This is a genomic window from Actinotignum schaalii (assembly GCF_028864145.1).
GTDB lineage: Bacteria > Actinomycetota > Actinomycetes > Actinomycetales > Actinomycetaceae > Actinotignum > Actinotignum schaalii_B.
Genome location: NZ_JARBHJ010000015.1, coordinates 1 through 46,985, shown reverse-complemented (window position 1 = coordinate 46,985; position 46,985 = coordinate 1). Strand labels below are relative to the sequence as shown.

The 46,985-nt window shown below is 63.4% G+C and carries 34 protein-coding genes and 1 tRNA gene; 17 read left to right on the top strand and 18 right to left on the bottom strand.

Translation table 11 applies throughout. The features are described from left to right. Nucleotides 1-151: 151 nt before the first annotated feature. Nucleotides 152-1,099: a hypothetical protein gene (locus PWJ82_RS04620; RefSeq protein WP_274735535.1), complete on the bottom strand. Its 948-nt coding sequence runs from the start codon at nt 1,097-1,099 to the stop codon at nt 152-154. Between the two features lie 144 nt (nt 1,100-1,243). Here PWJ82_RS04620 and PWJ82_RS04615 point away from each other — a divergent pair, with 144 nt between their 5' ends. The 4 genes from PWJ82_RS04615 (at nt 1,244) to PWJ82_RS04600 (ending at nt 6,800) form a co-directional block, all read left to right on the top strand. Next, nucleotides 1,244-1,765 (top strand): peptidylprolyl isomerase, encoded by a 522-nt coding sequence (locus PWJ82_RS04615; protein ID WP_016442080.1) that lies wholly within the window; start codon nt 1,244-1,246, stop codon nt 1,763-1,765. 194 nt (nt 1,766-1,959) lie between these two features. After that, the gene (locus tag PWJ82_RS04610; RefSeq protein WP_274735533.1) at nt 1,960-3,471 is read left to right on the top strand and encodes an ATP-binding protein; all 1,512 of its coding nucleotides are present in this window, start codon (nt 1,960-1,962) and stop codon (nt 3,469-3,471) included. A gap of 240 nt (nt 3,472-3,711) precedes the next feature. Continuing rightward, a complete protein-coding gene (locus tag PWJ82_RS04605) occupies nt 3,712-4,380 on the top strand; it encodes a rhomboid family intramembrane serine protease (protein ID WP_274735532.1) in 669 nt (222 codons plus the stop codon). 263 nt (nt 4,381-4,643) lie between these two features. After that, the gene (locus PWJ82_RS04600; RefSeq protein ID WP_274735531.1) at nt 4,644-6,800 is read left to right on the top strand and encodes a CAP domain-containing protein; all 2,157 of its coding nucleotides are present in this window, start codon (nt 4,644-4,646) and stop codon (nt 6,798-6,800) included. Nucleotides 6,801-6,934: 134 nt separating this feature from the next. On the opposite strand, the gene PWJ82_RS04595 is transcribed toward PWJ82_RS04600, so the two are convergent. Beyond that, nucleotides 6,935-8,074 (bottom strand): 6-phosphofructokinase, encoded by a 1,140-nt coding sequence (locus PWJ82_RS04595; RefSeq protein WP_016442084.1) that lies wholly within the window; start codon nt 8,072-8,074, stop codon nt 6,935-6,937. A 3-nt stretch (nt 8,075-8,077) separates the two neighbouring features. After that, a complete protein-coding gene (locus tag PWJ82_RS04590) occupies nt 8,078-8,455 on the bottom strand; it encodes a cell division protein CrgA (RefSeq protein ID WP_126135064.1) in 378 nt (125 codons plus the stop codon). A 257-nt stretch (nt 8,456-8,712) separates the two neighbouring features. On the opposite strand from PWJ82_RS04590, the gene PWJ82_RS04585 reads away from it, so the two are divergent. Further along, the gene (locus PWJ82_RS04585; RefSeq protein WP_274732499.1) at nt 8,713-9,618 is read left to right on the top strand and encodes a class E sortase; all 906 of its coding nucleotides are present in this window, start codon (nt 8,713-8,715) and stop codon (nt 9,616-9,618) included. A gap of 69 nt (nt 9,619-9,687) precedes the next feature. Beyond that, nucleotides 9,688-9,846: a hypothetical protein gene (locus tag PWJ82_RS04580; protein WP_164545900.1), complete on the top strand. Its 159-nt coding sequence runs from the start codon at nt 9,688-9,690 to the stop codon at nt 9,844-9,846. Between the two features lie 432 nt (nt 9,847-10,278). Here PWJ82_RS04580 and pknB read toward each other — a convergent pair whose 3' ends face one another. From pknB to PWJ82_RS04550, 6 genes are read right to left on the bottom strand one after another with little or no spacing between them, the layout of a single operon-like run. After that, nucleotides 10,279-12,432 carry a Stk1 family PASTA domain-containing Ser/Thr kinase gene (gene pknB / locus PWJ82_RS04575; protein ID WP_274732496.1) on the bottom strand — a complete coding sequence of 718 codons (2,154 nt, stop codon included), beginning with the start codon at nt 12,430-12,432 and terminating at the stop codon, nt 10,279-10,281. Between the two features lie 29 nt (nt 12,433-12,461). Beyond that, the gene (locus PWJ82_RS04570; protein ID WP_274732494.1) at nt 12,462-13,919 is read right to left on the bottom strand and encodes a penicillin-binding transpeptidase domain-containing protein; all 1,458 of its coding nucleotides are present in this window, start codon (nt 13,917-13,919) and stop codon (nt 12,462-12,464) included. Beyond that, nucleotides 13,916-15,427: an FtsW/RodA/SpoVE family cell cycle protein gene (locus PWJ82_RS04565; protein WP_274735530.1), complete on the bottom strand. Its 1,512-nt coding sequence runs from the start codon at nt 15,425-15,427 to the stop codon at nt 13,916-13,918. The genes PWJ82_RS04570 and PWJ82_RS04565 overlap by 4 nt, the downstream gene beginning before the upstream one ends. Next, on the bottom strand, nt 15,424-16,995 hold the full coding sequence (locus tag PWJ82_RS04560; protein ID WP_274735529.1) for a PP2C family protein-serine/threonine phosphatase: 1,572 nt from the start codon (nt 16,993-16,995) through the stop codon (nt 15,424-15,426). Before PWJ82_RS04560 ends, PWJ82_RS04565 begins: the two co-directional genes overlap by 4 nt. Next, a complete protein-coding gene (locus PWJ82_RS04555; protein ID WP_126135058.1) occupies nt 16,992-17,489 on the bottom strand; it encodes an FHA domain-containing protein FhaB/FipA in 498 nt (165 codons plus the stop codon). The genes PWJ82_RS04560 and PWJ82_RS04555 overlap by 4 nt, the downstream gene beginning before the upstream one ends. Continuing rightward, the gene (locus PWJ82_RS04550; RefSeq protein ID WP_126135057.1) at nt 17,486-18,184 is read right to left on the bottom strand and encodes an FhaA domain-containing protein; all 699 of its coding nucleotides are present in this window, start codon (nt 18,182-18,184) and stop codon (nt 17,486-17,488) included. The genes PWJ82_RS04555 and PWJ82_RS04550 overlap by 4 nt, the downstream gene beginning before the upstream one ends. A 342-nt stretch (nt 18,185-18,526) precedes the next feature. Here PWJ82_RS04550 and PWJ82_RS04545 point away from each other — a divergent pair. The 3 genes from PWJ82_RS04545 (at nt 18,527) to PWJ82_RS04535 (ending at nt 23,338) form a co-directional block, all read left to right on the top strand. Continuing rightward, nucleotides 18,527-18,613: transfer RNA gene (locus PWJ82_RS04545), tRNA-Leu, on the top strand. A gap of 1,069 nt (nt 18,614-19,682) precedes the next feature. After that, on the top strand, nt 19,683-21,590 hold the full coding sequence (locus tag PWJ82_RS04540; RefSeq protein WP_274732487.1) for an ABC transporter transmembrane domain-containing protein: 1,908 nt from the start codon (nt 19,683-19,685) through the stop codon (nt 21,588-21,590). After that, a complete protein-coding gene (locus tag PWJ82_RS04535) occupies nt 21,587-23,338 on the top strand; it encodes an ABC transporter ATP-binding protein (RefSeq protein WP_274732486.1) in 1,752 nt (583 codons plus the stop codon). The genes PWJ82_RS04540 and PWJ82_RS04535 overlap by 4 nt, the downstream gene beginning before the upstream one ends. 70 nt (nt 23,339-23,408) lie before the next feature. Here PWJ82_RS04535 and PWJ82_RS04530 read toward each other — a convergent pair whose 3' ends face one another. The 4 genes from PWJ82_RS04530 to PWJ82_RS04515 all read right to left on the bottom strand — a co-directional run bounded on the left by PWJ82_RS04530 (nt 23,409) and on the right by PWJ82_RS04515 (nt 27,232). Then, a complete protein-coding gene (locus tag PWJ82_RS04530) occupies nt 23,409-23,924 on the bottom strand; it encodes an ABC transporter permease (RefSeq protein WP_274735527.1) in 516 nt (171 codons plus the stop codon). Between the two features lie 228 nt (nt 23,925-24,152). Then, nucleotides 24,153-24,923, bottom strand: a complete 771-nt coding sequence (locus PWJ82_RS04525) for an ABC transporter ATP-binding protein (protein ID WP_274732484.1) — start codon at nt 24,921-24,923, stop codon at nt 24,153-24,155. Nucleotides 24,924-25,217: 294 nt separating this feature from the next. Continuing rightward, on the bottom strand, nt 25,218-26,351 hold the full coding sequence (locus PWJ82_RS04520; RefSeq protein ID WP_274732483.1) for a DsbA family protein: 1,134 nt from the start codon (nt 26,349-26,351) through the stop codon (nt 25,218-25,220). After that, nucleotides 26,351-27,232 carry a macro domain-containing protein gene (locus PWJ82_RS04515; protein ID WP_274732482.1) on the bottom strand — a complete coding sequence of 294 codons (882 nt, stop codon included), beginning with the start codon at nt 27,230-27,232 and terminating at the stop codon, nt 26,351-26,353. The genes PWJ82_RS04520 and PWJ82_RS04515 overlap by 1 nt, the downstream gene beginning before the upstream one ends. 180 nt (nt 27,233-27,412) lie before the next feature. On the opposite strand from PWJ82_RS04515, the gene PWJ82_RS04510 reads away from it, so the two are divergent. Both PWJ82_RS04510 and PWJ82_RS04505 read left to right on the top strand, forming a co-directional pair. Then, complete coding sequence (locus PWJ82_RS04510; protein ID WP_274732481.1) at nt 27,413-28,240, top strand: ribonuclease H family protein; 828 nt, start codon at nt 27,413-27,415, stop codon at nt 28,238-28,240. A gap of 657 nt (nt 28,241-28,897) precedes the next feature. After that, nucleotides 28,898-31,102, top strand: coding sequence for a S9 family peptidase (locus PWJ82_RS04505; protein WP_274735526.1), 2,205 nt, complete (start codon nt 28,898-28,900; stop codon nt 31,100-31,102). A gap of 100 nt (nt 31,103-31,202) precedes the next feature. Here the strand turns inward: PWJ82_RS04505 and mtnN are convergent, their stop codons facing one another. The 4 genes from mtnN to PWJ82_RS04485 all read right to left on the bottom strand — a co-directional run bounded on the left by mtnN (nt 31,203) and on the right by PWJ82_RS04485 (nt 34,931). After that, nucleotides 31,203-32,624, bottom strand: a complete 1,422-nt coding sequence (gene mtnN, locus PWJ82_RS04500) for a 5'-methylthioadenosine/S-adenosylhomocysteine nucleosidase (RefSeq protein WP_274735525.1) — start codon at nt 32,622-32,624, stop codon at nt 31,203-31,205. Further along, a complete protein-coding gene (locus tag PWJ82_RS04495) occupies nt 32,621-33,076 on the bottom strand; it encodes an S-ribosylhomocysteine lyase (protein WP_416341872.1) in 456 nt (151 codons plus the stop codon). The genes mtnN and PWJ82_RS04495 overlap by 4 nt, the downstream gene beginning before the upstream one ends. A gap of 443 nt (nt 33,077-33,519) precedes the next feature. Next, entirely contained in the window at nt 33,520-33,714 is a 195-nt protein-coding gene (locus tag PWJ82_RS04490) for a type II toxin-antitoxin system HicB family antitoxin (protein ID WP_016442107.1), read from the bottom strand. After that, complete coding sequence (locus PWJ82_RS04485) at nt 33,711-34,931, bottom strand: hypothetical protein (RefSeq protein WP_274735521.1); 1,221 nt, start codon at nt 34,929-34,931, stop codon at nt 33,711-33,713. The genes PWJ82_RS04490 and PWJ82_RS04485 overlap by 4 nt, the downstream gene beginning before the upstream one ends. A 112-nt stretch (nt 34,932-35,043) precedes the next feature. On the opposite strand from PWJ82_RS04485, the gene PWJ82_RS04480 reads away from it, so the two are divergent. Then, nucleotides 35,044-35,295, top strand: a complete 252-nt coding sequence (locus PWJ82_RS04480; protein WP_311373507.1) for a type II toxin-antitoxin system Phd/YefM family antitoxin — start codon at nt 35,044-35,046, stop codon at nt 35,293-35,295. An 8-nt stretch (nt 35,296-35,303) separates the two neighbouring features. Here PWJ82_RS04480 and PWJ82_RS04475 read toward each other — a convergent pair whose 3' ends face one another. Further along, nucleotides 35,304-35,849: a DUF4232 domain-containing protein gene (locus PWJ82_RS04475; protein WP_274732475.1), complete on the bottom strand. Its 546-nt coding sequence runs from the start codon at nt 35,847-35,849 to the stop codon at nt 35,304-35,306. 415 nt (nt 35,850-36,264) lie between these two features. Between PWJ82_RS04475 and PWJ82_RS04470 the strand changes: the two genes are divergently transcribed. The 5 genes from PWJ82_RS04470 (at nt 36,265) to PWJ82_RS04450 (ending at nt 46,661) form a co-directional block, all read left to right on the top strand. After that, the gene (locus PWJ82_RS04470) at nt 36,265-38,703 is read left to right on the top strand and encodes a hypothetical protein (RefSeq protein ID WP_274732474.1); all 2,439 of its coding nucleotides are present in this window, start codon (nt 36,265-36,267) and stop codon (nt 38,701-38,703) included. A 202-nt stretch (nt 38,704-38,905) separates the two neighbouring features. Next, nucleotides 38,906-41,203 (top strand): LPXTG cell wall anchor domain-containing protein, encoded by a 2,298-nt coding sequence (locus tag PWJ82_RS04465; RefSeq protein WP_274732473.1) that lies wholly within the window; start codon nt 38,906-38,908, stop codon nt 41,201-41,203. A gap of 118 nt (nt 41,204-41,321) precedes the next feature. Further along, nucleotides 41,322-43,658, top strand: coding sequence for an LPXTG cell wall anchor domain-containing protein (locus tag PWJ82_RS04460; RefSeq protein WP_274735519.1), 2,337 nt, complete (start codon nt 41,322-41,324; stop codon nt 43,656-43,658). A gap of 431 nt (nt 43,659-44,089) precedes the next feature. Beyond that, nucleotides 44,090-44,953: a GmrSD restriction endonuclease domain-containing protein gene (locus tag PWJ82_RS04455; RefSeq protein ID WP_274735517.1), complete on the top strand. Its 864-nt coding sequence runs from the start codon at nt 44,090-44,092 to the stop codon at nt 44,951-44,953. A 133-nt stretch (nt 44,954-45,086) separates the two neighbouring features. Beyond that, a complete protein-coding gene (locus PWJ82_RS04450) occupies nt 45,087-46,661 on the top strand; it encodes an L-serine ammonia-lyase (protein ID WP_274735516.1) in 1,575 nt (524 codons plus the stop codon). The last annotated feature ends 324 nt before the right edge of the window (nt 46,662-46,985 follow it).

The following is a 46,985-nucleotide window of genomic DNA, read 5'->3' as shown; positions in this document are numbered from 1 at the left end:
AGCCCGCGGGGGGGACAAGCTGGGGCGGCTGAAAATCGGGGCCGCGGCCTTTTTGACTGAGACACAAAATCAAAAAAAAAAAAAAAAAAAACCCCCCGCCCCGCCGCAAAACCCCCCCCCCGCCCCCGCGCTCGCTACTGCTGTGTTAGTTTTACTTCTCCGCGATATCTTCGACGATATCCTTGGCCTGGTCAGCCGCGTGCTGCGCGGCTTCCTTGGCCTTATCGGCTACATCTTCAGCCGCATCCTTGGCTTCGTGTGCGCCTTCCTTGACGGCATCTTCAGCCCGGGAGCCAGCACGCTTGGCTTTGTCCGCTACGTCGCCAGCTGCGCTTGCGGCGTCGTTCGCAACATCTTCCGCAGCTTCCGCAACCTCCTCAGCACCGGCCTTCACGGAATCTTCCACATCTTCCGCGGGAGCCTTCACGCCGTCCACATCTTCCCAGTAGGCTTCCGCCCAGGGATCCTCCGTGGGCTGGGAGCGCTTCCACAGGTAGTAGACCGCAACCCCAAGGCCGCCAACCAGTGCGATCGTGCCGAAAACTCGGCCCTTCCCGCGGGACTTCTTCACCGGTTCGGGAGTCTGAATCTCACGCGAGGCCACCCGCGCGATCTTCTGGCCGCGTTCGGCTACGGTGCCCTCGCCCTTGGCGGCCTCGGCGGCGGCGTGCAGGGCGCGCTGGGCGCGCGGGAGGTAATCATTGCGCACGTTCTCCACGAACTCCGAAGCGTTATCGCGGGCCTGCTCCACGTAGGGCTTGGCCTTCTCCGCAAGATCGTTGCCCACGGCCTTCGCCTGTTCCACGTACGGCTTCGCCTTTTCGGCCAGCTCCTGGGCGCGTGGTGCCGCCCATTCGTAACCTTGATTGGCGTAATCGCTCAGGCGTTCACCGGCCTGCTTCGCGTAATCCTGGAAATCGGACGCGGCGCTCTTTGCCTTGTGCTCCCACTTCTTCTGATTCCGCTTCCCCTTGAGCTGGGCTTTCTTTGCGGTGCGTTCGGCCTGGCTGCGCAGGTCATCGATTTTCGCCATAATGGCGTCAACCTCCCGCTGCGCTTTCTTGGCACGCTTGTCCGCGCGGCTTCGTCCACAAGCCATCGTTGACCTCCTACCGTTGAACCACAGAATTCTCCTGCGATTGAGTACCCCTCTATTGTTTCACTTTTCGCCCCCCATTTGTCACGTGAATCACGTTTGCTTTTCGCGTGGCATAAAACCATGAGGTGTGCGAGACTTGAGCGCATGGAAGCAATTTTTCACACAAGCGAAGGCGATATTCGCGTCGAACTCTTCCCGAACGAAGCGCCCGAAACGGTCGCTAATTTCACCGGACTAGCTCGCGGTGAACGCGAATGGACCAATCCCGCCACCGGTCAGGCTTCGACCGATCCGCTGTACAACGGAACGATCTTCCACCGCGTGATCTCCGGTTTCATGATTCAGGGCGGGGATCCGCTCGGTAACGGCACCGGTGGTCCCGGTTATACGTTCGACGACGAAATCGCTCCCGGCCTCAACTTTGATGCCCCCTACGTGCTGGCCATGGCCAATGCCGGAACCCGCTTCGGCAAGGGCACCAACGGTTCGCAGTTCTTCATCACCGTGGCACCCACCCCGTGGCTGCTCGGCAAGCACACCATCTTCGGGAAGGTTGCCGATGAGGAATCCACCAAGGTTGTGGATAAGATCGCCGCGGTTCCCACCGGCGGAAATGATCGCCCGCTCAATGACGTGGTGATTTCCTCCGTCGAGATTATTGACTAAGCAATACGCAAAATTCCGCATACGTGATGAGCGGGGTGGTACCCAGGTACCGCCCCGCTTTTGTGTGCTCTGCCGGCGGCGATGCTCGCCGCGCGCCAGAACACTCACTCAACACTCATCCCAACACTCAACTCAACACTCACATACATGAGTGTTGAGTTGAGTGTTAAGTTGAGAGCTCGTAGGATGGCGCTATGCGCATCCCCACAACAAGCGAGGAAACGGGCCGTCTTATTGAGGGTTTTCGCCAGCAAGGGCGCGATTCTCAGCACATCGAAGTGAAAGCGGCCGCCCACGGCTTGCCCAAAAGTATCGTGGAGACTCTCTCGGCATTCAGCAACGGTTCGGGTGGCTTGATTGTTCTTGGCCTCGATGAGGCCCGCGGCTTCACGCCGGTTCCTAAGTTCCCGGCAGCGCGGATTTACGATGCGCTCGCGGGGGTGTGCAGCGATAGCCTCACGCCACCGGTCCGCGCGGATATCGCCATGGTTCCCTATGGAGACACCACTGATGGAGAAACCACGCTGGTCATGGCCGCGATCCCGCCGCTCCAGCCGCGCGATAAACCCTGCTATGTCACCACTCGCAATGTGTACGGCGGATCCTATATCCGCACCGGCGATGGGGACCGCAAACTTTCCGCCTACGAAATTGATCGCCTCCTGGAAAACAAAACACAACCGCATTGGGATACCGACCTGGTGGAGGAAGCCAGCCTCGATTCCCTAGACCCAGACCTCCTCCACGCGGTCCTAGAACGCGAACGCCTCAACCACCCGCGCATTTTCGGGAAACTTCCGGATGAAACCGCGATGGAGCAGCTACGTATTATCGGAACTGGCCCGGATGGGCAGCGCCATCCCACCCTGGCTGGTCTGCTCTGCTTAGGTACGTATCCCCAGGAGTTCTTCCCTCGCCTCACGGTTACCTACGCGGTTTACCCGGGATCAACCAAAGCTTCTTCGCTTTCCGGGCAGCGGCATCTGGACTCGGGGACGCTGGCGGGTCCCATTCCCGCCCTGGTGGCCGACGGTGTCGGCGTCGTCGCAAAAAATATGCGGGTGGGTGGCGTGGTGCGCGGTGCTTTTCGGCATGACCTTGTGGATTATCCGCTCGTTGCGGTGCGTGAGGCGCTCACGAATGCGCTGATGCATCGCGATTATTCTCCGGTGGCGCGCGGTACGCAGGTGCAGTTGAACCTCTACGCGGATCGTTTGGAGGTAATCAATCCGGGTGGGCTATTCGGCACGGTCACCATTGATTCCCTGGGTACAACCGGACTCTCCTCCACACGAAATCAATTCCTGGCTCGGCTGCTGGAATCTACGCCCTTCGAAGAAGGTGGTTTTGTGGCGGAAAACCGGGGGAGTGGCTATCAGGAAATTATGACTCAGCTGGAGCGGGAAATGCTTCCCCCCGCGCGGCCTGTCGACCGCCTGGATAGTTTTAGTCTGACTTTCGAGCGCCGCCGCATGACACCCGCGGAGCAGGGTGCCGCTGCGGGGACCTCCTCGCGTGAACGTATTCTCGACTATTTGCGCACGCATGCCAGCGCCACCAGCCGTGAACTGGCCGGAGCTGCCGGAATTAGCCTGGGCGGCACCCGAGCGGTTCTTAATACGCTGGTTACCGAGGGCGAGGTGCAGCGCACCGAACCGAAGACGAGCCCGAAGCAGCGTTACCGCCTCGCTCAACCTGGCATTTAGGTGCACTCGCGGCTCGGCGTGCGGGAACACTCACTCAACACTCATCCCAACACTCAACTTAACAGTCACATACATGAGTGTTGAGTTGAGTGTTAAGTTGAGAGCTTGCTGGCTACACCTGGTTCCGCATCTATCCGGTACCGCGCCTATCCGGTACCGTCCACCCGGTCACACCCCCGCGCCGTCCGGTACGCTTGATTCAGAGTTGTCGAGCGGGATGACCGCGCAGAGAGGCCGAAAGTGCACAACGTTCCCAAGAAGCGCCGTCTTCAGATCCGCAAACCCATCCCCTATGTCACCATCACGCTTATCGTGGTTAATGTGGCGCTATTGCTGACCCAATGGCTCGACGCGCGCGTGGGGCAGGTCCTCATTTTCTCTCCCGGCATCGCCCACGAGGAGCCCTACCGTTTCATCTCCTCCACGTTCATGCACGCTGGCTTCACGCATCTGCTTTTCAATATGTATGCGCTGTGGCTGATCGGTTCGGTGCTGGAGCGCATGATCGGCTGGTGGCGTTTCCTGGGGTTGTACCTGCTCAGCGCGGTGGCCGGCAACGTCATGGTCCTCTACACCGTCTCCACCGACATCGACTACTACACCGGCACCGTCGGCGCATCCGGCGCCGTATTCGGCATTTTCGCGGCGATGTTCGTGGTGCTGCGGCGTTTCGGCGGTAGCTTCACCCAAATGGCGGTGGTCATCGCCATTAACCTCGCGATCAGTTTCCTGCCCGGCACCAATATTTCCTGGCAGTCTCACGTTGGCGGCCTCCTCATGGGCGCGCTGCTTATGGCCGTGATTTCTCGCCGGCGCCGCGTCTCCCGCGCGCTCACCGCCCGCGATATTGCCGTGTTGCTGCTCGGTGCGGCATTCCTGGTGGCAGCGATTTTCTTCGGGTACCGGTAGGGGAGCGTCAAGCTGCGCCGTCGTTCTTTCTTTGTACGACGACGCCGCCACCTCGCAATCCGCACCCAAATAACATCGATGTAATTATCCACAGGGTTATCCCCGGCTGGGGATAACAGACCCCTGAGCTGGGTGTGTATTCCGGGTTGTACCGGCTATCCCCGGCGACTTCGCGACAGTGCGCAGGGTCACTTATTTTTCAACGTATGTGCCTATATTCTGAAAATTACCTGGGAGCATAGCGCTGATCGAAGGAGACACATATGCGCACAACAGCACTCATGTTGGCGGGAACGCTTCTCGCCCCGCTGGCAGTCCACGCCCTGCCGGCCACCACCCCGAACGAGCCGGCCCGGTTGGTCTGCAATGCGGGGAAAATGTCCCCGGACCAGCTGCGGGCTTGCCTGGCGAAAGCTATTAAAGATCGCGATGCTATCGTTGCCGAACTGGAAGCCAAGGGCATTGATGTGGCCGAAGCGCGCGAGCTCGCGCAGGAATGGGCCAAGGCTGATACGGAGCGTAGTACCTGGGAAGTGCGCTATAACAACGAAAAGTATTACGTCGATAACTTTGATGAGATCAAGAAGAAATACGATGATGCCGTTGCTAAACTGGCGGCAGCGCAGCGTGCATTTGACCAGGCCCAGGCAAAATACGATGCAGCTACCCAGCCCGATTCGGCGGCCGTGGCCGCGGCGCAGCGCCAGATGGATAGCGCGAATGCCGCCCTTGAAGCATCCAAGCGGGAAGCTCAGGCCCGTTGGAATCGTGGATCGCTCGGATTTTTCGAGGCCATGGGAGATACGGTGGCTGTTGAGGCTTTCTCTCAAACGAGCACCATCAACGATGTCCCGATTCCGCAATACACCAAGCTCGGGCAACCCGGGGATGCGACGAATCTTGATCTCATGCGCGAATCGATTCACCGAGTGGATAAGCTCAATGAGCTGCGGGCACGCCACGGGCTCGCCCCGCTCAAGATTTCCTCCGGGCTTATGGCTCATGCCCAGCTTAACGCCAATGTGAATGTGCACGGCGGCTTCTTCGATCACGTGGGGGGCTTCAATTACGGCGAGAATATCGCTGCCATGCCCAGCCGCAGTGGGGATCCCTTCACCTTGTGGTACGACAAGGAAAAGGCTGAGTATGACCGAGGCGTGCGCGGCCCGAGTGTGGGGCACTACGTCAATATTATTGATCCGGGCTATGTGACCACCGGCTTCGCCATTGCGGATCCCGATCAATTGCCCTATTACTTCTTCGGGAACACCTTCGCGAGCAAGGGCATGATTGGCGATCAGTTCCTGCCCGGATACACCACCGCGGAGTACCTGGCTCGCCTGGACGGATACATCAGTAGCGCTCGCGAAAATATGACCCACGGGACCCCTGAAGCCCGCCGCGCGGTGGTGGAAGCGCAGGATGCTTTCCAGCGCGCGAACGCCGGCAAGGAAGATCCGGCCGCGCGCGAAAAACTCGACAAGGCCCGGGAAGCCCTGGAGAGTGCTCGCAGCGTTCACTTCGTTGCCAAGCACTCCTACGATGAAGCACTCAAGGCGCAAAAGACCTTCCCGGAAACCAAGAAGGCATGGGAAAAGGCCGTGGCGCGTTTCAAGGATGTTGATGCCAAGATGGCCGAAGCTGGCGATCTCATCGCTAAGCTCGCGAAGGCCGAAGCCGAGGTGCTGCGCGCCCAGGAGCGGGTGAACCAGATCGATACCCCGGTGCGTCCGGCCGATACCGGCAATGTTTTCTACGTATCGAATGACTGGACATCCACGCAGGCATCCTCGGTGTTCTCCTACGGCCGGGCGCGCGATGAGGTGCTCGTCGGCGATTGGAACGGGGATGGCACGGATACTTTCGCGGTGCGCCGCGGAAACATGATCTACGTGAAGAACTCCGTGGATGGCGGCGCCGCTGATATTGCCTTCAGCTACGGGCGCGTGGGCGATGAGATCCTCGTGGGTGATTTTGATGGCGATGGCCGCGATACCTTCGCGGTACGGCGCGGTAATACCTTCTACGTTCTCAATTCCCTCCACAGCGGGAACGCGGACCAGGTCATTAACTACGGCCGCTACGGGGACACCGTGTACGCCGGTGACTTCAACGGCGACGGTGTCGACACCTTTGCGGTGCGCCGCGGGAGCACCTACTTCGTGAAGAACCACATTTCCTCGGGAATCGCGGATCATGTATTCGCCTACGGGCGCGCCGGTGATGCCACCATCCTGGGTGATTTCGATGGCGATGGCCGCGATACCTTCGCGGTGCGCCGCGGCAACACCATCTACGTCAAGAACTCGCTGGGTGCTGGGAACGCCGATTCCGTTCTCAGCTACGGGCGCGTGAGTGACGAACTGTACGTGGGTGATTGGGACGGTAACGGAACCGATACCCCGGCGGTGCGGCGCTAAGCACGAACGCGCGGCGCTAAGTTCGCCCGCTAACCAGGCGTAATGCGCCAACTAACGCGAACATAAACAATAAGGGGGCGGCCCGCCACATGGCGCGGCCGCCCCCATATTTGTCAGCAGTACTAGCGGTACTCCTAGATCGCCTCACCCAGGCTGGTGCCGACGGCGCGCGCCGCGGCCACCCAGGGGTGATCCACCGGGACCAACTTGTCCTTCCCGGCCACATCCTCGAGCGGCACCGGCACGGCCTGCCCGTTCTGGGAGGCGATCATCACGCCGGATTTCCCGTGCGCCACCACATCGGCGGCCGCGCTCCCCAGCACGGTTCCCAGCAGCCGGTCCGCGGCGTCGGGAATTCCCCCGCGCTGCACGTAGCCAAGGATGGTTACGCGTGCCTCCAAGCCGGTGGCCTCCTCCAGCTGCTGCGCCACCAGGAAAGTAGATTCGCGCTCGTTTTCCTCAATGGAACGCCGGTGGCTCTTCGCCGCCTCTTTCGCCTCCGGGGTGGGGGCGTGGCGTACTAGGTCATTGGCGGCGGCCAGCTGGGCTGCCACCGGAATAGAATGCGCGCCTTCGGCCACGGCCACCACGGAGAAAGGCCGCCCATTTTCCGCCCGCCGCCGGATCGACGCCGCACACGACTCAATCGAATACGGGATCTCCGGGATGAGAATAATATCGGCACCTCCGGCAATCCCGGCACCCAGCGTAAGCCACCCGGCCCGATGCCCCATCAGCTCCACCACGATAATGCGGTGATGGGAATGGGCGGTGGAATGGAGCCGGTCAATAGCATCGGTGGCGATAGACAGCGCCGTCGAAAAACCGAAGCTGGTGTCCGTGTGCATGATGTCGTTATCGATGGTTTTGGGCAGGTGGATAACGGGCAGCCCGGCCTGCGCCAGCCGATTCGCGTTCTTCGCGGTCCCGCCCCCGCCGATGCACACCAGCGCATCGATATGCTCATCTTCGAGGTTCTGGGCGATCTGCGGAATCATATCCACGTACCCGCCGTTGCCGTCCGGGAACTTATGAACCTTATCGCGCGAGGTGCCCAGCATCGTGCCACCCTGCGTCAAAATCCCGGCCAGCGAATCCGAATCCAGCGGCATATAGCGGTTATTGACGAGCCCGGTAATACCGTTGCGGTACCCCACCAGCTCCATGCCGTACTTGCCCATCGCGGCTTTACCAAACCCGCGGATGGCGGCATTGAGGCCAGGGGCATCACCGCCGGCAGTGAGGATACCGACCCGCTTCACTGCTTTCCCCATCGGCTACTTCCACCCCATCGTCATGAGGAAGCCCACGATCATGAAGCCGAAGCCGAGGAACAGATTGCCGTTATTCCACCCCGGAATGGGGAAACGGCCACCCGTCACGTAAGCGAGCACCACCACGATAAGGCCGATAATCATGAGCGTACACATGACCGGCGCCCACCAGCTCGGCGAGCGGCGATCCTTCTGCGCGACCTTACGGGAGCGCTTCGCCTCATCCTTTTCCCGAGTGGCCTGCGCCGCAATATCGCGCTTGGTGCCGGGGCGGCGCACGTCCTTCGCCGAGGGAGCAGAGCTCTTGCGCGACTTCCGAGCCGGGGCAGCGTTGCCGGTGGCTTCCGAAAGTTCGGGTTCGTCAAACTGTTGATCTGTCATGTTCTACCTTCCGCGGTTCCTTCCGCCCCTAAGCCTAACGAAGTAACGCGCCCGGTGGCGCGCTCAATCGCGCGATTCCTCTGGTATTTTTTCACAAAAGCCGGCGCGGGGCCATGTGCACGGCCGCTGGCGGGTGGCGCGCGGGCGTAGCGGCGTCGTCGTTCCTAAAAGTGAGGGGAGTTATCTCACCGCATTTTTCGAGCCGAAACCACTATTCTGTTTCTAGTACGAATCCGGTGGCAGTGGAAGGTGAGACTATGCGCGAACAGCAGCCCGAACGAGGGCGCCGTGCGGGAAGGCGCGCGGCGGAAGGAAACGCGGCTCGCGCTCCGCGGCACGAAGCTGTGGGGCGGTACCGCCCGGCTACCGCCAGTGCAGGTACGACGCCGCAGCAGCCTGCCGCGCCGGCCGCCACCGCCACCGTCAGCACAACCCGGGCAGGCGCACCCGCCCGGCGCCGCGGCGGCATCCTCAACGCAATTATCGGCGTGATCGGGGAGCTGCTCATTACCGCGGGAATCGTGGTGGGCCTCTTTATCGTGTGGCAGGTCTACTGGACTGACCTGGGCGCGAACCGCGATCAGGCCCAGCAGATCGAAACCGTCAATAAGCAATGGGGCGATCCGCGCGGCACCACCAAGGTGGGGACCCCGCGCACCGACGCCCCGCCGGCCCCGGATCACGTAAATCGCACGGGTGACCTGGAAGGCATTATTTACATCCCGCGCTTCGGTGCCGATTGGCGCTACACCGTCAAATACGGGGTGGACCTGGAAGCCGTGGTGGATACCGGGAGTTTTGGGCATTACCCGGATACCCAGTACGTTGGGGAGATCGGTAATTACGCGATCACCGCGCACCGCCAGACGTACGGCGCGGCCATGCGCGATGTGCCTGAGCTCCAACCAGGCGACCCGATTATTGTGCAAACCAAGAACGCCTACTACGTCTACAAGGTCACCGAGCATGAGGTTGTGCCGCCCACACAGGTAGGCGTGCTGGCGCCGGTACCGAATAAGCCGGAGGAGGCGCCCACCCAGCGCATCCTCACCATTACCACCTGCCATCCGCCCTTTGTGTCCAGCGACCGCTGGATTACCTACGCCACCCTCGATCATTGGGTCGACGCCGCCGAGGGCGCCCCGGCGGAGCTGGTGAAGTAAAAAGTAGGCGGTCGGCTCGCCCCGGGGTGGGCACTAGCAGATATACGTGAAGAAGAAACGGAGCATGCAATGTACGGATTTATTTGGCGGCACCTGCCCGGCCCGACGTGGTTGAAGGTCATCGAGGCCCTTATCATTATCGCCGCGATTGTTTTCGCGCTCTTTGAGTGGGTTTTCCCCTGGATAAATACCGTTTTCCGCCCGCAGGATACCACCATCACGCAGTAGCTGGGCCACGGGGTTAGCCGGACCACAGCTAGCACACGGTAGCACGGTACCAGCCCCTGCGGGGGCGGTACGTGTTGTCAGAGCTGTACTTAGTATGTAAGACACGTGCAGTACACTCCGGAAAAGACACCCCTGCCCGCCGGCTAGAAAATAGGAAAGCGGAAAGCCGGCGGGCGGGGTGCTCGGATAATGCAACCTCTCGGCATGAGCGCCGGCAAATAGCAACACCACAACGCGATAGCTTGTAAAATGCAACTTCTCGACGCGGAAGGTCTCAGAAAGCAACGCCTCAGCACACAGGCGCTGCAGAAAGCAACACTCTGGGCTAGGAGCTCACAAAAAGCAACGCCAGCGCACGATTTGGAAAAGTTAATGTAGTTGTGGTTGCATTTTGCGGACCGATCCGCGAGCGACCCGGTTCCCGGTAGCTACTTACCCGTTCCCCTGCCCGGTAGGTGCGGGGTTGGGGTGCGCGCCGCCCGCGCCACCGTTACCTCCCGATCCGCCAGAGCCGGAACCACCAGAACCGGAGCCGGCGGGCGGAGTGCTCGGGGTGGGAGTGGGTGCCGGGGCGATGCCCACGGTAATACGCATCTCGGTATCGCGCTGAACCACGGTGCCCGGAGCAATGCTCGCATCCACGACTTTGCCGACCTTCGCCGGGTCGGTGACCTCCTGCTCGCTTTGGCCCACGACCGTGAGGCGAGCATCGCGCAGCGCCGCCCGCGCTTCATCTACGCTCATTCCGCGTACATCCGGAACTGCCACATTGCCGCTGGCTACCTGCAGCTTCACGGTACTGCCCGGCTTCACGCTTTCGCCCACATTCGGGCTGGTAGACACCACCCGGTCGCGGTCCTCGCTCGGGTCATTAACCTGCTCCATACCGCCCACGGTCAGCCCCGCCGCGCGTAGCGCCTGGGAGGCCTGATCCGTGCTCATCCCCACCACATCGGGAACCTGCACGGCGGACGGACCGGAGGAGAAATGCAAGGTCACGCGACTGCCCACATCCACGGTGCTCCGCATCGCCGGATTGGAGGACACAACCAGCCCCTTGTCCACGGTATCGCTGGACACATCCGTGCCGCGCACGAATTCCAGGCCCAAGCTGGTGAGCTGTTGGCTGGCCTGCACCTCGGTCCACCCCACCATATCGGGGATCGCCACCTGCGCCACCGCGGTTTCGGTGGGTTGCGGTTCGGCGGAGTCGCCCCGCCCGGACAGGAAGAACCAGCCCAGGATCCCCAGGGCAATAACAAGCAGAGCCACCCCGCCCCAAATGAAGGGCGCACTGGACTTCTTCTTTACCGGCGGTTGCGCTCCGGTTGCCGTGGGGTCATAACCGGGATAGCTCCCGGTGGGGTAGCTGCCCGTGGGGTAGGCCCCGGGGTAGGCGCCCGTCGGGTACCCACCCGGGTAGGTGGGCGCGCCGCCCGGCTGCGCCGTCGTACTAGAAATCGCACCTGCACCGGCACCGCCCGCACCGGCACCGCCCGCGGCACCTGCACCGGCACCGCCGGCGCCCCCAGCGGTCGCGGTGGGATAAGCGGTGGTGGAGGCGGGGCGGGCGTTAGTGGCCGAATAGGCTTGCGTAGCGGCCGTCGCGGCATTCGCCCCGGCCGCGCCAATACCGGCACCGGCAACACCAGCCGCGCCAACACCAGCCGCGCCAATCGCCCCCGCCCCGTAAGCATTCCAGGAGGAAACCGCCGGGGCGTCCACGCCTTCCCCACGCGCCGCAGCCAACAGGTCCGCGCGGAATTCGGCGGCGTCCTGGTAGCGGTCCTCGCGGCTCTTCGCCAGGGATTTCATGACCACGCGGTCAATGGCGTCCGGGATATCGGAAGCGATCTGGGAAGCCGGCTTGGGAGTTTCAGAAACATGCTGGTAGGCCACCGCCACCGCGCTATCACCCACGAAGGGCGGGCGCCCGGTGAGCAGCTCATACAGCACGCAGCCGGTGGAATACAGGTCGGAGCGCGCATCCACCACTTCCCCGCGCGCCTGCTCGGGGGAGAGGTACTGGGCGGTGCCCACCACGGAGTTCGTTTGCGTCATCGTGGCAGCGGAATCGGCAATCGCGCGGGCGATCCCGAAGTCCATGACCTTCACCTTGCCGCCGGTGGTGAGCATAATATTGCCCGGCTTGATATCGCGGTGAATGATGCCTTCGTGATGGGAGTATTCCAGCGCGGAAAGCACCCCCACCACGATCTGCACGGCCTCCCCGATGGGTACCGGGTCCCCGCCGTGCAGCAGGGAGGCCACGGTGCGGCCCTTGACGTATTCCATGACGATATAGGGCAGCGCCAGCTCGGTGCCGCTCGCGGAAGTCACGGTTTCTTCCCCGGTGTCATACACGGACACAATGGAGGGGTGGTTGAGCGCGGCCGCCGATTGCGCCTCACGCCGGAAACGGGCCAGGAAGGTGGCATCCTGCGCCAGGTCGGTGCGCAGGATTTTAATCGCTACCGTGCGTGAGAGCCGGGTGTCGTAGCCGAGATGTACTTCGGCCATACCGCCTCGACCGATGATCTCGCCCACCTGGTAGCGGTTGCCGAGTACGCGGGGGATATCATTCACGTCGCGTCACCTTTCTGCTGAGCATCTGCTTAGTTCACCTTAGCTTCAAGTACTGTGCGGGCAAGGGGGGCGGCAACGGAGCCACCGTCGCCATTCCACACGGCATTGCCCGAATTTTCGACCACCACGGCCACGGTATAGGCCGTGTCCCCGATGGTCGCATTCCCCACGAACCACGCGTGCGGGGGGATATCGTTCGTGATTTCCGCGGTCCCGGTTTTCCCGGAGGTTTCAATCCCGGGGAGGGTGAAGAGGTACCCGGTGCCGTTCTTGACCTCATTGACCATCATCTGGTGCATATAGCCCGCGGTTTGCTGGCTCATCGCGCGGGAGAGCACTTCCGGTTCGCTTTCGCTCACGGGTTCGAGATCCGCGGTGAGAGTGCGGCGCACCAGATTCGGTTTCATCACCACGCCGTCATTGGCAATCGCCGCACCGACCATCGCCATCTGCATCGGGGTGACCCGAATATCGCGTTGGCCGATGGAATCCATGGCGAGCGCCGCGGCGTCCGCGGGGGCGGGGAAACGCGAAGCGGAAACGGGTAGCGGCGTGGAAAGCTCGCTATTGAAACCGAATTTTTCGGCTTGCGCCACCATTTTTTCCGGGCCCACCGCGATCCCGCCGATCGCGAACGGCGTATTGCACGATTGCGCGAACGCCTCGGTAAGCGTAACTTTCCCGGAGCCGTCTCCGCAGGCGGCCTGCCCCGGATTCCACATATCGTGCGTGGTCCCCGGCGGCACGAAGGTGCGGGGGGCCTCCACCAGCGAATCTGGGCTCAGCCCGAGGTTCTCAATCATCGCGGTGGCGGTAAGCAGCTTGAACGACGAGCCGGGCGCGTACTGGTCCCCGCCGGTCGCCCGGTCGATGAGCGGCGTGGTGGGATCGGTTTCGAGAGCCTGATAGTTGTCGCGCGCGGCCGCGGTATCGTGCGTGGCCACGCCGTTCGGGTCGAATCCGGGGGTGGAGACCTGCGCCAGAATATCTCCGGTGCGGGAATTAAGTACGACGACGGCGCCGCGCTGGTTACCCAGCGCGGCGGCTGCGGCCTCCTGGAGCTGGGGATCGATAGTGAGCTCAACGCCCCCGCCCTGGGGTTGGGAGCCGGTAATGAGCTCTTCGATACGTTGACCGGCCAGGGAGGAATCCGAGCCGCCCAGGACCGGGTTCATGGCGCGTTCCAAGCCCGTCATCGAGTTATGGGCGATGGAGTAGTAGCCGGTGAGATTCGAATAAATCTCCGGGCGCTCGTAAACGCGCAGGTAGTTGTAGGCATCGTCGATGGGCTGGGAGGAAACAATGGATTCCCCGGCCACGATAATGGGACCACGCTGGGTGCCGTATTCGCGGTAGAGCGTCCGCACATTCCACGCATTGGCGTTGAGGCTGGCGGCCTGGAAGAACTGGATCGCGGTGGTGGAGCCGGCCAAACCTAAGAACATGACCGCGAGGACCGCGACGAGCTGGCGGATAGGGCGATTCACGGGCGCACCACCTCTGTGTGGGCGTCGCCGCCCGCGGGTCGGGAACCCGCGGCCGCCGTGTGAGCCCCGCCGGTGGAGCTTTCCGCGCCGCGCGGGGCGCGGCGCGCGTCGTCGTCGCCCTCACTAACGCCCTCATCGGCGTTCCCGCGCAGGATCGCGAGTTCATCGGTGGTGGGCAGCGGGCGTGCTTCTTCCGGGCGGCGGGCGGTGTGCGACATGCGGATCAGCAGCGCGATAATGATCCAGTTCGTCAGCAGTGCCGAGCCGCCGTGCGCGAGGAAAGGCAGGGCCAGGCCGGTCAGCGGGATAATGCGCGTCACCCCGCCGATAACGATGAAGCATTGCAGCCCGAGCACGAAAGACAGCCCGGAAGCGAGGAGTTTGCCGAAGCCATCGCGCGATTCCAGGGCAACCCGCATGCCGCGACTGATGAGAAGCAGGTAGATGCACAGGATGGCACCCACGCCCACCAGGCCGAGTTCCTCGGCGAAAGAGGCGTAAATGAAATCGGAATGCGCCGCGTAAACCAGGTTCGGGTAGCCGCGCCCCAGCCCCGCCCCGAAGAGCCCCCCGGAGGCCATGCCGAAGAGCCCCTGAACCACCTGGTAGGAGCCGCCGACGGCGTCGTACAGTTCCGGGTCGAAGGGGTCGAGCCAAATCGCGAAACGGGCCTGCACATGGGACACGGTTGTTGAAATGAACCACACCCCGCCCACGGTGAGGAGCGCGCCGATGGCCAGCCAGGAGACCTGCTCGGTCGCCACCCACAGCATCGCCACGAAAAGCCCGAAGAAGAGCAGCGCGGTGCCGAAATCGCGTTCAAAAACGAGGACTCCCATGCACAGCGCCCAGGCGATGAGAACCGGGAGGATATGGCGGGCCTTAGGGAGGCGAATTCCCAGGATTTTCGGGCCGGCGAGCGCCAGGTTATCGCGTTCGGTCACGAGGTAGGCCGCGAAGAACACCGCGAAACAGATTTTCGCGACTTCGGCCGGCTGGAAGGACATCCCACCCACCGCGATCCACAGGCGCGAACCGTTGAGGGTGCGGCCCAGCGGGCTGAGCGGGAGGAGGAGCAGCACCACCCCGGCGATGAGCGAGGTCCACATGTAATTTTGCAGTACCCGATAATTGCGCACGAGCAGCACCGTGACGGCGAAAAATACCAGCGCGCCGGCGGTGAGGATGAGCTGGCTGCGGGCGTGATCGGTATCCGACGCGGCATCCACCCGGTAGATCATGGCCAGGCCCAGCCCGTTGAGGGCGATCGCGCAGGGGAAAAGCACCGGATCCGCGTAGGGGCACAGTGCGCGAATAAGCAGGTGGCAGGCGAATACCAGGGCGGCGCCGGCACCCACCACCAGCGCGAAGCTGGGCGGCAGCCCGGTATTATCCAGCCCGGTCCACACCAGGTAATAGGCGCCCACCCCGATGGCTCCGGCCAGGAGCAGCAGGGTGATTTCCGGCCAGCGGCCGCGGCGCGTGCGCGGGGGAACCACCGTACTCATCGGTTCTCTCCCGGGTTCGCGGGGGTGGGTGCGGCCGGTGCTGGCGCGGGTGCAGCCGGGGCCTCGGGTGCGGGGCTCGCGCTCGCGGGCGTGGGCGTTGCCGCGGCGCCGGGCGTAGCGGGCGCCGGCGTTGGCTCGTTGTTCTGGGCTTTTTGTTCTCGGAGTGCGGCGACGACGGCGCGCGCTTCGCGCAGCGAAGCGCGCGTGATGGGCGTGGCAAGGCGATCTTGGGCCACCGGGGTGAGGTCGCGGACCTGGAGATCAGTAGCTTCCGCCGCGTGGGAGAACTCCAGCGGGCCGAGCCGCTGCGGAATTCCCTGATAGATCGTGACGATGCCATTGTTATTGGCCACGTAGTAGCGGCTCTGGGTCCAGCGGTAAGCGCCGACAAGGCCGGCCACCGCCAGGGCCACGACGGTCAGAATAACCGCCAAACGCGCTCCCCAGCGCGCGCGAGGAGCGCCCTCCGCGCCCGAATCCCCGCGGCCCACACCGGATGTGCCGCGGCCCACACTGGACGCGCCGCCGGTGGCCCCGCTCGCCGGGCTAGTTTTTGCGGATTTATTCTTGGGGCCGGTGCCCGAAGGTGTGCCAGCGCCGGACGGGGCGCAGCTTCCCGACCTATCTTTTCCAGCCGGAGCCACTGATCCGTTTGTGCCCGCGCCACCATCAGCCGCAGTCGCAGCCGTAGCTCCCACGCCAGCGCCGGCCCCGGTACTAGCATTTTGCGTCAGCGTCGCCGCCTTGGCCGCGGCGGAATTACCCCCGCGGGTGGGCCGGCGGTAATCACGCGCCGCCGAACCGACCACAATGGGTTGGGAGGGCAGCGGGCTGGTGAGTGTGGCGTCGTCCACAACATCCGCAAGAATCACGGTGACGTTATCGGGGGCGCCGGCCGCCAACGCTAAATCGATGAGGTGTTCGCCCAGCTGGTGCAGGTCGGGGATCGCGGACATGGCGTGTTCGATGGTGTCGTGCGCAACCACGCCAAATAGGCCGTCCGAGCACAGTAGCCAGCGGTCGCCCACCCGGGCTTCCCGCACGGATTCATCCAGCTCGACCTCGCCGGGGGTATCTCCGAGCGCCCGCATAATCACATTGCGCTGCGGGTGGTGTTCAGCTTCCTCCGGGGTGAGCCGGCCGTGATCCACGAGGTACTGAACTAGAGTGTGGTCATGCGTGACCTGGCCGAGCTTGCCATCCCGCAAAAGGTAGGCGCGCGAATCACCGATATGAACCATCGCGAGCTTATTCGAGGCCCGCAGCATGGCGATGCAAGTGGTGCCCATGCCCGCCATTTTCGGGTTCTCCGCAACGAGCTCGAGCATATCGTCATGCGCGGCTTCCACCGCGCGGCGCAGCACCGGCAGCAAATCATCGGCGGCGTGCACATCATCGACAGCCACCAGATGCCCCACCGTGACCGATGACGCGATATCTCCGGCGGCCGCCCCGCCCATTCCATCTGCCACAACGAGCAAATGAGGCGAGGCGTAGCCACCGTCCTGGTTATTGGAACGAACCAGGCCGACATCGGAAAACGCCGCGTAGCGTAGCTGAATACTCAAACTTGTAGCTCCATCGTGGTTTCCCCCACCTGAATGACAACGCCGGGGTCCAGCGCGGCCGTGCCGTTAATGCGGATCCCCCCTACCAGGGTACCGTTTGTTGAGCCCAGATCCTCCACCCAGCGCCGGCCCTCCGCCGCGAAAATACGGGCGTGATGCCCGGAGGCGTAGGTGTCATCCAGGACGAGAGTGTTATCCGGGGCGCGCCCGATATATACCGGTTGCGAGCTGAGCGGCACCGCGGTTCCCAGCAGCGGACCGCCGGTTACCACCAGGTAAACGGGCCGTTCAACCGGCGCGGCAGGCGGCGCGGGGGAGTCGTTTTCCGCGGGGGCGGGCGCGTGCATGCTGCGGCGTCGTGCCGAAAGAAGAGAAGAACGACGCCGCACGTCCGTTCCCAGCACATCGCGGCGCACCGTTAGCACGACGGCGAAAATAAACAGCCACAGCAGCGCTAGAAAACCGAAGCGCAATAAGGTTATTGCGAGATTCATGAGGCGGAAGCCGTTCCAGTCCAGAACATAATGTGGGTGCGGCCGATGGTGATGGTATTGCCGTCCACCAGGGTGGCCGCGCTAATGCGGTGACCTTCCACGAAGGTGCCGTTGGTGGAGTTGAGGTCCGTGGCGATCACGCCATTCGGGGTGACTTGCAGCTCGAGGTGGTGCCGGGAGATGCCCGAGTCGTCCACGCTGATATCGCAATCGGAACCGCGGCCGATAATCGCGGTGGTGCCGGTGAGGAGGTAGCGGTCCCGCCCCACCTGGATGAGCGGGTTCTCCTCCGTGCCGGCGCTGCGAGTGGCCGGGGCGATGGCTCCGCGCTGCGTGGTTGTCCGGGTGCGTGCTGTTCCTTCGCGCAACTGGGGATCCTCCTCGAATGTGATCTCAATGGGGCCGACGAATAGATAGTCCTGTTCGGTGGCGTATTCCACCGCGGAGCGGGCGAGTTCCTCGCGGAGCGCCTCCTGGCCCCAGGAATCCACCCGGGCCAGATCCGCCGGGGCGAGCGCGACCGTGAAAATATTGGGGGCAACGGTGCGCTCGCGGGAGAGTTCGGCAGCGTCACGTGTCATGGCCTTTTTAATATCGGTGAGGATCTCCACCGGTTTTAGCTCGGACTGGAAAACACGAAACGCCCCGGCGACGGCGTTCTCCACTCCCTTTTCAAACTTCCCGAGGGCACCCATGGCCCTGCCCCTTCCCTCTGCAATGTCGGTTCTGCGGTTCTATAGGCGACTGTAATCGCCCGCGCCGGTGCGCCGCTACCTTCCGCGCCGTGAGCGGAGCGGAAGGTGGGGGTGGTGGGGGTGAGGACCGTGTGGAGCGCGCGGACCGTGCGGGGGTGCTGGTGGAGGCGCGACGGCGCAGCGCTGGCGGGGCGGTGCTACGTACCCGCAGGTGCTCTGGCTGTGAACGACTGCTGGCGCTGGGATGGCGGAAACTGCCGCGCTGCGACGCGTCTCACGTAAATTCGTGCTGCAAAAACTTGGACTAATCGCGGATGAGACGATAAGCTCATACGTGCACTTGCTCAAGTGGCGGAATAGGCAGACGCGCACGGTTCAGGTCCGTGTGCCCGTGAGGGCGTGGGGGTTCAACTCCCCCCTTGAGCACCACAGTTGGTCATGGCAATAGATTTCCGTGATATCGCGCCACAAATCGGTAGCATCACACCGTGGTAGTAATCCCTCAGTTATTTTGGTTTACCCATTTCAACTCTGGACGGCAGCACCGCCGGACTGCGATACTCAATACGTAGTTGGCCTCGGACTAAACCGGCACCCAGCTACCCGCCCGCGGAAGCGGTAGCGGTTAAGGCGACACTGATTTTCGCCTTTACAAATAACGAGCCGCTCGGGTGCGGCTCTGTGCTTTTCGCATGCCGGCTCCGGGTCGTGTTGCTGAGGGTTCAACAGCGATCCCACAACAGGGTGCAAATCTACGCACCATTTTGGCCTGATTTCTGCTCTGAGTTTGCACTACGCGACCCTGACCGTCCGGAATTTGCACTATGTTTACCCCGGACTCGGTGACGAGCCTTCATCGCGAACAAGTGTGCGTGTGAGTACCGTTTTCACCTGATTCCATGTTCCTCACGCACACTTTGCGGGCTGCGAGGTTCGTGACGCACACTTTGCGGGGCCTGCTGGATTTTGGCACGCGCGCGGGCAATATCGCGAGCGCGTAGGCCGCCGAACCCGGTATGTGTTTTCCGGAGTGTACTGCGGATGTCGTACATACGAAGTACAGCTCTGACAACACATAGTCCCTCCGCAGGTACAGGTGTGACTCCTGAGATTGGAGTTATAGGGCACCCGGTTTATGGTTCTTTGGCTTATCGGGCACTCGGTATACGGAACGCTCGGCTTTCGGGCGCGTGGCTACCGAACAGAGTTGCGCGCGGCCCCCGAAATTTCTGTGCTACGATTTCGCCCATGGGCATTCAACTATTCCTCTAGATCGGCGTGGCGCCTCGCGTTGAAGCGCGGCAGTCACGCCAGGTCACGCACGCAGCACTCACCGGTAGGTACATCGGCGCCCTCGCGCCAGCTCCTCGTACCGCCGCAACTTTTGCGTGCTCCGCTCAGCTCCAGCCCCGAACCCGCTCGGCTCTAGCTCGGCTTCGGATCCACATCCTGATCCAGCTCCACGGAATATTCGAATCACAGCATCTTGAGGAATCCCATGACCCAGCCCTCGGCCGCCTCCACATCCACCCCGCATATCTCCCGCTTCGCCGGCTTCCGCCCGCGTTCGCTGCGCTTCTCCGAAGAACATATTCACGCCTACCCGAATCGCCCCCTCGCGTTCCTCCTCGCCGTTGGCCGCGAAAATGCCGGGGTGATCGCACTGACCACGCTCATTGCCTGCCTGACCTCGGTAGCAAGTGTCAGCCAAATTCACTTCGTCGGGAAAATGCTAGATTCCGGGCTGGAGCACGGCATCACGTCCGAGCTCCTCGCTCCGGCGGGGGCCTTCGTCGTCGCCACCCTTGTTCTTGCCCTGACACTCTGCACGGAAATCCCCGAAAATGTGATCTGGATGCGCACGATGATTAATCCGCAGCGCACCCTCGCCGCCCGGCTTTTCCCGCGCCGCACCAATCTGGAGATGCAAACGGGCGACGTCGTCTCCGTGCTCAACTCGGATACCTATATGGTCGGCTCGATGTTCATCAATACGCCGGCAACGCTCGCGTCGTTCCTATCCTTTGGGCTGGTGGCCGTGCTCATGATGCGGATGAGCGTGCCGCTCGGCCTCGCGGTGATTATCGGCCTGCCGCTCGTTATGGCGGTCATCTCCTGGATTTCGCGCGTCATGGCCAAATGGCGTGAACCGCTGCGCGAAGAACAGGGCAAACTCACCACCCTGGCAACGGATGGCGTGGTCGGGCTGCGGGTCATGCGCGGCGTCGGCGGGGAAGATTACTACAATGCGCGCTACCGCGAACAATCGGAAGCGGTCAAAAAGGCCGGTTTCGACGCCGCACCCTCGCGCGCTCTCATGTCCACGGTTACGAACGGCGGTCCGCTTATTTTCCAGGCGGTCATCGTCACCGTGGGAGTGAGCATGCTGCTGAGCGGCCACCTCACCGCCGGCGAACTCTTCGCGTTCGCCGGCTATTGTGCCATCCTCTCCATGCCGATCGTCATGTTCGCGAGCTTCGCGGCGACCGCGGTGGGCGCCTGGGTGAGCGCCAAAAAAATCACCCGCGCGCTCGCGGCAGAACCGCTGCTGCCCGATACCGGTACCGTGATTCCCCCGGCCTGGAGCACCGTGTCGCTGTACGACGCCGCGGCGGACTTGCACATCGAAGCCGGGCGTTTCACCGCCGTGGTGGGCGCGAACGTGGAGGAGGGCACCGCCATTGCGGCAAGGCTCGCGCGGATGAACGACGACGCCGACATTCACCTGCGCTGGCCCACTACGCCAGCTGACGGTGAGGCGGGCGAGGCGCTCACCCCGGGCGACGCCCGCGCCGTCGATATTCCCCTGGATGAACTGCGCGCCCATATCCGCTATTCCGGGCCGGTTGCTGATCTTTTCGCCGGTACCCTGCGCGAGAACCTGCAGGGCGAGCACGCCCCGGAGGTTCCGGCCCGCACCCTCGCTCAGCTTTTCGAGGATTATTCGAGCGGGCAGGCCGGCCACCAGCACGCCCCCGCGGATACCAGCGCCGATGATCGCCTCACCGCCGCGCTGGCCGCAGCCCAGGCCCGCGATGCCGTGGATTCGCTGGGCGGCCTGGACGGCGCGGTGACCGAGCGCGGCCGCAATGTGTCGGGTGGGCAGCGCCAGCGCCTGGTGCTGGCCCGCTTGCTGGCCAGCGACCCGGATATCGCCATCCTCGTGGATCCCACCTCCGCGGTGGATTCCCACACCGAGGCTCGTATCGCGGCTGCTCTAGCCAGGGCTCGGAAGGGGCGCACCACCGTGGTTGTTTCGGCATCGCCGCTGGTGCTGGGGGCGGCTGACGTCGTCGTTCTTATTCGTGACGGTAAAGAAATCGCGCGCGGCACGCACGCGCACCTACTCGACCACCCGGACTACCGCCGCATCGTGGTGCGGGAAACCGGAGAGGAGCTGGCATGATCCTTCCTATCGCATCGCGCCGTTTTTCCGTGCGCGCCCTGCTGCGCATTGTCCGCGGGCGCCTGGGTGAATTCAGCCTGGTCGTGGGCCTGCAACTAGTGGCGGCGATCGCGGCCGTCATCTCGCCTATCGTGATCGGTCGGGCCATAGATATCGCCGGCCACCCGGAAGCAGCCGCCCGCGCGGCCGGGCTCATCGCCCTGATGCTCGGAGCGGTCGCGGTCCATACGCTGTTCACGTTCCTCGCGGACTTGCGCGCGGAATATTTCGGCAACCGCATCTTCGCCCAGCTGCGTGATGGCGTTGTGCACGGCATCACCCACCTGCCCCTTGACCTGGTGGAAAGCGCCGGTTCCGGGGATCTCCTGGGCCGCACCACGGACGATATCACCCGCGTGCAATTCTTCATCCAACGCGGAATTTCCAGTCTCGTGGTGCTGGTGACCACCGTCTGTGTTTCGCTGGGCGCGGCGCTGCTGGCGGCCCCGGCCCTCGGCTGGACGCTTTTCTTCACGGCACTGGTGGTCGCGGTGGTGCGCTGGTTCCTGCGCCGCATCGTCCCGGTGTTTCAATCCGGGAGCGCGGTGCGCGCTGCTTTCGCGGGTTCCGTTTCCGAAACCGTGACTCAAAAAACCACGGTGGATGCCCTCAACCTGGGCCGGGTGCGCCTCGGGCGCCTGGGCACCTTCATCGAGGAACACGTGCGGGTGGAAACGTACGGCGCGGGGATTGTGTGGCTGTTCCGCGCCGGCGTGGCGCTGTCCGTGTGGCTGCCGGTCTTGGTGACGCCGCTGGTGGGTGCGTTGCTCATCCCGCGCGGCGCCGCCACCCTTGGGGAAGTCATCACGGTCACGATGCTCGCGATCCAATTGGCGGGCCCGCTCGAAGAGCTTGGCTGGTTCATCACCGAATTGCAGTATTCCCTGGTGTCTTTCGCCCGCATTTTCGGCGTGGATACGGTTCCGCCGGAGTCGCGCCCCGAGGTGCCGCGCGGAACGGACGTCGAATTGCGCGGGGTGCGTTTCCGTTACGGCCGCACCCAGCACGACGACGCCGGGCCGAGCGAGCCACGCGCCTACGCGCTCAAGGGCGTGGATCTGGAGGTGCGCAGCGGGGAGCATCTGGCTATCGTGGGGCCCTCCGGGGCGGGTAAATCAACGCTGGCCCGGTTGATTGCCGGTATTAACCGGCCCGAATCCGGAACCGTGCGGATTGGCGGGGCGGATGCTGTTCGGATCCGTGAGGATCACCTGCATTCCACGGTGTCGCTGGTGACGCAGGAACATCATGTATTCGTGGGAACGGTGGCCGATAACCTACGCATGGCCCGCGCGGATGCCAGCGAGGAGGAGATGCGGGCCGCGCTCGCGGCCGTGGAACTGGATCTGCCGCTGGAGGAGCGCCTGGCCGGTGGGGCGCGGGAGCTTTCTCCCGCGCAGGCCCAGCAGCTAGCGCTGGCGCGCATTATTGTGCTCGACCCGCAGATCCTTATTTTGGATGAGGCCACCGCAATGTTGGATCCGAATGCGGCGCGTTCAGCAGAGCGCGCCCTGGCACGGGTGCTGGAAGGGCGCACCGTTATTTCCATCGCGCATCGCCTCTACAGTGCCCATTCCGCGGACCGGGTGGCCGTCATGATCGACGGGCGGGTTGCTGAACTGGGCAGCCACGATGAGCTGGTGGCGCGCGGCGGGGAATACGCCCGGCTGTGGGAGATGTGGCAGGCCGTCGATGCGCCGGAGGTGTGAGGCGAGGCTACGAGTTTTGCACATACCCTGTGGAGTATTCGTGAATACCCCGGGCCGCCGGGCCGGGGAGTTACCGCTCGGAGCTGAGCCTATCTGCGCGGCTGAGGGCGTAGCGGGCTAGCGCCGTCGTCGTTCCAACCCAGAGTAGCGCGTACACGAAATCCGCAGCTACCGGGGCACGCATCCACTGCACGTGATACGTGAGCGGGTTGCAGCGCGCGATGACCTGAAGGTATGTGGGCGCGGAGCTGAGCTCGTAAAAAAGCGGGGCGGAGAGCACCACCGGCAGCGTGGTGAAAGTGGAGAGCATATCGCGCGCCTCGTAACTATTGACCAGGGCGCCTACCGCGGCGCCCAGGCCCACCCAGCCCCACACAACCAGAAACGCAATAAGCAGCCCCGCCACAAGAGCGGCACCGTCCACGCCGGAGCCGCTCGCAACAGATAAGCCCAGGTAGGCGAGGGCTACCGCTGCGAATTGGACAAGGAAAACAAGGGATGCCACCGCGATAATCGATACGAGATAGCCCCACACCTTCCCGCCCTGCATCATGAAAATCGCGTACACCCCCCCACTTGCGGTCATTGGAGATATCGGAGGTGGCGTAGCCGAAAGCGCGGAACGTGAGAAGGCAGACGATGCCGGTGAAGGCGTAGCTGAGGTAGTTACGGCTCTGCGCGCTGTCGAGCATCCCGGAAATACCGACAACTAGGAATACGAAATATGCCAGCGGTTCGACGATGCGGCCGAGGTAGACGCCGCGCCAATTCCATAGGGAAGCAATATGGTACTTAGTGAGAATAAGTGATTTTTTCATGGGAGCGGGGTTCCTTCTTCTGCTTCTGTGGCTGCAGCGGCTTCCGGATTCTTGGGTGGTTCGAGGGCCTCGAACGCCTGGAGGGCTTCCCACAGGTCGGTGCTGCCAGGGCAATGGGCCATAAACTGCCCTGCGGGCATATCGGCGATAATGCGCCCGCCGCGCAGAGCAATAACCCGGGTGCAATACTCGGAAAACTTAGAGGTCTCGTGCGTGCTGACCAGCACGGTGCGCCCTTCTTCCACCCGGGAGCGCAAGTAGCTGAACACGGTGTCAATGCCGGTGGGATCCAGACCGGTGGTTGGCTCGTCCAGAATCATGAGGCGAGGGTCACCGATAATCGCGCGGGCGATTTGGGTGCGGCGTAATTCCCCGCCGGAAAGGGTTTCCGCGGTGCGGTCAAGGAAACGCGAAAGGCCCAGAACTGCGGCGATGCTTTCAATTTCAGCACGGCGATGCCAACGGTTACCCCGCAGATCAAGGCCCACGAGGATGTTTTGTGCCACGGTCAGGGACCAGTCGATAATCTCGCGCTGCGGGCACCAGCCGATAGCGCTTGCGGCTACGGAATTAGTGACCGTGCCGCGGGTGGGTTTCATGAGCCCACCAAGGATATCGAAGAGCGTGGATTTTCCCGCTCCGTTATGGCCGATAACGGCAACCAATTCTCCCGGATGTAGGGCAAGATTGACGCCGGTCAGGGCCGGTGTTGATTTCTTCGGGTGGATTTTTTCTACCGCGATAGCTTCGAGGATAGGGGTATCCATGAACGCTTACCTCCAAAATATGCAAAGAATGCCATAGGGGATGTGCATACCGGAGAGGCCAAGCTCGCAGGACATGAAAAGCGATACTCGGAAATAGGGCGTTGGAATAACAGGACTACCCGAAATATCTGTATATAAGGTGCCCAAAAGAGTGCCTCGGTTATGCACCGAGACACCTCAAGTGTTTCTGGGGCGCAGCCTCACCGGATGGGGAGGTTTTAGCGTCGGGCACGTACCACGGATACTCTGCTCTCTATCTGTTGATTTTCGTTGAGTGTAGCTTGCCTAGAATCTTTAACCCGCCGAGTCCACGAGCGCCTTTTCCAGCTCAATCGTATTGGTGATCGCGGAGAGTGGCTGGTAGCCGGTGCTCGCGGTGCCGTTGATAATAATCGCCGGGGTACCGCGCAGCCCCAGGGTTTCTAGGCCTAAAGATTCCTGGGCGGCAATAAAGCTGGTGGTTTCGGAGCTGTCACGCGCAGCCCGGAAAGCCTCCACATCCAAGCCTGCCTGGCTGGCGAAAGCATCGAGGTTTTCATCGGAGAACATTGACGCGGCCTTGTCAGGGTCGTGGCCGGCGGCAGCTGCGCCGTCGAAAAGAAGAGCCGAGTATTCCCAGAACTTGCCCTGCAATCCGGCCGCGTGCGCGGCGGCGGCTGCGCGATCACTGGACACGGTGTCCTTGAAAATCGGGACCTGCACGTAAGCCAAGTAAATATCGCCCTTCTTGGCCAGTTCCAGGAGCTGCGGGACGGATTCCGCGTGGAGTTTATTGCAGAAACTGCATGCGTAATCAGAGTAGATCGTGACGTGCACGGGGGCCTTGGGATCCCCGGCGGTTTGCCCGGAGGACGGCTCCAGCTGCGGCAGGGCCTGGAGCTGGGTGCGAATCTCATCGGGCTGAGTGGGAATGTAATCCTGACCGGCCACCCAACCGCGATCCGTGGCGAGCTGGGTATAGCGCGTTTCGACGGGGCCGGGCGCGGTATTCGGGATGGTTCCCGGCGCGCCCTGGGCCGATCCGCCCTGGCCCGGCGCGCCTGCTCCAGGCGTGGCCGGTGCGGTGGCGGTAGTGGTGGGGTGCGGCGCTGCGCTGCCCCCGAAACGCCCGTTGGACGAGCCGAGGGTGAGCAGCACCGCGAAAACCACCAGGGCAATAATCGCCAGCACGGTGATCATCACCCAGAAGCCGCGGCTGCTGGGGTGCTGTTCTTGTTCCCCAGCAGGAACCGCGGGAGGCGCGGAAGGCGGCCACGCCGGGCCGGCTGGGTCAGCACCGGTGCCCGCACTGGGAGCAGCGCCCCCGGCCGCACCGACGCTCGGATCAGGGCCCACGCCCGCATCCGAACCCGCCGCTGCGGGCGCACCGTACTGACCCTGGAACCCAGATTGGCCGCGATCCACGGAGTCAGGAGTTCCCTGGCTCATTATTCCTCCACCCAGCGCTCAATCGTGCGCACGAAATGTTCCGCATCTTCATCAGCGAAGATATCAAAGACCACCAGATTCACATTCGAGCGCGGATTCTGGTGCAGCCACTGCGCCACGGTATCCAACGCAATCCGGGTGGCTTCCGCGAAGGGGAAATGCGAATGGCCGGTGGCCAACGAGCAGAAGGACACCGAGGTAATATCACCCTTGTCCGAAGCCAGATCCAGGCAGCGGGTGTAGCAGCTGGCCAGCGCCGCGCGATCCGCATCCGTCACCTCACCTTCCACCGTGGGCGGCAGGGTGTGGAGCACGTAGCGTGCCGGCAGGCGATACCCGCGGGTCAGCGCCGCTTCGCCCGGTTCCAGTTCGCGATTCGACATCGAGTACAGGGTGGCGCAATCATTGCGCAGCCACGGGCCGGCCTGGCCGTGAATCGCCTGGTCAATAGAGGGCTTATTGTAATCACGATAGCCCAGCAGGTTCGGGCGCGCCCCATTGACCACCGCGTCCACCACGAGTTCCCGCGCATCCCCGCGCCAGATCACGGTTTTATCCCGAGCGGGGTATTCCGATTCCGGCATCATGTCAGAAATACGAGCCAGGTGGCGTGCCTCGGTGCGGCCGAGGTAGCCGGAAAGCCGGTAGAGCAGCACGTCAATCGCGCGTGACACATCCTCATTAACTTCTTCAGGATCACGCTGGATGAGGCGGTGGTTGAGTTCGGTGAAGAGTTCCCGGTCGGTCATTTTCGCCAGGTCGCCATCCAGACCGCCGAAGGCAATCTCAAAAAGTTCCCGGTCGGTGCGCTTCGAGGGGGCGGGCGCGGGCCACTCGTCGTCGAGCTTCAGGGCGTCGCGATATTCAGCTAGGTTGAGCATTATTCTCCTTATTCTGGGTCCGAACAGGGTTCCCTAGTACAAGGGTACCGGGCAGGAACGGTTTTCGTGCGCGTATGCACAGGGCCGGTGGCCTTGCGCGCCCGCCGCCACGCCCTGTGGATAACTGCGCGGAATCCCCGGGATGCGTGGTCGCACCGCCCGGCACGCTACCCTAAAGCTATGACAACCTGGTTAACAACCGCTGAATTGGCTGAACGTTGCGGCACGGATACTTTCACTACCCTCGCCGCCCTCGAACGTTTAGGTTTGGCCGACGGCGCCGCGCCGTCCCCGCTCGCTTCCCGCCACGGTTTAGCTGATGAGGGACGCGAAAGCGGGGTGTTGTGGCACGCGGATTCCGAGCGCTTGCTGCGCGCGGTTGTGGATACTGATGCGGGCGGCACAGCCACCGCGGAGGCCGTGACTAACGAGGTGCAGGGTCTGCTGCCGCTCGCGGGCATGGATGAAGATGAGGGGTACGACGCCGCCGCAGCCAGCCCCGCTCCAGCCTTGGCGCCCGGGAGCGGTAGCCCGGTCGGCAGCCCGCGCCCGGGCTTTGCCGCGGTGCTTGCCACCGATGGGGCGTGCTCGGGGAATCCGGGACCGGGTGGTTGGGCCTGGGTTGAGCAGCTCAGCGGGGCGCGGGATAGCGGAGGAGCGGCCCGCACCACGAATAATATTATGGAGCTGACGGCGCTCATCGAGGGTTTGGAATATGTGGCGGCTCAGCACGGTACCCAAGCGCCGTTGCTTATCCGCGCGGATTCGCAGTACGTCATTAATGTCATGACGAAATGGGCGCGCGGTTGGCGCGCGAAGGGCTGGAAGAAAGCGGACGGGAAGCCGGTGAAGAATCGTGATCTCGTCGAGCGCCTCCTCACGCTGTACGAGTCTCGCACCGGCCGCACCGAAGTAGAATGGGTCAAAGGCCACGCTGGTGATGCCGCCAACGAGCTGGTCGATTCCCTCGCCGTCGCGCGTTCCCGTGAATTCTCCCGCCGCGGCTGACCGCGCGTAGTTCCGTTCGGAAGCCGGAAAACCGGCAGCGAAGAAAGCCATTCAACGGCCCGCGACCTGCTCAAAGCCGCCCTGGCGTGAGTAGATTCTGACTAGAATCCAAGCAGGCTCGCGTTTTCTTGATGATCCGGTAAAGTTATCTCACCAAGACCGGTACCGCTGCTCCTTGGAGTAGTCCAGGGCCGGTCCTCATTTTTTGGCCTATAGGCCCCGGTTGTGGGCCCTATAGGTCTGTAAACCTCAACTGGCCCGCAACAGGATGCAAATCTACACACCATTGTGGCCCGTTTTCTGTTCTGGGCTTGCACTACAAGATCCCGATGTTCCCCAATTTGCATCCTGTGGCCCATCCCCTCGGTACCCAGGTGCCCTAGCCGGCGGGGCGGGGTGTTTTTCCGGGCTGTACTGCAAATGTCGTACACGCGAAGTACAGCCCGGACAACACATGCTCCATCCCCAGATGTTGGTGTGACTGCTGAGGTTTGTGAGATTCTCGCTCCCTTCCGCCCGCTCCCTTCTGCCCGCTAACGTGACGACGTCCGCGCTAGCCGGCGGCTGCGCCGTCGTACCACACGCCCGCGCGCACGGTGCCGCGCAACAGCGCACGCCCACGCGCACCAATCACCTCCTGTCCAGTAGAATCCCTCCATGACTATCGGCCCGATCGCGAAGAAAATCCCTACCGAACGCACTTTCCACGGCGACACCTACGTGGATAATTACGAGTGGCTGCGTGATAAATCCGATCCGGATGTCCGCGCGCTTCTCAACGCCGAAAACGCCTATTTCCGGGAGCAAACCGCGGGTCTGAGCGACCTGCGCGATAACCTCGTGGCCGAATTCAAGGCGCGCACCAAGGAGGCTGACCGCGCACTTCCTTACCGGGTGGGAGACTGGTGGTACTACCGGCGCACTTTCCAGGATCGGCAGTACCCGGCGATGTTCCGCACCCCGGCCCGCGGAGCCGCCCGCCCGGACCTGAATACCTCTTTCCCGGAATTCCCGGTGTGGGACGGTAACGAGCTTGCTCTCGGGGAAGAATTCTTCCTCTGCGGCGGATTCATGCCCTCGCCGGATGGCAAGCTCGGCGCCATGAGCGTGGATTTCACGGGCGATGAGCATTTCACCCTGCGCATTTTCGATATCGAAACCGGCCAGATCGTTGATGATTCCGTGCGCGATATTGGCTACGGCCTAGCCTGGATGGCCGATTCCAGCGCGGTTGCCTACTCGCGCGTGGATGATTCCTGGCGTCAATGGCAGGTCAACCTCCACCGCATCGGCGATTTTAATGACACGGTCCTCTTCCAGGAAAACGACGAGCGTTTCTCCGTTGATCACGAACAGTCCCGCAACGGCAAGTGGATTATTATTCGCTCCGCTTCGGTGACCTCCTCGGATGTGCGTTTTATTTCCACAGAGAATATCGAGCAGCGCGTCAAGGTCTTGGAGCGCCGCGAGGGTTTGGAATACACCGCGGAGCCCGCCGGCGATCAGGTCCTTATCGTCCATAACGCCAACCGCCCCGATTTCGAGGTAGCTTCCGCGCCGCTGCGCACCTCCACCCCGGAAGAGTGGGATCCCATTTTCGTGCCCGCGGAGGGTGAGCGCGTCGATTACGTGGAGGCCTACGCCGGCCACGCCGTTATTTCGATGCGTTCCGAAGGCCAAACGCAGTTGCGGGTTATGCGCCGCGAACGTCCACTTTCTGCCGCCAGCGCTATCGGTTCGGCCCCGTTGGCAACGGCCAGTGCAGATGCCCGCGCGGTTTCGGGGAACGACGCCGCCACCACGGCGCCCGCCCAACCGGCCGCGGCACGTCCCAACCACGGTTGGTGTGCCCCGGTGGCTATCCCCACCGGCGAGGGAAGCTTCGTGGAAACCTACCCGGAGGGCAATTGGTTCACTTCGCGGGTGGTCTTCACGGAGCAGTCCATCCTGGAGCCGCCCACCCAAAAGGCCTTCGACCCGCGCACCGGTGATATTGAGGTGCTGCGCACTCTTGATATCCCGGGTTATGACCCCTCGCTGTACACCCAGGATGCGGTATGGGTGACCGCCCGCGATGGTGTGGAGATCCCCCTCACGGTGGTGCGCCGTGCCGATATCCACCCGGATGGCACCAATCCCGGCTACCTCTACGGTTACGGCAGCTACGAAGTGTCGAACGAGCCCTATTTCTCTATTTACCGCTTGAGCTTGCTCGACCGCGGCGTCGTTATCGGGTGGTCGCATATCCGCGGCGGCGGTGAACTGGGGCGCCGGTGGTACGACGACGGAAAACTCCTCCGCAAGAAAAACACATTTAATGATTTCGTGGATTCGGCGCGGTGGCTTATTGACTCCGGCTGGGTGGCACCTGATCGCCTGGTGGCGGAAGGTGGCAGCGCCGGTGGCCTGCTGATCGGTGCGGCGATCAACCAGGCCCCCGAGCTTTTCCGAGCCGTGCATGCCGCGGTGCCCTTCGTGGATGCGCTGACCACCATTCTTAAACCGGAGCTCCCGCTGACGGTGGGCGAGTGGGAAGAATGGGGTAACCCGGTGGCTTCTCCGGAGGTGTATGCCTATATGAAGGACTACAGCCCGGTGGAGAATGTGCGCGAAGGCGTGCGTTACCCGGCGGTGTTGGCCACCACGTCTCTCAACGATATTCGGGTGCTCTACGTGGAGCCCACGAAGTGGGTCCAGGTGCTGCGCGAGAAAACCAAGCCCAGCCCGGACCGCCCCATTCTGGAGCGCATCGAGATGGTGGCCGGGCACGCCGGGAAAACCGGGCGTTATGACGCCTGGCGGGAGCGCGCCGAAGAGGTAGCGTGGATGCTCGACCAGATCGGCGCTACCGAGGTGTACTAAGCGCGCCGCGCCGCACGTCCGCCGCACGTCCGCCGTGCAACGCGAGCGGCCCGGCCCCGTTACGGCAACGGGGCCGGGCCATGTCGGGCGATCGCGCCGGTTAGCTAATCCCCGCTTCGGCCAGCGCCGCGGACCACGAACCAAAGCGCTGGCGAATCGCGGCCCCGGAGGGATAGGTGCCCTGGTTACCCGAATCGGCCAGCCACTCCACATACCCGTTGTAGCTGACGTTCTTGCCATTGCGCCGCGCCGCGATAGCGTGGCTGCGCAAGGCATCCACATAATCCTGGGTGGTGAATTTCAAAGCACCGCGCTTGCGCCCGCTACTCACCGCCAGCCCGACCGCCTGGAGCGCTTCGTTCCAATACCCGGAGAAACGCTTGATCACGGTTTGCGAGGTGGGCGGCCAGGTGAGTTTTCCGCGCCCGGATTCCGCTCCTGTTAGTTCCGTAACGGCCAGGCGTTCGGCGTCGTACTGCTTTGCCGTGAGGGTGAGCTGCGGATCGGCCGCAATCGCGCTGTGGGCCCGGGCAATGCACGCGAGCACCTCGTCCGCGTCCAGCGCGGAATCCCCGAGCGCCCTGCGCACATCCGCAACCATCTCCGCGTCAAGTGAGGCGACGGGCGCCGCGGCGTCGTCGCCCTCAGTGGTGTGAACACGGCCGAAAACGTAAAGAATCGCGGCCTCGAGGGCGAGGTGCGAGAAACGCGGCGGCAAGCTGCGAGCGCGTGCGCCGCCCGTGGCAGTGCCGTGCCACGGCGAAGTTTCCGCCAGGCGCGCGAGGGTGGCCGTGACCGCGCGGGCGGAAAGGTCGGCGGCCTCGTCGATGCCGATGTGATAGTCGATCCCGGCCTGCGGGCCGCATAGATCCGAGGCGGAGCGGATCGTGAGGAAGGGAATCCCCGCGAGCGCGGCGGTATGCGCGGCGGCGGTCGATTCCATATCGGTGAGCAGGGCGTCCGGGAAACGGGTGCGGGTATCTTCCACGTTCGCGGCCGTGACGAAAGCGTCGGAGGAGAGGACTTCACCGCGCCGCGCATTGTCCGGGACCGCGGCGAGGAGGGCGGCGTCTCCTTCGAAGAATTCGGGTGCGCCGGGAACTTGCCCCGGTGCGTAGCCGAAGACGGTTGCGTCCGCGCGGCCGTAGCGGTAGCGGGTTCCGGCGACGACGTCGCCCACCCGGATATCAGCAGCTAGGCCGCCGGCGGACCCGGCCGAGATAATGACTTCGGGGCGGTAGCGTGACAGTGCCCAGCCGAGCGCGCTCGCGGTGGCGACCAGGCCGATGCCGGTGCGCAGGCAAAGCATTGGGCCGAGGTTGGTGGGTACGTTCACGCCGGATGCCCCGCGTAGCTCGGTGGGGAAGATGGACTGGAGGGATTCGGCGGTGGCCGGTGTGGTGGCGCAGAAAGGTTCGGCGCGTAGGGCGGCGAGGACCGGCACGATTTCTTCGTCTTGAGCTGCGATGATGAGGGCGCGCAGCCGGGTGCCGCCGGGGGCGAGGGAGCGGGCGCGGCTCACTTGGCCATCACCTGTTCCCAGGTCGCGCGCCCGGCGAGCATGGCGGCTACCGCTTCCTGGGCGGCCTTGAGGTTATGGTTGGCTCCCCAGCCGCATTGGACTTCGTTCGCGGCCGGGACTTCGGTGGCGGCTAGGATGTCTCGGAAAGTTTGTTCCACTAGTTCGCAGGTGCCGGGTACGTCCGGTTCGGCGGCGAGCAGCAGGTAGAAGCCGGTTTGGCAGCCCATCGGGGAAAAATCGACCACGGCATCGCTGTGATTGCGCGAGTATTCGGCGAAGGAATGTTCGATGGAGTGGATGACCGGCATGGTCAGGTGCTCTTTATTGGGTTGGCAGAAGCGGATGTCGTATTTGGTGAGGATGTCGCCGTGCGGCAGGTGTTTGATATCGGCAACCCGCACGTAGGGTGCGGAAACTTTCCGGTGGTCGAGATTGAAGGACTCGACGTTCATATGCGGCACGGCTCTTCCCTTCTTTGGAACGCTACTTGTGTGGGCCGGGTATGGGGCCGGGTGTACGGGTCCCGCGCGGGCCTGGCGGAGCTTCGCTGGGCTCTGCTGGGCCTGGCTGGTCCGCCCGGCGTGTTACAAACAACGGCTATTGTATCCAGCTTTGGAAAGTGCGGCGAAGCGGTCTCAGATTCCCAGGAAAATTCCAGCCTTGGTGCATGGTATTTTAGGGAAGCTCCGGTTATATAGAACATGTCAGCGGAAAGCAACGGGAGGCGTGGACCCGTTCCGCTGCCGGGAGACTGGTTATCTCCTGGGGACAGGCTCAGTCGCAGCCAAGATGAACCCGGATGGTTCCCATTCCATCCTCGGTTCTAGCGCGAGAGTCTTGAGAAGGCCGGGGGAGCGTGGACCCCCGGCCTTCGCCATGTCTGCCGCGGGCTGGCTCAGTCCGGCAGGATAACGCGAACGTGGGCGCTAGCCGGATTCCGTTCCGCTTCGGGGAAGAGCGCAAGGGCATCACGCACCAAATCCGGAATATCCTCCGGGTTTTGGCTTTGGGTAAAGAGCCCGGGAACTTCGTCCACCTCGACTACCCACCAGCCGTCCTCGGGGGTAGCGCGTGCAGTGTATGCGCTCATGATTCATTCTCCGCAGCAACGATTTCTTTCAACCGCACCTCACCGGCCGGGTTACCTTCCAGCACCAGGTAGGAGTCGAAGCGCTTGGTCGGGGTTTCGGGAACCAGCTGGGCGGCCTCGCGGCGGTTGCCGCCTAAAATGGCGAACTCATTTCCATCCAGTGCGCACAGAATATCGGTGGCCGCGGCCGGCGTGGTTTCCGCGGGCTCCCCGATCCAGTAGGAGCGCCCACGTTCGCCCGCCGAGGCCTTCGCGTCGCTGCCCGCCGCCGCATCCGCCCGGTTATCCGCAATAAAGGAGGCGTAGGGGAAGTACGTGATCGAGTCCGGCCCGCGCAGCGAACACCCGGCGATCCGGGTATCCGCCGTGAACACACGCCCGGCCAGCTCGCCGGATATCCCGGCCTCCCGCGCCTTCTCCGTTGTTGCGAGCGCTTCCAGCTCGGCGTTTTTCGGTTGCACGACGACGCTGCCATCGGCCAGCGTGTACTCGACCTGATCCTGGACCCACGCGCTTCCGTTCCACGTGAAACGCCCACGCACGCTGGCCTGCCCGGCAAAACTATCCAGCGGCGCCCAGCTCAGGGAAATCTGGTCCGCCCGCATATCCACGACGTCGATTCGGGGAGCATGCGCGCTGCCGTGCCGGTAATCCTCGGGCATGATCTGGGCGACGGGCCGGTTGGCGCCGTCGTACCACGCGAAGGTGACCGACGGAGTTTCCGGCGCAGCTTCGGCCCCAGTGCGGCGGATACTGCTCGTAAAAATCACGCCGCGCACGGGCACCCCGCCCAGGGTGGTGGCGCCCAGATCGTCCATGCGGATTTCGAAGAGGTTTGTGCTTGGGGTGGCGCCGGTGGCTCCCGTGGTGACGGGTGTGCGCGCGGGGGTGCCGCGCTCGGTGTCGTGGAGGAGTGCGGTGCCCTTGGTGAAGGGCACGGTGACCTGGGCGGGTTCTTTGCCGGGGTAGGTGCCATCGCCGTCGCGGACCGCTCGCGCCAGGTAATCGGGGAGTGCCAGGTTTGAGCTGGCCAGGGCCGCGAATTCGGGAGCCGGTGCAGCGGTGGCGGTGCCGCTCGAACCACCGGCGCCGCTGGCGCTCGCGGCCGGCGCGCTGGAATCGGGTGACGCGGCCGAACCGCCAGAATTCGTGCATCCGGCAAGCGTTAGCGCGAAGGCGCTCGCGAGGGCCAGGGCTGCGGGAGTAAATCGTTTCATGGGGTTCTCCTTCGCGGATCGCCGGGCGCGGTGCCCGGATTGTGCAACACTGCACAGTTGTTATTCTATGGGTAGATAGCACTGATATATCCGGGGGTGCGCAATGAAAACAATGACGTATTCAGACTCGCTGAAGAACTACGCGGACGTTTTGCAGTCCGTGGTTGATGACTGTGAACCGGTGATTATTACCCGGAGCGGCCAGGAACCTGCGGTTATCCTATCGCTGGACGAGTACACCTCCCTGCGTGAAACGGTCTACCTCATGCGCTCGCCGCGAAATGCTCGGCGCCTGCTTGATGCGATGGAACAGATTGAGGCGGGCGGGGGAACCGAACATCCACTCTCCGAGGTTGCCGAGTAGTTCGGCGCCTACTCCACCTCAAAATCCCCAACCTTCACCGTGGCCTCCCCGGACGAACACGAATTCATCTGCTCCCCGTGAGAAACGGAATGGATGCTGGTACCCGTGTACCCCACCGCGAGATTGAGTTCCCACACGGTTTTCTCCGGGCACACAATCCCGGGATTGATGGTGTCCACCTCCATTGCGATCCGCTCGCCCGGCTCAAGCACCACATCCGCCCCGGTCGCGCTGTTCGCCGGCGCCGGCTCGGTGAACATATTCCCGTTGGCGCTGATGGGTGTTACCTCGAGCTGTGCCGGAATGAAGCACGGTACCTTGCCGGTATTTTCCACCCGCAACACGTAATACCGATGCCCGGCCGCCCCGTCGCTATCGCCCAGGGTGGTGTCCATTTCCGCGGGCGCGCAGCGGGAGGGCGAATCCGCGCTCGCGGGGGCATGTGCGGGTGCGCTCGCGGCGTTCGGTGGCGCGGATTGCGTGGCGCTGCCCGAACATGCGCCGAATATCAGCGCCGCGGCGCAGGTGACTGTTACAAGCGCCAAACGTTTCATGGTTGCCTCCTCCATGTGGGTGTGCGTACCGGCGTGGGTTTTAGGTACGACGCCGCAGCAGCGGGGCGCCACCCGGCCTACACGCGAACCCTCATCACGCCAGTCTATGACTTAAAAGTAATCTGCGCCACAAAACGGATTGGCGAGGGGTGGTGTGGCATGGGCCGGAAGGCCCGGTCGTAAGTTGAATGGGTAATAATGTGGAAATGAGCAAATAATGGCAATTAACCAATTATCCGCTTATTTACGGGGATTGCGGGCGTGGGGTGGTGAAAATGCGGCAGGATTCCCGAGAAAATCCCAGAAAATTCCAAGCCGAATCTGGCTTTTCTGCCCTTAACTATTACCCGTAAAATCGTGGCCCTGGCAAAGGGTGCCACTCTCACCTAGATGTATATTCCTTGAAAGGATAACGATGAGGTCCCAGACTCACCGCGTCGTCGCTACCGCTCTCACCGCCGGGGTAGCCGTTGCACTTGTTCCGGCCGGCGCCGCGCAGGCCCAGCCGGTTTCCGGGGCGGGCGACGCTCCCGTGGTCGATGCCGCGCGCCCGATGCTCAGCGTGGAGGAAGCCGAACGGAACGTGGCCGAGGCGCAGGCTGAAGTCCAGAATCGCCAGGCGGAACTCGAACAGGTCACCAAGAAGAATTCCACCGCGCAGGATGACCTCAAGAAGGCGGAAAACGCCGCGGCCACAGCTGCTACTGCCGCCCAAGAAGCCGCCGAGAAACTCGGTGCGGCTCAGAAAGAGCGCGATGCCGCGCAGCGCGCCGTTGATGAGGTGAAAGAAGCGGGTGAGGCAGCCAAGAATCAGCTGCAGGAAGCGGGGGCTCAGGCGCAGGATTCTGCCGAGCGTGCTGCCGCCGCAAAAACGAAGCATGATGAAGCGACCGCCGAGCTGGGGCGGGCAACGGAGAAACTCGGGGAACAGCAGAAGCTGGCGCAGCAGAAGGCCGGGGCGGTGGAAGTTGCCACTCAAGCTTTGACCAAGGCTGAGGAAGTTGAAGCTGCTGCCAAGGCGGATGAGAAGCGCTTGGAGCAGGAGGTCAAGGATCTCGCGGAGGCAGAAAAGGCCGCCCAAACGAAGCTTGCCGAGGCGCAGGAGAAGTTGCGCCAGGCCGAAGCGGAGCGCGATGAGGCGCTCAAGAATGATCGCGCGAAGGTTGATGCTGAAACTGGCGCGGTGAATGCCGCGCAGCGGCTTGCCGAGCAGAGGGCCGCGGAGCGTGACGCTGCGCAACAAGAAGCGCAGCGCGCCGAGAAAGAGCAGCAGGTCGCTGCGGGGAAGCTGCAGGCCGCTAACGAAGCCCAGCAAAAAGCGCAGGCTGCGGCTGAAAAAGCTACGCAAGAAGAATCGCGATTAGCTAAGGAACTTCAGGCATTACAGCAGGTGGTTACACAGAAGGCCGCGGCTGCGGAGAAACTCAAGGCTCCGATGGATAATGCGAAAAAGGAGCTTGATAACGCTCAGGGTGAAGTAGCGGCAAAACAACAGGAAATTAGAAAGGTTGAGCTCGCGCTTAAAACCGCGCCAGAGAAAATAAAGGATTCCCTGAATAAGCGTCTCGTGGAACACCGCAAAGATCTCGCTACATTGCAGGCAAAGGTGGCTGAAAAACAAAAGGTATATAACGAGGCCAAACAAAAATACGACGACTTAGCCGCTCGGCGTGATGATGTGGTTACCGAGCATGAGAAGAAGCGAGAAGAGCGCGCTGGCGCCCTGGTGAAAAAGGATAAGGCTGAGCAGGAACTGAAGGAAGCGCAGAAGTCAGTCACGGATCTCAGCGCGAACGTCGCCCGTAAGAAGGCTGCGGCTACCGAAGCGAAAGCCTCGGCTCAGCAAGCGGAGGCAGCGGCAACGCAAGCAGCCACCGATCTGCAAAACGCCCAGCAGAAACTAACCGAGGCGAACGCTGCGCTGGAGAAAGCCAAGGCTGCCCAGGCAGAAAAGGTAACGGCTGCGCAGAGCACACATGATGCCGAGCGTGAGAAGCACGCCGAAGCGGCTAAGAAACTCGCGGATCTCAAAGGGCGGGTGGAGAAGCTAAAGCCACGCTGGGCTGATGCGGAAAAGAAGCTCACCGCGGCGAAGGCGGATGCGAATGCAGCACGCGATGCTGCGGCCCGGGCCGATGAGAGTGTGCGCGTCGCGAATGCGAAGCTGGAGACTGCGCGGGAAGCTGAGAAGGCCAGCGCGCAGGCATTGGATAATGCGCAGCGGGCGGCCACGCAACAGCAAGCTCAGCTGGAGCGTTTGATCACCGAAGCGCAGAAGTACGATGAGCGCGCTGCCACGTTGCAGCGGGCTGCTGAGGCGGCTCGGCTCGCCGGTGAAAAGGCGGATGAGGCACGTGCGGCCCATGACAAGGCAACTCAGGCGGTTACCGCCGCGCGGGAAGTAGCGCAGCAAGCGCAGGCCGCGCAGGTCGAAGCGCAAAAGAAACTGGGTGCGGCGGCGGTTGCCCTGCACGCTGCTGAGCAAGAACTTGCGGCCGCCCGCCAGCAGGACCCGGCCCCGAAGCCGGATATGCCGAAACCGGATGTACCGGGCGTGAAGCCTGCGCCTAAGCCCGATCAGCCGGATACCAAGCCCGACACAAAGCCGAGTGCTCCTGCTACCAAACCTGAAGCTCCCGCCGCGCAGCCCGCGGCACCTCAGGCCCAGCCGAAGGTCCCCGCAACACCGGCTGCCCGCCCTGAAAGCGCAGCTGGCCACCAGGCACCCGCGAAACCGGCACTGGCGGCCTCCGGCAGCGAAGCACTCGGTTCCATTGGTGCGGCCACGCTCCTGTTGCTGGCCGGTGGGGCAGTGGTGCTGGGTCGCTCGCGCGCCCGGCACGTGGCGAAATAACTGAAATAACAGAAGTAATGTGGCGCTTCGCGCCGCGTCAGGGGTGCTGCCCCGCAATGGCAGACACGGGGCAGCATTCCTGAAGAAAACCCAGAAAACTCCAAGTCCGCTCCGGATTTTCTGCCTTTAACTATTCCCCGTACATTCCTCAATCTGGCCTGAGCGCCAGGCTCACCTAGACGAATTCCCTGAAAGGAACACGATGAGGTCCCACACTCACCGCGCCCTCGCGACCGCTCTCACCGCCGGGGTGGCCGTTGCCCTCGTTCCGGCCGGTGCCGCGCAGGCCCAGCCGCTCTCCGGCTCCAGTGCCGCGGCCACGAAGCCGCAAACACAACCCAATATCGCCCAGGCGGAGCAGAAAGTCGCGGCTGCCCGTGCCGCGGTCCAGGCGCACCAGGCGGAGGTGGATCGCCTCGCTGCGCAATCCGCAACCGCGCAGCACGCCTTGAAAGACGCGGAAACCGCCGCCGCGGCAGCTGCCACGGCCTCGAAGAATGCCGCGGAAAAGCTCGGTGCTGCCGAAGCTGAAAAACTGGCCGCCCAGCGCGCCGTCGACGAGGTCAAAGAAGCGGGTACCGCCGCGAAGAATCAACTCCCCACCGCACAGGAAAACGCGAAGGATTCCGTGGCACGAGCCGAGGCCGCTGCCACCGAGCGCGATGCCGCGGCCAAGCACACCCGGCAGGCCGCTGCGAATCTTGAAACCCAGCAGGAAACGCTGTGGGAGAAAACCGCCGCGGTGGAGGCGTCGGCGCAGGCGGTCACGCGCGCGGAGACGGCGGAAGCTAGCGCCCAGGCCGATAAGACTCGCCTGGCTGTGGAGGTCGAAAAACTAGGGGCCGCGGAAGCTGCCGCGAAGGCAAAGCTGGCTGAAGCGGAGGAGAATCTACACCAGGCCGAAGCGGCGCGCGATGCTGCCGTTCGCGGTGAACAGGGGAAGATCGACGGCGCCGCTAGCCAGCTGGCAGGCGCCACCAAGGCTGCGGAAGGCAAGATTGCCGCGCGTGAAACTACCCGCCAGGAAGCCCTGCGCGCTCAGGAGGCTGCCGTGAATGCCGCCCAGGATGTGCAGAAGGCTCAGCAGGTGGTAACTGCAGCTGAGGGGGTAGCGGCCCAGGCGCAGGCGCGGGTAGAGAAGCTGGATGCTGAGCTTGCCCCGCTGGAGGAGAATGTTACGGCCAAGGCCGCTGAAGCGAATCGGCTCGCGAAAGCCAAGGATCGCAAAAAAGCGCTCTGGGAAAAGGCGAAGAACGAAGCCGCAGACCGTGAATTATGGTTGAAGTCATTGGAGCGGGCTGCTAAACAGAACCCAACACTCAAGGAGGCTCTGGAGCAACAGCGCCACGAGGTTGAGGAACTCCAGGCCGAGGCTGCCGCCAAGGAAAAGGAGTACAACAAGGCCGAACAGGATCACGAGGTAGCTGTTACGGAGCGCGATGCCGCGATCAACCTGCGTGATGCGAAGAAGGCGGAGCGTGATGGCGCCGTCGTCGAACAGAATAAGGCGGAGCAGCAGCTGCAGGAGGCGCGGGAGGTGACCGCGCAGCGTGCCGAGGCTCAGACCCGCGCGCAGGCGGAGCTCCAGCGCAAGGAGGAGGCGGCGCGGAACGCGGCCACGCAGGCCGGCCAGGCGGAGCAGGCCGTGCGAGAAGCGCAGGAAAAGCTCGCGGCCACGCAGGCGGAGGTTGATGCGGCGACGTCCGGTGCGAAGGAAGCGGCCCAGCGCGCCAAGACGGAGCGGGATGCGGCGCAGGAGCGTCACACGGAGGCGGCCACGCAGCTCGCCGGCGCGAAGGGTAAGACCGCCGGGTTGGAGGCGCGCCACGCGGAGGCGGCGGCCCAGCACGCGGAGGCGAAGCGGGAGCTGGCGGCGGCTCGGGAGGCCATGACTCAGGCCGAACGGGGTGTGCAGACCGCGAACGCGCAGCTGGAAGCCGCACGAACCGCTGAAGCGGAGAAAGTGAAAGCTGCGGAAAATGCGCAGCGAGCGGCCGCGCACCAGCAGGCTGAGCTGGAACGCTTGATCTCCGAGGCGCAAAAATACGATGAGCGTTCGGCTCGGTTGCAGCAGGCCACCGAGGCCGCGCGGCTTGCCGGTGAAGTAGCCGAAGAAGCGCGGGCCGCGCAGGAGAAAGCTACCGCCGCGGTGACTGCCGCGCAGGAAGGATTGCGGCAGGCCCAGGCCGCGCAGGAACAGGCGGAGCAGAGGCTCGGCGCGGCACGCGTGGCTGCGCACGCGGCTGAGCAGGAACTCGCCGCCGCGCGCCAGCAGGACCCGGCAGCGAAGAACCCGCCCGCGGCCACGGGCGCGGCAACAGCGACGGGCACACCCGCGGCGAACAGCGCAGCTCCCGTGACGAAAGGCGCGGCGACCGCTCAAAAACTCCCCGACACCGGCAGCGATACCAGCGGCGCCATTGGTGCAGCCACGCTTCTACTGCTGGCCGGAGGTGCCGCGGTGGCTATGCGCGCTCGCGGCCGGCGCTCAGACTCCTGAGAAAATCCCAGTTAATTTCAAGACGAATCTGGACTTTGTCGCATTAACTTATCGCATCACACAGCAGAGCTGGCACAGGGCCAGTCTCGCCCGGATGCATTTCCTCGAAAGGATGACCATGAGGACCCATACTCACCGAGCCCTCGCCGCCGCTCTCACAGCGGGAGTAGCGGTGGCGCTGCTACCGGCCGGCGCAGCCATTGCGCAGCCGGTGCAGAATAACGACGACGCCCGCGCGGCTACCGCCGCGCGCCCCGCGCCCGGCCTTGCCGAAGCGGAAAAGAAGGTGGCGGCTGCCCAAGAAACAGTGGCGGCGCGCCAAGCCGACGTTGATCGACTCACCGCAGCTGCCACTGAAGCGAAAAAGAAAGCTGCGGAAGCGGAGGCGGCCGCGGTGCAAACTCAAGCTGGTGTGGCGCAGAGCGAAAAGCAGTTCGCTGATGCCACAAAAGCGGCAGAAGCGGCCCAGCAGGCAGCGGATCAGGTGAGCGAGGCGGGGAAGGCTGCGAAGGGCCAGCTCCGGCAGGCGGCTGATAAAGCCCAAGAATCCGCCGACCAAGCTGCCGCCGCGCAGATTGCCTACGAGAAAGCGGAAGCGGCTGCGCGGCAAGCCGCGGGCGGCGTCGCCGGAAAAGAAGCTGAGCTTAAGGAAAAGGCCGCGGCTGCGCAGGCGGCCGGTGACGCGGTGACGAAGGCGCGCGAGGCGGATGCGGCGGCTCGTTCGGAGAAGGAACGGCTCGGCAAGGAAGTCGCGGAGCTTAAGCAGCAGGAAAGCGCGGCGCTGGAAGCGCTGGTGCAGGCCGAGGCGGAGTTGGAACAGGCGAAGGCCAAACGCGATGAAGTAGTCAAGGCCGAAGTAGAGAAGGTCCGTAAGGAATCGGATGCGGTTCGGGCTGCGCAGGATGAGGTGAAGGCGAAGGACGCGCTGAAAGAGAGCGCGGCCACGGAGGCCGGCAAGGCGCAAGAAGCTATGGTCACCGCCACCGAAGCTGATCAGGCTGCAAAGAAGGCCGTGACCGAAGCTGAGGCGGCCAAAGCAGAAGCGGAGCGCCTGGCGGCGGAGCTGGACGCCGAGGCCAAGAAACTCGAACAGGCTGAGGGACCGCTTACGATTCAAGTAACCGAAAAGGAAGCGGCCGTAAAGAAAGCCGAGAGCGCTCTCGCGGATGCTCAAACACGCGAAAAGATCCTGAGCGAACAGCTCGAAAATCTCGAGAAGTTGGATCCGGAAGATGTGAAGGACCTTCTAGCTACTCTGAAGCAAAAAATTGCTGACGCACAGAAGGTAACCGAGCAAAAGAAGCAGGCTCTCGAAGCTGCGAAGAAAGCTCATGCAGATGCAGTGGCAAAGCTGGAAGCCGCGCGTAACACCACACAGCAGAAACAAGCTGAGCGCGACAAGGCCGTAACTGCAAAGGAACAAGCTGCACAGCAAGTACAGCAGGCGCAGGCCACCGCGGAGCAACGGGCACAGGATCTCGTGACTGCGAAAGCCGAGTCTGAAAAGGCTACTCAAAAAGCAATGGAGGCAGCAAAAGAGGTTGCCGCTGCACAGGAGGCACTGGCCACTGCGGAAGCCAAACTCAACGCCGCCACGGCTGCTCAGCAAGAAGCCCTCCAAGAGGCTGATGCTCTGCTGGGCAAGGCACAGGGTGCGCGTGATACCGCGCGGGATACCGCTGGAGAAGCTACCAAGAAGCGCATTGGGCTCGAGGAACGCGTAGCGGAGCTGGAGCCGACCTGGGCAGACGCTACCGCGAAGCTCGCGCAGGCGGAAAAGGATGTGACCGCCGCGCAAACTGCCGCGCAGGCCGCGCAACAGGAAGTTACCCAGGCAAAGGCTGCCGCGGATAAGGCGCGTGAAGCGGCTGCGGAAGCGCTGCGCACTCTCAATGCTGCGCGTGCCACCGCCGCTGAACACCAGGCGACGCTAACCCGACTGGCCAATGCTTCGAATGAGCACGACGAACGGCAGTGGGATGTTCGGCTAGCTACGGAGAAGGCACGGGCGGCTGAAGGCGCACTGCAAAGCGCCCAGGATGCTCACGGTAAGGCAACGCTCGCGCTCGAGGCGGCTCGTGAAGCGGAAGAGGTTGCGTTGAAAGCCCAGGAGGAGGCACAACAGCAGCTGACCGCGGCCAACCTTGCCTTGCAGGCCGCCCAGCGAGATCTGGAATTGGCCCGTCAGCAGGCCCCAACTCCGGAGCAGAAGCCGGGGCAGGTACCCGATGCGTCGTCGCCCCAGCCTTCCGGCAATCCCGCAGCAAAGTATTCCGCGGCAGGGAATAAAACAACTACCGCAAAGCGAGCTGTGGCGATGAACGCGGCTCCCGCGCAGAAGCTCCCCGAAACCGGAAGCGATATGAGCGGCGCTATCGGCGCGGCAACGCTGCTGCTGGTGGCCGGCGGCGCGGTGGCTTTCGGTCGTTCTCGCGCGCGGCACGCGGTGAAGTAGCGGTGTGCAGACATTAGGCGACAGTGCCTCAAAACCGCGTATTGCGAATAGGTGCCCCACCCGGCCAGTATCGGTTCTGGCTCCGGGCGGGGCACCTTATTTTCACGGCTGTACTTCGATTGTGTTACAGATGCAGTACAGCTCAAAACACATATATGCCTGCCCGCGCTGGGTTCGGCAAGGCGGAGACCGCGCGATACAAGCCTCGCGCCGGGTTCCGCCGCGCCGTCGCACCACGCGCCCACCCCGCCGCGCAAACCAGCCCGCAGGATACCACCACCGCCCTGCGCCCCATCCGCCACGTCCACCAGGTATTTCACCATGCGTTCCACTTTTGAATCCGTGCGATAGCGCGTCTACCATTGTCACGCGGCGTTTTGGCGCCGTACGACTTTGATCTATCCGAAAGAGAACGAAAAGAGAAGGAAGTCATGCCACGCACTAGTTTTGGCAGCGCCGGCCACGGCGCATCCACCACCGCCCGCACCTCGCTCGCGAAGTGCGTTGCCGCCATGGGGTCCTTGGCGATTCTTGCGGGGATGATGGGGGCATGCACCAAGAGTAGTGATGAGGCGGCAGCCACCTCCGCTCCCGCGGCCAGCTCCGCAGCTCCGGCTACTAGCTCCGCCGTCGTCACTCCCGCCGCTTCGGAAACCCCGCCGGAAAAGCTCCCGGCCGTTATCCCCAACCCGGCGCACCCGCAAAGCGCAACCGAACTTCTCGGTACCCTGACCGTTGCCGAGCCTTCCGCCACCGACAAAGCCGATCCGGCGAAGTTCGGTCCCGATGCCGCTGAGGCAAACGAAGACGCATGTAACGTCTACACGGACGTGCTGCGCCGCGACCTCGTGAACGTCGGCGTGCAGCCGGGCACCTCCGGGTGCGGCATCGCCTACGGCACCCTGGTGGATAGCTACACCGGGAATATGGTTGACTACGCGCGGCCCGAAGCGGGAACCAAGACCGTGGTGGTGGACCGCATCGTCAGCCTCGATAACGCCTGGGCTTCGGGCGCCAACCAGTTCACGGACGAGCAGCGCGCCGCCTTCGCCAGCGACCCGCGCAATATGCAGGCCGTCTCCGCGGACCAGGCCAAGGAGAAGGCCGGGCGTTCCGCCGCCGAATGGGTCCCCGCGAATAAGAGCTTCACCTGCCAATATGTGGCGCGCCAGATCGGCGTGAAGGCTACCTACGGGCTGACCGTCACCCAGGCCGAACACGATGCTTTCGCCCAGTACCTCCAGACCTGCCCGAACCAGCTGGTCCCCGGTTGGGAAGGCCCGGCAGGCAAGTAACAAGTAATAATTAACATAACGGTGATCGCGCCGGCACCCGCGGCGCGGCACAAAAGTGGCCGGGGGCGCGCAGCTCCCGGCCACTTGCCGTATGATCACAAACGGTGCGTCACCAGCAACCGGAAGGACATGTATGACCTCGCGTTTACGGCTCAACCCCGATTTCGACGACGCCGCGCATACCCTTCCGGTCTCCCTCAGCGAACGTCCCACCGCCACCCCGCGCGCCGCCCTCCCGGCCGCTATCCTCGCCGGCGAAACCACCACCGGGGAATCCGGGGAGGAGGAAAACCGCGCGAATCCCCTGGGTGTCTGCGATATGTTCCGGGTGGGGATAGGCCCGTCGTCGTCGCATACCGTGGGACCCATGCGCGCCGGGCTGCATTTCGCAACGCTGCTGGCCGCCCGCGCTCCGGGCGCTCGCATCACGAGCCTGCGCGTGGATCTTTTCGGTTCCCTGGCCGCCACCGGACGCGGGCATAATACCGACCGCGCGGTGCTCCTTGGGCTATCCGGCTACAGCCCGGAAAATGTGTCCATCGCGGTGGTGGACGGTATGGAAGCCGCTATCGACACCTCCGGAACCCTCACCGTGCCCGGTTTCGCCCCCACACCGTTCGTGCGTGAGCGCGATATTATTTTCCGTCCCCGCGATATTTTGCCCTACCACGTTAATGCGCTGACGCTGCGCGCCTGGGCGGGCGAGGACCTCCTTGCCGAACACACCTATTATTCGGTGGGCGGCGGTTTCGTGATGGAAGAGCTGGGCGATCCGGCAGAACCGCGGGTGGCGCCACTCGCCACCGAAGAACAGGCCGACGCCGCCCAGACCGCCGTCCCCTACCCATTTTTCACCGCCGCACAGCTGCTGGAGCTCTGTTCCGAAACGGGCATGCGCATCTCTGAACTCGCGCTCGCTAACGAAACCGCGCTGCGCCCACACCGGGCCGTTATTGCTCATATGGATCGGGTACACGCGGTTATGGGCGAGGCCATTAAAGCCGGTATTGCCACGGAGGGCACTCTTCCGGGCGGGCTGCGCGTGAAGCGGCGCGCCCCCGGGCTGGCCCGCGAGCTGGAAGAAAAAACCGCGGCGGGGCACCGTGCGGATCAGCTGGAAGCGCTCGGGTGGGTCAATCTTTTCGCCCTGGCCATCAACGAAGAAAATGCGGCCGGCCACCGGATTGTCACCGCGCCGACGAACGGCGCGGCCGGCGTCGTTCCCGCGGTCCTCACGTACTATGAACGTTTTGTGCCCGGTGCCACCCGCGAGGGGATGTATAACTTCTTGCTGGCCGGGGCGGCCATCGGCGGCATTATTAAAACGAATGCGTCCATTGCCGGGGCGGAAGTGGGCTGCCAGGGGGAGGTTGGTTCGGCCTCCGCGATGGCGGCCGCAGGTTTTGCGGAGGCCCTGGGCGGCACCCCGGCCCAGGTGGAAAACGCAGCGGAAATTGCTATGGAGCACTCCCTCGGCCTCACCTGCGATCCGGTGGGCGGTCTGGTGCAAATCCCGTGCATCGAACGCAATGCCATGGCGGCGGTCAAATCTATTAATGCGGCCTATATCGCGCTGTGGGGCGACGGCTCCCATACCGTCTCCTTCGATACCGTGGTGGAAACTATGCGCCAAACCGGGATGGATATGCTTTCCAAATACAAGGAGACCTCGGAGGGCGGGCTCGCCGTCAATGTGGTGGAGTGCTAACGGGCCCGGTCCGCGGCGCTAGGTGAAACTGCGTGAAGGGGCGCGAAATTGCCCGGTGCGGGGTCCGAAACTAGCCGGAGCGCTCCTGAAATGTGACGTAGCGCAAGCCCTGTACAGTCCCATTAGGCGGAACTTAGTTCTATAATAGAGATATGAACGGCTGCCGCGGCATGCCGCCCATTCGGGGTAGCTGGCCGCGCGCCACTGACAAGAGGTTGGAATGTTTTCTGGTGTGTATTGCCCGTCGGTCACGTTGATCGATGATTCGGGTGCGATTGATTATCCGGCGATGGCTGCCCATATTGATCGTCTTGCCGAGTCCGA

Coding starts and splice junctions, on each gene's coding strand:
- PWJ82_RS04620 (WP_274735535.1), bottom strand. CDS start 1,099: ATGGCTTGTGGACGAAGCCGCGCGGACAAGCGTGCCAAGAAAGCGCAG.
- PWJ82_RS04615 (WP_016442080.1), top strand. CDS start 1,244: ATGGAAGCAATTTTTCACACAAGCGAAGGCGATATTCGCGTCGAACTC.
- PWJ82_RS04610 (WP_274735533.1), top strand. CDS start 1,960: ATGCGCATCCCCACAACAAGCGAGGAAACGGGCCGTCTTATTGAGGGT.
- PWJ82_RS04600 (WP_274735531.1), top strand. CDS start 4,644: ATGCGCACAACAGCACTCATGTTGGCGGGAACGCTTCTCGCCCCGCTG.
- PWJ82_RS04595 (WP_016442084.1), bottom strand. CDS start 8,074: ATGGGGAAAGCAGTGAAGCGGGTCGGTATCCTCACTGCCGGCGGTGAT.
- PWJ82_RS04590 (WP_126135064.1), bottom strand. CDS start 8,455: ATGACAGATCAACAGTTTGACGAACCCGAACTTTCGGAAGCCACCGGC.
- PWJ82_RS04585 (WP_274732499.1), top strand. CDS start 8,713: ATGCGCGAACAGCAGCCCGAACGAGGGCGCCGTGCGGGAAGGCGCGCG.
- PWJ82_RS04580 (WP_164545900.1), top strand. CDS start 9,688: ATGTACGGATTTATTTGGCGGCACCTGCCCGGCCCGACGTGGTTGAAG.
- PWJ82_RS04565 (WP_274735530.1), bottom strand. CDS start 15,427: ATGAGTACGGTGGTTCCCCCGCGCACGCGCCGCGGCCGCTGGCCGGAA.
- PWJ82_RS04555 (WP_126135058.1), bottom strand. CDS start 17,489: ATGAATCTCGCAATAACCTTATTGCGCTTCGGTTTTCTAGCGCTGCTG.
- PWJ82_RS04550 (WP_126135057.1), bottom strand. CDS start 18,184: ATGGGTGCCCTCGGGAAGTTTGAAAAGGGAGTGGAGAACGCCGTCGCC.
- PWJ82_RS04540 (WP_274732487.1), top strand. CDS start 19,683: ATGACCCAGCCCTCGGCCGCCTCCACATCCACCCCGCATATCTCCCGC.
- PWJ82_RS04535 (WP_274732486.1), top strand. CDS start 21,587: ATGATCCTTCCTATCGCATCGCGCCGTTTTTCCGTGCGCGCCCTGCTG.
- PWJ82_RS04530 (WP_274735527.1), bottom strand. CDS start 23,924: ATGACCGCAAGTGGGGGGGTGTACGCGATTTTCATGATGCAGGGCGGG.
- PWJ82_RS04525 (WP_274732484.1), bottom strand. CDS start 24,923: ATGGATACCCCTATCCTCGAAGCTATCGCGGTAGAAAAAATCCACCCG.
- PWJ82_RS04520 (WP_274732483.1), bottom strand. CDS start 26,351: ATGAGCCAGGGAACTCCTGACTCCGTGGATCGCGGCCAATCTGGGTTC.
- PWJ82_RS04515 (WP_274732482.1), bottom strand. CDS start 27,232: ATGCTCAACCTAGCTGAATATCGCGACGCCCTGAAGCTCGACGACGAG.
- PWJ82_RS04510 (WP_274732481.1), top strand. CDS start 27,413: ATGACAACCTGGTTAACAACCGCTGAATTGGCTGAACGTTGCGGCACG.
- PWJ82_RS04505 (WP_274735526.1), top strand. CDS start 28,898: ATGACTATCGGCCCGATCGCGAAGAAAATCCCTACCGAACGCACTTTC.
- PWJ82_RS04495 (WP_416341872.1), bottom strand. CDS start 33,076: ATGAACGTCGAGTCCTTCAATCTCGACCACCGGAAAGTTTCCGCACCC.
- PWJ82_RS04490 (WP_016442107.1), bottom strand. CDS start 33,714: ATGAGCGCATACACTGCACGCGCTACCCCCGAGGACGGCTGGTGGGTA.
- PWJ82_RS04485 (WP_274735521.1), bottom strand. CDS start 34,931: ATGAAACGATTTACTCCCGCAGCCCTGGCCCTCGCGAGCGCCTTCGCG.
- PWJ82_RS04480 (WP_311373507.1), top strand. CDS start 35,044: ATGACGTATTCAGACTCGCTGAAGAACTACGCGGACGTTTTGCAGTCC.
- PWJ82_RS04475 (WP_274732475.1), bottom strand. CDS start 35,849: ATGAAACGTTTGGCGCTTGTAACAGTCACCTGCGCCGCGGCGCTGATA.
- PWJ82_RS04470 (WP_274732474.1), top strand. CDS start 36,265: ATGAGGTCCCAGACTCACCGCGTCGTCGCTACCGCTCTCACCGCCGGG.
- PWJ82_RS04465 (WP_274732473.1), top strand. CDS start 38,906: ATGAGGTCCCACACTCACCGCGCCCTCGCGACCGCTCTCACCGCCGGG.
- PWJ82_RS04460 (WP_274735519.1), top strand. CDS start 41,322: ATGAGGACCCATACTCACCGAGCCCTCGCCGCCGCTCTCACAGCGGGA.
- PWJ82_RS04455 (WP_274735517.1), top strand. CDS start 44,090: ATGCCACGCACTAGTTTTGGCAGCGCCGGCCACGGCGCATCCACCACC.
- PWJ82_RS04450 (WP_274735516.1), top strand. CDS start 45,087: ATGACCTCGCGTTTACGGCTCAACCCCGATTTCGACGACGCCGCGCAT.